Consider the following 57,671-nt stretch of genomic DNA (forward strand, 5'->3'; position numbering starts at 1 on the left):
GCACGTGGCTGCCCAGTCCAACGGGAAGGCCGTAGGCCACGACCTCAACCACGCCACCCATGGTGTCGCCTTCTGACTGGCAGGCGTCGATCTCCTTGACCATGCGGGCCGAGGTCTCCTGGTGGTAGCACCGGATGGGGTCGTCGTCGAGTTGCTGAGTTGCGTCCGCTGGCGGAAGCGGGGCGTCCTCCGGAACGCGGATGGGGCCGACCTGCGTGGTGTGGGCGACGAGGCGCACTCCTGCAGCCTGCTCGAGGAAGGCTTCCGCGACGGTACCGAGAGCGACGCGGGCGGCAGTTTCGCGGGCCGATGCGCGCTCGAGCACGGGACGGGCGTCGTCAAAGCCGTACTTGGTCATGCCGACCAGGTCTGCGTGGCCGGGGCGCGGGCGCGTCAGCGCTGCCGCACGTGCACCTGTGAGCTCCGCAGGGTCGACGGGGTCCGCGCTCATCACGGTCTCCCACTTGGGCCACTCGGTGTTGCCCACCATGATCGCGACGGGACCACCCTGGCTCACGCCGTGGCGGACACCGCCCAGCAGCGTGACTTGGTCCTGCTCGAACTTCATACGCGCGCCGCGGCCATAGCCGAGGCGCCTGCGAGCCAGCGCTGCTTGGATGTCAGCCGACGTGAACTCAACCCCTGCGGGGAGTCCTTCTAGGGTGCCGACGAGTGCGGGTCCGTGAGATTCACCTGCGGTGAGCCATCTGAGCATGGCTCACATTGTGCCAGAGGCCTTGCCTCGGGTGACACAAGGTCACCCGAGGCAAGGCCTCGCGTTCGGCTCAGTCCTGGGGGACTATGCGGCCTCGCTCTCTTCGAGGCCATCGAGCGGCTCAAACGCGTTGTCTACACCACCACCGGTGTACACCGGCAACCCACCGTCTTCGTCCGCAGGGAAGGAGCGCTCGGGATCGATCAGCGAGAACACTAGGCCGGAGACCTGAACCGACCAATCTTGTTCCGTGAGTTCAGGTCGGCCAGGCGTCTCCTCCGACACCGTCGCCATACCGACCGTCAAGTTGGTGACAGTGAAGAACCTCTCGAGCTGCGTGTTCATCGCTTCGATGAGATCCAACACCGCTTCCGGGTCACCTTCAGTCGTGAAGGTCACCGGAATCCCGTAGAGACCCTCGAATGGCGGCTCCTCCGGCAACGGCTCGGACGGCGTCGTAGGCTCAGTGCCCTCGCCCTCGCCCGTCGGAGCAGTTGACGGCTCGGGGCTAGGGGATGGAGACGGCTCCGCGTCCGAGCCCTCTTCCGCGCCCTCGCCTTCCTCGTCGAGCGGACTTGGCGGCTCGAACTCACCCAAAGCAAGCGGGTCCACCACGGTCGCACGGCCGTATGTCACGTCGATGAGCGGAAGTTCGGCATCCGCGAGTTGGTTGTGCAGTAGTCGTTCGAAGTCGGCTTGCTCAATGCGCGGCGGGAGGTCCAGCGAGATCTTGGCGATTTCCTCACGCCAGCCCGGAACTTCCTGTTCTAGCGCCTGCATCTGCTGGATCTTCAGTTCGAGAAGGTCATTCTCCTCGCGTGCGAACTCGGCATCCTCTCGCGCCGTGGATGCCTGGTCCAGTTGTGGTGAGATCAGAAAGAAGTACGCGAGTGCTGCGAGAACCACTGCCCCAAGGATGGTCATCGTGAGGAGGACACCGTTGCTACCTTGCTTGCCCATCAGTTCTGCTCCTCATTCGCTTCGCCGGCGTTGTCTTCCAAGAGTTCCGGCGGCACCTCTGTTTGCGCTGTTTCCACGCGACCGGATAGCGCGTTGAAAGTAATCCGGGTGGCTCCCGCGTACTCCCAATAGAAGACATCGCTATCTGCACTGCTTTGTATCTGGCTGCTGTCAATCCAGGTGTCCTGATAGCCAGACAGCGCATCGATCGAGTCGACGAGGTCAGCGGGTGCCAGTGGCTCGAGCGATCGTCCCACAAACGCGACGGTGCCCATGTCGAGGGAGCCGAAGACAGTTCCGTCGTCACCGGCGGCACTGTACGGAGTCGCCTGTGTCACCTGCATCGATGTCCACTGAATATCGTCCGGCATCGCAGCATTCAGGCCTGCCAACTGCGTTGCCCAGTCAATGTCGGTGAGGCCCGCCCAGGCGCGGGCGTTGTAGGAGTTTTCCCGCTGTGCTTGCACATCGTTGATGTAGTCATAGGACGCGAGTTCTGTCACCAGTTGCGGACGACGCGCCTGCTCCTGGGCAAGTTCATCCTCGGCGGCGACACGGGTCGTAAAGGAGTACACGTAAGCCCCGGCGAGTAGCAGGAGGAACACGACGAAACCAGCAAAGATTCCGATGCGTGCCCTGCCCTGGCTTCGCCGCTGCGCAATCTCCGGTGGGAGCAGGTTGACCTGTGCCGTTGACGCAGCACCCACACTCTGAGAGACGGGGTTCATGAGATTTCTCCAAACGCGAGGCCGACAGCGATAGCCATCTGAGCCTCTCGGCCCTGAATAGCGGCGGCATTCATCTTCTTGCCGACGGAGAGCCTGGTCATCGGGCCTCCAAAACTCACCGGCAGTCGAGTCGCACTTGCAAGGTACTGCCCCAAGCCGTTCAGAAGGGCTCCTCCACCCGTGATCACGATGCCGTCAATTGCGGTGCCGGGGTTGTTGGAGGAGAAGAACACGAAGGTGTTGCGGACAGAGTCGACGAGGGAGCGAACCGACTGACCCAGAGCTTCCTGTGCCGCGACATACTCGGGGGCGACCGCAGGGGCGCCAAACCCTAGACTCCGCTTAATCTCGTCAGCTTGTTGCGCGCCCACCTGCGTCGCAGCCGCCACCGCATCCGTGACGTCTTGGCCGCCAGCTGGGAGAATTCTCGCCATCCGCGGCTGCCCCTGCTGGGCAATGATGACGGTCGTGATCTTTGCACCGATGTCGACAAACGCAACATTGCGCTGGGCGACCTCCGGGGTGAGCTGACACCTCAGTAGCGCGAACGCACTGAGGTCGACCATCGTTGGCCGTAATCCGGCGTTTTCGACAGCAAGCAGATTCTGGGAAACCGTCGACTTTGGCGCCGCGACGAGCATGCCACGCAGCAGTTTGACTGATTCTCCGTCGCGCTCAGCCGTGGGATAGAAGTCAAGCATTGCCTCGTCGGGAGACATCGGCAACAGTTCCTGTACCTGGTACGGGAGTGAGCCCTTGAGCTGAGCCATCGGGAGCGAGGGAACGTCGACCTCACGCACGACTACGTTCGCGGACCCAAGACCGACGGTGACGTCCTTCGTGGCGATCTTTGCTGCGCTGACGGCCGATTTGATCGCGGCGCCCACAGCTGAAACATCCACAACCTCACCGCCTTGGACCAGTCCAGTCGGGAGTGCTTGTTCCCCATAGGCGGTCAGCGTTCCCGCGGTTCCCACTGCCGTGCTCTTGCCTGAGAACTCAACCTCACAGACACGCACGTGCGTGGCTCCGATGTCGAGCCCTACCCTCTTGATTGCCACGTTTCTCCCTCGTTCATCACAGCAACTTCCGTTCTATCGGCGCATTGGCGCGCTCGCTGAACTCCCTCTGCGTCGTTAAGAACCCCAACCGGCTGACCACCTGAGGTACGCGTCCCACCAGTGGTTTCCCCAAAACACGGCCAGCCAGAATCCTGCGATCATCCACGGCCCGAATGGCACCTTCACGCCTTTGACCGTGCCTGCGCGCACCATCGAGGTGATCGATCCGAGCATCCCGAGCACTGGAGCCGCAACTGCTCCGATCAGCAGGGCACCCCACCCCAGGTAGCCGAGCACGAGGCCCAGCGGAACCGCCAGGCGGACATCGCCGAAACCCAGCCCTTGGGGGTAGGCAAACCACAGCAGAAAATAGGAACCGCCTAGAATCAAGGCGCCCAGCAATGCCCGGACCAGTGGCCAAGGCTCGCCCGCGACGAAGGCCGCGACGACCACACCGGTCAGGCCCACGACCAACGTCGGATAGATGAGGGCTGAGGGCAATCGCATCAGCTGAAAGTCGATCACCGTTAATGCGACAGTCGTCACTGCGAAAAAACTGAGCACCACCCCAAGAACGGTGAGACCAAACGCAAGGTACACGCCTACAAACAGTGCACTGACTGACAACTCGACCGCGGGGTAACTCCATGAGATACGCGCCCCGCATTTCCGACACTTCCCCCGGAGGACGAGCCACGAGAGCACCGGAATATTGTCGTACCAAGCGATGTCCTGGTTGCACTGAAGGCAGCGGCTCGAATCGCTGACCCAGTTGCGGTGATGCGGAACGCGAGCGATCAGAACATTGGTAAAGGACCCCAATAGGAGACCCACCAGCCCGACAGCCGCGATGCCCCACCATGGCGTCACCTACGAAACCTCACGCTTGTAGAGCAGCTCGACCACGAACCCAGACGACGACTGAGCGGCAGAGACAAGATCAACTCCGGGGACACCTACGTCTGAGTAAACAAAGGTCGCGGGGGTATGAACGTCGACATCGCCACCGTAAACCTGACCGATAAACTGACTACTGTTCTGAATGTGGACGTCGCCTGGGGCGTACCAGAACGACTCGATCGGGGGCATGACGGTCATCGGGGTACTGATATTGATTGAGCCGGAGCCAGTGGAGTTCGGCACGATGACCCAGAGCGTGTGTGGGCGCCCGTCACCCGAACTAAATGTCAGTGGGTTCACAGACTTGAAATTGTTTGCGAATATCACAGTATCCGCGTACAACTCGAAGCCGAACCCACTCGCGGAATAGAATCCGTTGCCGTGGCCGTTCCTGCAGCCTTGCAGGTCGTACATGGTCGGGGTGCTCGGCAACTTGACGGGTCCCTTGATCTCACCAATCCAACCCAGATACTCGCACTTCTCAGGGTAAGGCTTGTTCCAGTCCTTTAGGGGGTACTGGTCATTGATCCTTCGCGCCAAGTCCATGTGATCTCGCCGGACGAAGCCCGTCCAGTCAGATGGAACATAATTGATCACTGGTAACCCGACTGGGGTGATGTTCTGAATCGAATCGGCTCCCACATTAAAGCGCACAGTACCGTTGGCCGTCAGCGGTTGCGCAGTAACCTTGGACCCGCCGACCGTTACATCTCCACCGAGTGAGATTGGATTGTTGTTCTCCAAATTTCCACTGCGAACGGTCGTGTTCCCGTCTACAGAATATTTCGCGCTGGCCGTAGAAGGGAACGTGGCCCCGTCTTGGGTCCACAAGTCACCGCCAACGTGACAAGCACTGTTAGAGAAGTTGACACTCCCGTCGGGAACAATGAGAGACCCGTTCATCTTTGCGCCGCCCGAGCAGTTAAAATTTCCCCCGTCGATCCACACATCTGCCTTCTGATCGAGGAGCTGGGGAGACAGAGTAAAGCCCGCGCCGACGAAGACGTCGGTGGCGGAGAATATCGCGGCGTCTTCGGACAACTGAGTCCGGGGTTCGAGCGCGAGGCTGGATTGCATGACGCGTACGGGATTGAGTCCAACACTATCGGTAAGGCCCTCAGCAGTCGCCGTCACCGTGGCACGGTTGGGAAGAGCGGTGAGGTTGCCACCACTGCAACTGATTGGGGACGCCGAGTCGTCATTGTAATACTCGATCTGGACAGTGACCTCAGTCGCCTGGGTGTCCGCGTTGAGTGTCAGTGGACTGAACGAGGGCGCTCCACAGGGCGACTCGTACTCGAGTTCTGCCATCGTGGCATCAATAGCCGCTTCCGCCGCATGGATCTCCGTGGTCCGAAGACGGTCCCGGCCCGAGTCGTTGACAGCGACGATGGTCTGGGTGATAACGACCGCCGCGACAGCAATGCCTACGAGGGCGACTCCCATCGCGGCTACGAGCGCGACGCCGTCGTCGCCTCGCGCGAATCGAGCGCGTTCGAAAAAAGACATTGCGTTCCTCCTCATAGCCCCGGGATCGATGAGCAATAATCCGGGGAGTAGCCAAACACCGTGTTTCTTCCGGTTACAACGGACGAGACAACTGCCGGCTTTGCCCCGGCCTCTGCTCCCGGATCACTCATCCTCAGCGTGACGCGAATATTCTGTGCCTTGGAACCGGTGGGGAGCGTAGTATCAAGCCAGAATGGCGGCCAGGACTCAGGATCGTCGGGGTCGATCACGTCGTTTGTTGGCGCGACGACATTGTTAGCCACGTTGTACCACGTCGTCGACGACGACGGGTTGCCCGCATCCCACTCCCGGTACTCGAGGTCGCCAAACTGAGACGCACCGTTATGGAAAATCACCCGCCACTGGACGCACTTATCTTCGCCGTTCTCCTGCGTGTATACGCGCAGTGAGTAATTGGAGCCGACGCCGGACTGCGCATGACTGTCGAGTGCAGGGTCAAGAATTACATTCCCGGAACGAATCTGTCGATCGATTTGGGATAGCCCCAAACGTGCCTGCTCAACCGATCGCGTGCGTGCAAGATTGTCCTCGGACTGATTGATCATCGTGATAAACAGAGAAAAAATGAGTGCCATCAGGGTGGAAAAGATAGTCATCGCGATGAGCAACTCGGTCAGGCTGTAGCCCTCACTGGAGCGCATGCGCACGCGCGCCTCGATGCAGTCACGCATTCTCGGGCTCCTTGTAGGAGGCTGAGGCGGATGAGCCGTTTAGAGTCATGGTGACAGTCAAGATGAAGGGATCCCCTGCCACTGGCTCAATCGCGTAATCAATGGCCGCTGTCACGGTGCCAGTCGCTGCGGTGGTCGCGCATGCCTCTTGCTCGCACAGCGGGTCCAGGCCAGAAGGGGACTCCCCGGCTTGAGAGACAGACACGCGGCCACTCGCGGTAACAGCAACAAGGGGGTTTGACCAGGTTACCTCTGCGATGTCGGCGCCTTCGTTCGAACCAGGCGCGAGGCTCAGCGTGGAGTATCCAGACCCGTTCCAGTACTGGAGCGAACCACTTCGCGCTATGGACGCAGGCGTCGTAGTTTGGGAAGTGCCCCTCTGAGCGAGTACCGAATCGTTGTACCCGGTGATCATGACAAGTCCGCTACCAGCGTCGCCATCGTCCCAGCTTGAACTGACAATTGCTCCCACAGATATAGTGCCGAGCTGCCGGTTGACGCCTGCAGAGGCACAGCCAGATCCTGACAATACTTCACAACCGGTGTTCCCGTTACCTGCGAGACCTTCGATGAAACGCCCCGCCCACGCTGTCTCGACGCTCGAACCGCTCTCGTTCTGCACTCGCCCGAGACGAACGATGTCGGGTCCGGCGTGGAGCAAAAGGTAGCCCGAGTAGGTCGTGGCGGGATTCAACCTCGCAGCGGCACACGGTTGCGTAGCGGGTACCGTGGCCGCACCCGCTCCCACCGAACAGCTTTGAGTCGTCGAAGCATCCAGCCAGCCATCACGCGGGTCGTCTGACCGACCTTCCAGTCGCAAGCCGGTAAGTCCCCCACCAATGGTGTGGCTGGAGTTGTTGGCAGACATCACGACATCGGTTGGATTCGCCGGCGGGGCTTCAGGGCTGACGTCATCGTTTGACGCCGCGACAGAGAACGCTTCATAGCCCTCGAGCCAACCAAACGTCTCCGGCTGGTTGTTAGTATCGTCGTCATTCCAGCGGACGCCCCCGTACTGGCCCAAGGCCGTGGCGGACGTTGTTTGCTGGCTGGACGACTGCGCGCTCGTCGAGGCAGTGCCAACCTGGATCTGATGGAATGGTGACGACCCAAACAACGGACGTGGCAAAGCGGGGTCTGTCTCGTTCTCCGGAAGCGTGGTCGCGGAAGCGGAGAACACTACGTTCCCCGAGGCTGCGTGCGAATAGTAAAGCGCCTGGCATGACGCGAGGAACGGAGCGTTGTTTAGATCGCCGCAACCCCCAGACGGGGCGTATGCCGTCGAGAAGAGCGTCGTAACTTCTTGCGCACCGGACTTGAGGGAGTCCCATGAAACGACGACCGCCAAGCCGTACGCGTCGTCTTGCCCAGCTTGGTCTACGGTGACGTAAGAGCGAACCGTGAACTCGGTACCCCTACCGGCAGCGTCTACTTTGAGCTGCGAGTGGGAGCCCGTGGAGTCAAAAAGTGGGGGCCAAGCACTGGTGAGGTCCTGATCGTTCGGGCCAGCGGGTGCTACATGCAGCGCAACCGCGGTTCCCTCTACATCCAACACGTTTCCAGGTGCGAATGAGTCACCACCCGAAGCGGCTTGGTAGTTGCTGGCCATGCCCTTCTTGAGCACGTTCCAGGGAATTGCCCTCAACTGCTCCATAGCCTCGTTGGCATACGACGTTGCCTGCTGGCGGGCGTTTGAATCTGCGTTGGTGGTCAGCGCTGAAGCTTGGATACCAATGATGGCAATAATCACAATTGCCATGACAAACATCGCCACAATCAACTCGACAAGGGTGAACCCCAGTTCATAACGATTCAGGCGCGAATTCTGCAAGCTCGTCATCGTCACCTCTCTCAGCCTAGCCAATTGCCCTGCTGGGGTGCGGCGCCGTCCATTTGAGACGAGCCACACCCCAACAGAAATTCGGAACGCGCGTTGGTACTACGGCGTCGGGATTGTGGTGCCGCAGTTGCCCTCTTCGAGCCCGCCCTGCGCTGAGTACTGGTATCCCTTAGCCTTCGAGACGTCGCCCTTGTCGTTCGTGACAGAGACACACCAGGTCGTCGAATCCTTACCGGTGTTGTCACCGTTGGCAAGCGTGACGTTGTCCGAGGCCTTGCTCACGACCTCACTACCGATCGTGTAGTCGGCGCCTGTACTTGCCTGCTCAATCTTCGGACCTGCGGTGTTGTCAACGAACCAGGTGGCAACTTCCTTGCCGAGGGTCGAGACGTCCGCCTTGGCGGCCGAGTCCTCAGCCTTCTCGCGCTGCGAGAGGAAGATCGGGATAGCGATTGCGGCGAGGATGCCGATGATGATCATGACAACGAGGAGCTCGATCAGAGTAAAACCCTGGTCCTTGTTGTCAAGCTGCTTGCGAATGCGAGCCATCATAATAATGATTCCTTTGCTTTCAATTATGTAGGTTAAGGGAACGGGTGCTCCCCTTCGCCGCTTGTGCCGCAGGGCATTCGCGGAGAAGTCTCTTAAGCAATCAGCTCGAAGACGCCAAAAATTGGCATATACAAAGCGATCACCATAAATCCAACAATGCCACCAAGAACCGCAATCATCAGCGGCTCAATCAAAGAAGTAAGCTGCTCGGTCGTGGCTTCCACCTCTTGGTCGTAGAAGTCCGCGATCTTGTCGAGCATCGTGTCCAGCGCGCCGGTGTCTTCACCCACGGCCATCATCTGCACCACCATGGGCGGAAACACCGCGTGCTCCGCCAACGGTTTGGCGAGTGAGTTTCCAGTGCGGACAGACTCACGCACGTCCTTCGACGCCCGCTCGATCACGATGTTGCCGCTAGCCTCGCCCACAATGTCCAGGGCCTGCAGCACGGGCACGCCAGAACTGAGCATCGCACTCAGGTTGCGAGTGAAACGGGCGATAGAAATCTTCTGCACCAGAGCACCGAACACGGGGGCCTTGAGGTACAGCGGCTCGACTTTGCTGCGGAACTCCTTCTTATTCTTGTTCTTGTTCCACAGGAACGCGCCAACGCCAATACCAATGATGACCGGGACGATGAGGATCTTGAGCAGGTCGGACATCGTCACGAGAATCTGCGTCAAGAACGGCAGTTCACCACCGAGTGAATCAAACATTCCCGCGAAGACAGGAACGATGAACAACAGCATGCCGATCACAGCGAGGATCGCGATGATGAAGACGACTACGGGGTACGTCATCGCGGACTTGACCTTGCCGCGAAGCTTTACCTCGGACTCGAAGTTGGTCGCAACGGACTCGAGTACGGTGTCGAGGAAACCGCCCACCTCACCGGCGCGCACCATGTTGACCATGAGCGGCGGGAAGACCTCGTGCTTTCCGAGCGAGGTCGATAGCGCAACGCCAGCTTCCACATCGCCGCGCACGTCCTGAACAATGCGTGCGAGTGCCGGGTTCTCGGTCTGATCCCCAAGGATTGTGAGCGCGCGTAGAAGCGACAGGCCAGAACCGATCATGGTGGCCAACTGCCGCGAGGCAATAGCAATGTCTTTGAGCTTGACGCGATCGGAGATACCTGGGATCGAGATCTCGGTCTTGAGCCCGCCAGTCCTGACCTCGGTAATGCTGACGGCAGCCAGACCCATGTCGCGCAGGCGTGCAGCGACAGCTGCCTCCGAAGGCGCCTCGATGGAGCCCTTCTGGATTTTCCCGTGACTGTCACGGACCGCGTAGTCAAACTTCTTTGTCGACGTCGCCATGGCTACTGCGCTCCCCCTGCATATGAGGTACGCCCGCACAATCGGTTGAAGTCCTCGAGGTGGTGGCACATCTCCACACCGGTCTCGTAGGAGATTCTTCCGGTCTTCACCAACTGGGCCAGGTGTTGGTCCATCGTGTGCATGCCTTGGCGCGAGCCGGCCTGGAGCATGGAGTAGATCTGGTGGGTCTTACCCTCACGGATCAGGTTGCGGATCGCAGGTGTCGCAACCATCACCTCAGTCGCGACAGCTCGACCGGGACCGTCAGACCTGCGGCACAGGGCCTGACACACAACGCCCTGCAAAGCAGACCCCAGCTGAGTCTGCACCTGCGCCTGCTGCTCCGCTGGAAAGACGTCGATGATGCGGGAGATTGTTTGTGCTGCGTCCTGCGTGTGCAAAGTGCCAAACACCAGGTGTCCGGTCTCTGCCGCCGTCAAAGCGACCTGAATAGTCTCGAGGTCACGCAACTCACCGATCAGAATCACATCGGGGTCCTGACGCAACACGTGCTTCAGGGCCTTCTGGAATGAGTGGGTGTCGGTGCCGACTTCTCGTTGGTTCACCAGCGAGGACTTGTGCCGGTGCAGGAACTCGATCGGGTCCTCCACCGTCATGATGTGCGAGGCGCGATTCCTGTTGACGAGGTCGATGAGCGACGCCAGCGTCGTGGACTTGCCGGATCCGGTGGGGCCCGTCACGAGTACGAGTCCACGCGGAAGGCCCGCGAAGTTCGACACGGTCGCTGGGACGCCCAGCGCCTCAAGCGGCTTGATCTCGTAGGGGATCACTCGGAAGGCGGCGCCGATCGAGTTGCGCTGCTGGTAGATGTTGACGCGGTAGCGGGCCTCGCCCACGAGCGCGTACGAGAAGTCCAGTTCGAGGTGCTCTTCAAATGTCTCGCGCTGCTTCTGGGTGAGGATCCCGTAGATCGAACGCTGGATCGACTCTGGTACCAGTTTTTCTAGGCCTTCGACTGGAATGAGGTTGCCATCCACGCGCATCATCGGCGGCGCGCCGGAAGTGATGTGCAGGTCGGACGCGCCAGCTCGCAACATGGAGCGCAGGGCCTCTTGAATGTCGAGGTCACCTGCCTGCTGCGGCCGGCTCATTCCTACGCGCTGCGGGGCCGTGGCCTGCTCCGCCGGCTGAGATTGGCTCATCGAAGATGCGTGCGGCGCACTGGTGGGCTGTGGCGCCGATTGGGCGGGCCTGACGCCAGCCATGACTCCGGTAGAAGTCCTCGTCGGCTGGGCGCCCGTCGTGGGCTGCGAGCCAGGAGCAGGATTTGAAGGAGCCGAGGGCTGCGTGGCGGGCGGCGTCTGCGCCGGCGCGGCAGGCATGAACTGCGGCGAGTACGCGCCGTTGCCCTGGCCTGTCCCAGCACCCTGCTGCGCTGCCTGAGGCATGAAGCCTCCAGACGCTGCACCTTCTGCCATCGCTATTCCCCTCAGCTACCACGATGAGCAAGTGCCCCTCAGCACCCGCAACTCGTGGCGATCGTTGGTCAGTCTATGGCCCCTCCACCCGCGTGGTCCAGGCCCAACACCCCTATCGGCGAGTGGCATATATCACTTAAGTGAGAAAGGCTTACAAATTACGCACTACTTCACGACGCGAAGAAGTTCCTCGACGGAAGTTAGCCCGAGCTGAGCCTTCACCCAGCCGTCGTACAGCAACGTCTCCATGCCAGCCTTTGCGGCCGAGCGCGCAATTTCAGCGCTCGACGCGCGCGACACCGCCAGGCGCTCGATCTCCTCCGTCACGGGCATAATCTCGTGCAAAGCCAACCGCCCGCGGTACCCGGTGTTTGAGCATCGGCTGCAACCCACCGGGCGGTAGAGCATCGGAGGCTCTTCATCCTCAGGATGCCCAAAGCGTTCAATCTCCTCGCGCCCTGCCCGGTACTCCTCCTTGCAGTTGGGACACAGCCGACGCGCCAGTCGCTGTGCGACAACGCAGTCAACTGCGGACCCCACGAGGAATGGCTCGATGTCCATCTCAATCAGGCGAGTGATTGCGGACGGCGCATCATTGGTGTGCAGCGTCGACAGCACAAGGTGACCGGTCAGCGCAGCTTCGATGGAGATCTGGGCAGTTTCACCGTCACGGATCTCACCGAGGAGGACGACGTCAGGGTCGGCACGAAGAATCGACCGCAGCGCCGCGGCAAAGGTCAAGCCGGCCTTGACATTGACCTGGACCTGATTGATCCCAGGGATGCGGTACTCGACGGGGTCCTCAACGGTGATGACGTTGATTTCTGGCCTCGCCACCTGGTTGAGCGTGGCGTACAAGGTGGTGGACTTACCCGAACCCGTGGGCCCTGTCACAAGAATCATGCCGTACGGCTTGGTGTACGAGTTCCGGTACATCTTGAGGTTCTCGTCGCGGATGCCCAGATCCTCAAGATCCATCGCCGCAGTGGAGTTGTCGAGAATACGCATCACGACCTTCTCTCCCCACACCGTCGGAAGAGTCGCCACACGGAGGTCGACCTTGCGCCCGTTGTGAGTGACGGAGAGGCGCCCATCCTGCGGCTTGCGGCGCTCCGCAATGTCGATGTCAGCCATGATCTTGATGCGGCTCGTCACCGCATTCTGTGTCGACTTGGGTGCCTGCTGCATCTCGTGGAGCACGCCATCAATGCGGTAGCGAACGCCAAGGGCTTTCTCAGAGGGTTCAATGTGAATATCTGACGCACGGTCCTGAATAGCCTGGGTGATCAACAGATTCACAAAGCGGACGATCGGCGCGTCGTCTTCAATGACCGATCCCACCTGGGAGAGGTCGAGTCCGTCTTCCTCCTCCGCAATGTCCTCACGCAGGTTCTGCAGTTCCGCGTCCGACCTGCAGTACCTGTCGATCGCCTGGAGCACATCGTCGTGTGCCGCCACGACTGGCAGAATCTGCATGCGCGTCATGGTGCGGAAGTCGTCGACAGCAACCACGTTGCCGGGATTGGACATAGCGATCTTGAGGATGTCGCCGTCGATCTGAATCGGGAGAGCACCGTGACGTCGGCACACTGAGTCCGGCACCAGCGCAACCGCCGTGCGGTCCACCGGGAAGTCCGCGAGCTCCACGAACTCCATGCCGACCTGGCTCGCCAGTGCCCGGACCAGTTGGCCCTCGGAGATGAGTCCCATCTCGACCAACGTGCGTCCCAGCGAAGCACCGCGTTCGCGCTGCTCGTCAATGCCGTCCATCAACTGCTCTTCGGAGAGAATGCCCTCCTCAAGCAGGATTGTCCCTAGCTGCTTCACGAGACTCCTCCACATTCTGCGTGCACCCTCAGCGTGCACGGCAGGCCATCTAGATCTGCAACCTACATCGGCACGGGCTTGAGCAGGTAGTGGGGCGTGGCGAAGTGCACACTCGTAGGGGCGAGGGGCGAGGGCCGATGCCAGGGTCGCGCGACGCTCTGCGGTTCGCCCTCGCTGTATCCGCACCTCTCTCGCTGCCCTGTCCCCAGGCAGCCGAGATGGCGGGTCCTTTCCACAGAAATTGTCTATTTATCAGGCATGTCAGTGGTCGGTGATGGAATGACTACATGCAGATTTCCACCGCAGAACTCGAGCGCAGCGTCGCTGCCGTGGCCGCATATGACGGCACGGACCTCGCGACGCGCGCGCCGGATGATGTGGTGGCGGTCCAGCGCGTTCTCGCGGATGTACGCCGCCAGGCGGACGCCCTGCTCGTACAGGTAGCTGGCGAACTCGCGCGCCTGTCGGAGCCTTCGGAGGGGAACAAAGGAATCGCGCGCCAGAAGGGATTTCACGGTCCCGGGGGCCTCATCGCGAACACGTTGGGCGGGTCAGATGGCGAGGCGAAGCGCCTGTTGGTAGCGGCGAGGGGCACGCAAGCTTCCCCCGGAGGGGACGCGCCCCGCTTCCCTACACTGGCGCGGGCCATCCGGTCGGGTGCGTTGTCGCCCGACAAGGCCGCGCTGCTGACGGAAGCGTTGGAGCGCGTGGCAGAGGACTCCCCCGGCGCCGTCGTCGAATTTGAGGAACGCATGGTGACCAAGGCCAGGCATCAGTCGCTACGCGAGGTGCGGCGCATGATTCAGTTGCACGAGGCACACCGGCGGCCACAGGACATTGAGGCGCGTGACCGGCGCGCACACCGGGAGCGCAGTGTCACGCACCGCGAGCTGCCCGATGGCACGGTCGAGATCTTTGCGAAGCTGGACGTCGTCAGCGCCGCACCAGTTCTTGCCGTGATGGATGCGCACGTCAAACACGTGTTCCAGCAGCGTCGCGATCGCGAGAGTCTGCCGGTAGCCGAGCGCGTGGGGCCGGCCGATGACCGCCGCGCCCCTCAGATTCGCGCCGACTTCCTGGTCGCGCTGTGTCGGCATGCCGTCGACTGCGACGAGACTCCCACGGGCGTCAAAACCACCGTCGTGGTGCGCATGGACGCAGGTGACCTTCGCACGGAACTGGAGCGCACCGCTGCGCCCGCTGAAGACGCTGCGTCAGAACGCAGTGGTGGCACGTTTGGCGGTGGCGGGATTGGAGAGGTGGACGGGATTGCCATGCCGGTCTCCGCCGCCGCGCTGCGCCAGATGGCCGTGGATGCGGAGGTGCTCCCTGTCTTGCTCGGCGGCGAGGCGCTTCCCCTGGACGTCGGACGCGCCAGGCGCCTGTTCTCGAGAGCCCAAAAGATCGCGTTGCTTGAACGGGACGGGGGCTGCGCGTGGTGTCATGCCCCGCCCAGCTATTGCGATGCCCATCACATTCGGTGGTGGGATCGCGACCGGGGTCCAACCGACATCTCTAATGGCGTCATGCTGTGTGTGCGCTGTCACCACAGAGTTCACAGCGATGGGTGGGAGATTCGTGTCAGGGATGGCGAGGTGTGGTTCCGGCCGCCCGCCAGTGTGGATCGCGAACGACGGCCCCGCATCGGCGGCCGCGCCCATCTCGAGGTGCACACGTGACCGGGGACTTTGCGCCTCTCACCGAAGCGGGAGCCTTTGCACCACGCACGCTCCTTGCCGTCCCAGACCCACTCAGCGCGAAGCGAGCGCCCCCATGAGGGCATTCCCCATCGCCTCCAGCGGCGCCTCGCGCCCCGTCATGAGCCGCACCTGCTCCCCCGCCTGGTGCAAGAGCATGCGGGTTCCATCAACGAAGGTTCCGCCCATGCCGGCCCACGCCGAGCCCAAAGGGGTGACAACCGGGTCGTACACCGCGTCGAGGAGTACGATCTCCGGCCGCAGCTCCAGACCGGCCTCAGTTAAGCCGCGAGCAAGCGACTCCCCCACGGTCGCCGGGACCGTGGACACTACGGCATCGGCCCGCGCCACAAAATCGGGAGCCTCGTCGAAGCCGACAAACCGCGGCTCCACGCCCATCTTTGTCGCCGCACGCAGCAGACCGCCTGCGCGCGCCCGGTTGCGGACCACGACCACCGGCCGCGTCACCCCGAGCCGGCCCAACGCGGCCATCGCAGACGTCGCAGTCGCCCCGCCGCCCACGATCACGCCCTCCGACGCTTGCTTGAGGCCGCCCTCGGCGAGCGCCTCCACCACGCCATGAACATCCGTATTCGCGCCCACCAAATGCCGCCCCGCCGCCTGCGGCTGCAGCAACACCGTGTTGACGGCCCCCACGAGCTTCGCCATTGACTCGACATAGTCGAGCATCGGCACCACCGCCACCTTGAGCGGCATCGTGAGGCTCAGCCCACCCCACGAGTCGTCGAGGCCATCGATGAAGCCGCCGAGCGTCTCCTCAGTCACCTCATGCGCCGAGTACTCCCAGTCAATCCCGAGAGCCTCGTAGGCCGCGCCGTGGAGTACCGGCGACAGCGAGTGCTCAATCGGACTACCGAGCACCGCCGCACGACGCGTGCCTGCCACGTGCGCTACCACCGTGGAACTCGCGTCACGGGCACAGCCTCCATCGCCCGATGCGCGTCTGCCGAGTGCGCCGCTGCCACCACGACCGCTACTCCTCGGGTTCCGCAGTCGGCGACGAGTCGCGGTTCTCCTCAATCCACTCGTCGAGCTCGCGGTCGTTCACGAGGTGCTCGTCGTAGGTCTCCGCGTACTTGGTCTCACCGGTGTCCAGGTTGACCGTCACGAAGTACAGGTAGTCCGTGTCCGCGGGGTTGGCGGCCGCCTCGATCGATGCCTCACCCGGAGCCGCGATGGGACCTGGCGGCAAGCCAGTGTTCTGGTACGTGTTGTACGGGCTGTCGACCTGCAACTCCTCCTGAGTCGCGAACGCGCCCTCGCCAGGAACCACGTACTTCACCGTGGAGTCCATCTGCAGAAGCATGTCGATCTCGAGGCGGTTGTAGATCACCGACGCCACCAACGGGCGGTCCTCATCGAGGCGTGCCTCCATCTCGACGATGGACGCCACCGTAAGGGTCTCCTCCCAGTCAGCGCGCGCCACGCCCTGACGCTCAAGCACCTTGGTGGTCTGCGACACCATGGTCGACAGCACCTCGACCGGCTCCACGCCGGGGTTGAACGTGTAGGTCGACGGGAACAGCCATCCCTCGAGGTTGTCGCCTGCCTCCTCGGGCAGGCCAATGGCCTCGTGGTCAGCGGCGACCTCTTCGACCTCCTCTGGGGTGTACTCGATGACGTTCGCGATCGTCTGGTAGTAGTAATCGAGCGTCTTGCCCTCGGGGATCGTGATGCGCAGCTCGTCGCGGTTCGCGGGATCCAACAGCGCGTCGATCGCGAATTCGGCGCTCATCTCGCGCTGCAAGAAGTAGTACCCCGCCGCAATCGAACTCGCGTCTGGGTCGTTGCTGTAGGCGGTCACGAAGGCCTCGACCGATGCCACAACACCGGCCTCGTAGAGCACTTCGCCAATCTCTTGGCCGGACATACCCGGCTCGATGACGACCTGCACCACTCCCTGGCCGGCGCCCTCGTAGTCAGCAGCCTCGGTCGATTCCTCGCCCTCGAAGCTCTTCACAAAGTTCCAGGCGACCGAGCCGCCAACCGCGAGCAAAACGATGGAGACCGCGACGACCACAAGCGTCCAGCGTCGCCGCACTTGGCGCCGCTTCTGCCGCTGGAGACGACGCATATCAAGCGTCGTCGTGGTCGTGGCCTCGTTCTCAAAGAAGTCAGTCATTGTCACCCTTGCGTGCCATCACCTGGGATACCTTACCCAAGTTCCCCCGCTGCTCCGTTTCTAGTGCCGTCTCGAGGATCACCACGGCCGCCGCTTGGTCAATGACCTCGCGCTGCTGTTTGGCGTTGCGTCCCGCCTGCCGCATGGATGCGGAAGCTGACGCCGTCGAGAATCGTTCGTCCACCAAACGCACCACGGCGTCGGTTCGTTCCGCAATCTGCTGACCGATGTCCATCGCGTCCTCTGCAGAAGGCCCCAATTCCCCCGACAACTTGCGTGGCAGCCCCACAAAGACCTGGCGCGCCTCGCGCTCGCTGATGATGTCGAGAATCTCCTCGACGGAGCGCGGCCCGCGCTTCACCGTCGTCACCGGAAAGGCGAGCCGGCCTTCGGGGTCGGATGCGGCGATGCCAATGCGCACCTTGCCCACATCGACGCCTAGGCGCACACCCCTCTCGCGTGGCACGCTGTCGGCTCCGCCCGCCGGGTTTTCACCCAGCGGCGCGGCGCCGACGTTCGGCGAACTACCCACGCGCTGCCAGGGTGTCGCGGATTGCAGTGAGGGCCTCGCCGATCTTCGACGGGTCCTGACCACCGCCCTGCGCGAGGTCGGGCTTGCCGCCGCCACCACCGCCCAGGGTCTGCGCAGCGACCTTGACCAGGTCGCCCGCACGGACTCCGAGGTCGCGGGCCGGACCGTTGGTGGCGATCACAATGACCGGGCGGTCATTGAAGGCGGCCGATGCCGCCACCACCGTGGGGTGCGCCTCACCCAGGCGGGTGCGGACATCCGTCACGAGCGTGCGGAGGTCGTCGCCGTCGGCCGCATTCACACTCTGGTGCGCCACGAGCGTGACGCCGCCGACCTCGCTTGCGGTCTCGACCAGTTGGCCCGCCACCTGCTGCATGGCCTGCTGGCGGTACTGCGTGAGCTGCTTCTCGGCCTCCGACAGGCGGCTCAGCAAGGAACCGATACGGTCAGACAGCTCGTCAGGACGCGCCTTCAACGTGGTGGTGAGCTCGCTCACGATGGCACGCTCCGCTGCCAACTGACTGAAGGCGTCGGCGCCAACGAGCGCCTCGATGCGGCGCGCGCCCGAACCGACCGAGCCCTCGCTCGTCACCGACAGCAAACCAATCTGGCCAGAGTTGGCGACGTGCGTGCCCGCGCACAACTCACGCGAGAAGGGCCCGCCGATCTCCACGACCCGCACCTTGTCGCCGTACTTCTCGCCAAACAGCGCCATCGCGCCCATGCCGCGCGCATCGTCGAGGCTCATCACGTTGGTCGCGACCGGCAATTCCTCACGGATCGCGCGGTTCGCGATCCCCTCGATCTCCTCGCGAGCCATCGCGGACACGCCCTGGCGCCATGCGAAGTCGAGTCGCATGTAGCCGGGCTTGTTGTACGAGCCGGCCTGAGTCGCGTCCTCACCCAACACTTCGTGAAGCGCCGCGTGAATGAGGTGCGTCGCCGAGTGCGCCTTCGACGCCTGGTGACGGTTGCCCAGGTCAACCTCAGCGGAGACGGCGTCACCAGCAGCGACCTCGCCCTCCTCGACAGTGACTGTGTGGACGATCACGTCCGCGACAGGCTTCTGCACGTCGATGACATTGAGCGTCGCGTTCGCGCCACGGATCACGCCCGAGTCAGCGTCCTGGCCACCGGACTCCGCGTAGAACGGGGTCTCCGCCAAGATGACCTCGACGGTGTCGCCAGCCTGCGCGACCGGTACGGACACACCGTCTTTAATGACTGCGGCAACAGTGGTGGCAAGGCTGAGCTCGTCATACCCACGGAACACGGTCGGCTGCAGCGCCTGGTAGACGCCCACGTCCGCGTGGCCGCCCTTCTTCGCCTTCGCGTCGGCCCGCGCGCGCTCCTTCTGCTCCGTCATGAGCGAGCGGAAGCCAGCCTCGTCGACCGAGACGCCCTGCTCGGCCGCCATCTCGAGCGTGAGGTCGATCGGGAAGCCGTAGGTGTCGTGCAGCTTGAAGGCATCTTCACCACCCAGCGACTTCTTACCAGCGCTCTTGGCGTGACCCACAGCAGTATCAAAGATCGCCGTGCCCTGGGTCAGGGTGCGGCGGAACGCGTCTTCCTCGGTCGTGGCGACCGAGAGGATCTTCTCGATGCGCTCGCTCAACTCGGGGTAGGACGCCTTCATTGCCTCGTACGAGGTCCTGATGAGCGCCTCGATCGAGGGCACCTCGACGCCCAGCAGGCGCATCGACCGCACGGTCCGGCGCACCAGCCGGCGCAGCACGTAGCCACGCCCCTCGTTGCCAGGCACCACGCCGTCAAACATCAGCATCATCGCGCTGCGCACGTGGTCGGCGATCACGCGCATGCGGACGTCGTCCTCGGCGTCGGCCTTGTACTGCTTGCCCGACAGCTCCTGTGCCTTCTCGATGACCGGGAAGACCTCGTCGGTCTCATACATGTTCGCGACGCCCTGCTTGAGGTACGCGATGCGCTCAAGGCCGGCGCCTGTGTCAATCGCCTTCTGGTCGAGCTCACGGATCAAGGGGTAGTCCTTGCCATCGCCAGGACCACGCAGGTACTGGTCGAACACGAGGTTCCAGATCTCGAGGTAACGGTCACCGATCTCGTCGGTCCACCCCGCAGCGCCCGTCGCCGGGTCATACTCGGGACCAAACTCAGGGCCGCGGTCCACGTGCCACTCGGCACATGGGCCGGCGGGGCCGGGCTGGCCGGTGTCCCAGAAAATCTCCTCGCGCGGGAGCTTCACGATCCGCTCTGCGGGCAGCCCCACCTTGAGCAGCGCGGCCTCCGCCTCCTCGTCGCTCTCCCAGATCGTCACCCAGAGAGTCTCCGGGTCAAAGCCGTAGCGGCCGTCGTCCTCGGAACCCGTCAGGAGCTCCCAAGCGAACTCGATCGCGCCTTCCTTGAAGTAGTCGCCGAAAGAGAAGTTGCCAAGCATCTGGAAAAAGGTGCCGTGACGCGTGGTCTTGCCGACCTCTTCGATGTCCTTGGTGCGGATGCACTTCTGGACCGAGGCGATGCGCGGGTGTTGCGACTGCTCGGTACCGATGATGTAAGGAATGAAAGGGACCATGCCGGCCACGGTGAACAGCAGCGACGGGTCCGGAGACACCAGCGGTGCGCTGGGCTCGATGTGGTGGGCCTTCGACTCAAAGAAGTCGATCCAACGCTGCCTGACGTCCGCCGTGCGCATCCTGTCCTCCATGCTCAGCCGGGCGCTGCCGCCCGGCGTCAGTGGCGCATCGGCCCTCATCCACGAGGACCCACCTACGCCTGTCGTGACATACCAGGCCTAGCCTGGCACTCAAGTCTTCATGACACCAGCCCCGGTGGCCGATGCCCTGGTGCCCAGTTCCGTGACGCGCGGCAAGCGCGGCAGAAGGGTGGGCAGGCCCCTAAGTATGACAAAGCCGCTGGGTCCCAACCAACGTTGGGGCCCAGCGGCTTGGCGTGTCGTATGAGACCAGCGCGCCTTAGCGTGCGTAGTACTCGACGACCAGCTGAACTTCGCAGGTCACGGGAACCTCAGCGCGCTTGGGGCGGCGGACCAGCTTGGTGGTCAGCTTCTCCAGCTGCACGTCGAGGTAGTCGGGGACCTCGGGCAGCACGTCGCGGTGTGCACCGGCGGCGGCAGCCATGTAGGGCTCCATCGTGACAGCCTTGGGCTTGACCTGGATGGTCTGGCCGGGCTTCACGCGGAACGAGGGACGGTCGACGATCTGGCCGTCCACGAGGATGTGGCGGTGCAGGACCGACTGGCGGGCCTGCAGGATCGTGCGAGCAAAGCCCGAACGAAGCACCAGGGCGTCAAGACGCATCTCGAGCAGCTCGACAAACGCCTCACCGGTCAGACCAGGCTCGTGGCGGGCCTCTTCGAAGGTGCGGGTCATCTGCTTCTCGCGAAGACCGTACTGGGCGCGAAGGCGCTGCTTCTCGCGCAGACGAACCGCGTAGTCGCTTTCCTTGCGACGAGCGGTACGGCCGTGCTCACCCGGGGGGTACGGACGCTTCTCGAAGTGCTTGACGGCCTTGGGCGTCAGGGCGATGCCCAGGCTGCGCGACAGGCGAACCTGGCGACGTGCCTTCTGAACTGAAGTCATTCTTGTGTGTTCCTTGCTTGATTGCCTCCGACTGAGGACGCGGTCGTCCCCACTCGGATCATGAGAGATGTCGCGGCGACAGCAGCCAACCGTCCGCGAGGGCGTACCAATGTTAGCAGGTTTCTCCCCTGCCCCGCGGGCGCTGTGGCCCGGGTGTCGAGACCTTGCGGCTAGTTTCCCTCGGGCTCGCGTCCCAGCATGTCGCGAATGCGCTGCAGGCGCTCCGTGACGGTGCGCTCGTACCCGAACTCCGTGGGGCGGTAGTAGCGCGCACCGCGCAGAGCCTCCGGCAAGTAGTCCTGCTTTGCCACCGCGCCCGGAGCGTCATGGGAGTACACGTAATCCTGACCATGTCCAATGCGCTTGGCGCCCGAGTAGTGCGCGTCCCGTAGGTGCTCAGGAACCACTCCGGCTTTGCCTGCCCGCACGTCAGCGATGGCGGCGTCGATTGCGTGATAAGACCGGTTGGACTTGGGCGCCGTGGCAAGGTAGGTCGTCGCCTCAGCGAGCGGAATGCGGCCTTCCGGCATACCGATGAAGCTCACCGCGTCCGCGGCTGCCTGCGCGATCACCAGGGCCTGCGGGTCCGCCATGCCGATGTCCTCTGCCGCCAAAATGACCAGACGTCGCGCCAAGAAGCGCGGATCTTCGCCCGCGACCACCATGCGCGCCAAATAATGCAGGGCTGCATCCACGTCGGAGCCGCGCACCGACTTGATGAAGGCGCTGATCACGTCGTAATGCTGATCGCCCGACTTGTCGTAGGCGACCAACGCGGAGTCCATCGCACGCTCGGTAAGCTCCGCGGTGACACGCGGAAGGTCATCACCGCTGGCGGGACCCGCCCCTAGCGCTGCGTCAGCGACGGCCTCCAACAGCGTGAGGGCCTTGCGGGCATCGGCCCCAGCCACTCGCAAAATATGGTCGCGCGCCTCCGGGTCAAGGGCGACCCGGCCGGCAAGCCCCCGCTCGTCCTCCACGGCCCGGTCGAGCAACTCCCCCAGGTCCTTCGAGGCGAGCGGCTGCAAGGTCAGGAGAAGAGAACGCGACAGCAGCGGGCCCACGACAGAGAAGCTCGGATTCTCCGTGGTCGCGCCAATCAGCGTGACCCAACGATTCTCGACAGCGGGGAGCAACGCGTCCTGTTGTGTCCTCGTGAAACGGTGAATCTCGTCCACGAAGAGAACGGTCTCCCGCTCGCCCGTCGCGATGCGCCGCTTCGAGTCGTCGATCACCCCGCGCACATCCTTGATGCCTGCCGTCACTGCCGACAGTTCCACAAAGCGGCGGTTGCCAGCGACCATGTAGGCGAGGGTGGTCTTTCCCGTACCGGGCGGCCCCCAAAGAATCACCGACGTCGCTGGCGCGCTCTCACCGACCAGTCGTCGCAGTGGGGATCCGTCGGTCAGCAGGTGCCCTTGTCCCACGACCTCGTCGAGTGCGCGCGGACGCATGCGCACTGCCAGGGGCGCCGTGGGACCCGGCTCTGGCACACCGCGGCCGGTACGCTCCGTCGACTCGAACAAATCCATACCGCAAGCCTACGTGTCCGCACTGACCTCTATTCGCGGCGCGTTCCGTCGTCTAGTGAGTCGCGTCGTAGTAGTTCTGCGGCTCAAACACGGCGTCGATGACGCTCAGCGGGCGCCACCTGTGGAACACGCCGCGCGCCTACACGACACCCGGGCCAGCATCGGCCCGCTGGCGCAGCCCCCGCAGCCGGAAAGTCCGGCTCCACACACACGAGAGGCGGGCACCCCCACCTGGGGTACCCGCCTCGCGCGAACGGTTCAGTTGACTACTTGTCGGAACCCGGCTCGTCGTCCTCCTCGGGGACGAAGTCCACGCCCGCCTCGGCACGCTGCTCGTCGGTAATGGGAGCCGGCGCGGCCGTCAATGGGTCGTAGCCACCGCCGGACTTGGGGAACGCAATTACGTCGCGAATCGAGTCCGCCTTCGCCAACAGCGCGGTCACGCGGTCCCAGCCCAGCGCAATGCCGCCGTGCGGGGGCGCTCCGTATGAGAAGGCCTCGAGCAGGAACCCGAACTTCTCCTGCGCCTCCTCTTCGCCAATACCCATCACCTTGAACACGCGCTCCTGCACGTCTTGGCGGTGAATGCGGATCGAACCGCCACCGATCTCGTTGCCGTTGCACACGATGTCGTAGGCGTAGGCGAGAGCGTTCGCGGGGTCAGACTCGAAGTTGTCCATCCACTCAGGCTTGGGACTCGTGAACGCGTGGTGCACGGCGGTCCACGCGCCGGAGCCGACGGCAACGTCGTCATCGGCGTCGTCCCCGTCGACAGCCTTAAACAGCGGTGCGTCCACGACCCAGCAGAACTCGAAGCGATCCGGGTCCTGCAGGCCCAACCGGGAGCCAATCTCGAGGCGGGCCGCGCCCAACAGTGCCCGCGACGGCCCGGGCTTGCCGGCCGCGAAGAAGATGCAGTCGCCAGGGTTCGCGTCCACGGCGGCTGCCAGGCCAGCCTTTTCCTCGTCGGACAGGTTCTTCGCCACGGGCCCGCCGAGCTCGCCATCCTCTTGCACCAGCACGTATGCCAGTCCACGCGCTCCGCGCTGCTTAGCCCAGTCTTGCCACGCATCGAGGGTCTTGCGGGGCTGCGACGCACCGCCGGGCATCACGACTGCACCCACGTAGTCATTCTGGAACACGCGGAACGGGGTGTCCTTGAAGTACTCGGTCAGCTCGACGAGCTCGAGGCCAAAGCGCAGGTCCGGCTTGTCTGAGCCAAATCGCGCCATCGCGTCCGCGTACGTGATGCGCGGGATCGGGAGCGAGACTTCGTAACCGATGAGCGCCCATAGTTCCTTGACGAGTTCCTCGCCGAGCGCGATCACGTCATCCTGATCAACGAAGCTCATCTCGACGTCGAGCTGCGTGAACTCCGGCTGCCGGTCCGCGCGGAAGTCCTCATCACGGTAGCAACGGGCGATCTGGTAGTAGCGCTCCATTCCAGCCACCATCAGCAGTTGCTTGAACAGCTGGGGCGACTGCGGCAGTGCGTACCAGGAGCCGGGTGCGAGACGCGCGGGTACCAGGAAGTCACGGGCTCCCTCAGGCGTGGAACGCGTCAGCGTGGGCGTCTCGATCTCGAGGAAGTCGTGGCGGTCCAAGACCCGGCGCGCGGCCTTGTTGACCTCGGAACGCAACACGATGTTCGCGCGCGGCCGCGGGCGGCGCAGGTCGATGTAGCGGTGCTTGAGGCGTGCCTCTTCGCCCACGGTGACGTGCTCGTCGACCGGCATGGGCAGCGGTGCAGACTCGTTGAGGATCTCAACCTCAGAGACGACGACCTCGATCTCGCCGGAGGGGAGGTTCGGGTTGGCCGAGCCTGCCGGGCGCTCGCGCACCTCTCCGGTGACCTGGATCACGTACTCGTTGCGCAGTGAGTGCGCGACCTCTTCGCGGATGACAACCTGGGCGAACCCTGACGCATCGCGCAGGTCGATGAAGGCGACGCCGCCGTGATCGCGGCGTCGGCCTACCCATCCAGCAAGGGTGACGGTGTGACCCGCGTCAGTCGCGCGGAGGTTTCCTGCAAGGTGAGTGCGGAGCACAGTGAGCCTTTCGTGGGCGCGCTAGACGGGCGGGCCGGATAGGTCGGGTTGGTCGTGGGCAAGTCTATCGGCCCACGCGTGTGGGCACGGGACGGGCTGGAGTGGCACTTTCTGGCTGTCTTAGGTTCCTAAAACAGCCAAATGGAGCCATTTGGCGGTTAGGGGTGGGTCGGGACGATGCGCGGGCGGGCGTCCGCTTCCGGCGGCACCCACGTGTCAGCGTCAGCGGGTACTTGCTCACCGGAACGAATGTCCTTGACCTCGCCGTCCGAGACCGGGGCGTCTAGTGCTCCGGCGTCGACTGCTCCGGCGTCCGGCTGAGCCGCAATGTCGGAGGGCGCCTCGGCTGCCCCGGGGAACCACACGAACGGGATGCCGCGCTTGTCCGCGAACTGGATCTGCTTGCCGAACTTGGCCGCCTTAGGCGCCACCTCGCACGCGACGCCACGCGCCCGCAGGCGGTCGGCGATGCGTGCCGACGCTTCGCGCGACTCCTCGTCATTGACCGCGACCAGCACCGCGCTGGGCACCGCCCTCGAGGCTTCCACCAGACCAGAGCCGAGCATGCGGCTCACCAGGCGCGAGACCCCGATCGACATGCCGACACCGGGGAAGCCTCCGCCAGCGACCAGCGAGTCGTAGCGGCCACCCGAGCAGATCGACCCCAGGTCCTCGTGTCCAGCCAGGAATGTCTCGTAGACGGCTCCGGTGTAGTAGTCGAGCCCGCGGGCAATACGCAGGTCCGCCACGGCCGTTCCCGGCACTGCCGCGTTCACTCCTTCGACAAGCGCCACGAGGCTCGCAATGCCTGCCTTAAGCAGTTCCTGCGGCTCCTCGATGTCCTCGACCGTGGTCGTCGACGCCCATAGGTCCTCGACGGCGGCGGCGAACGAGCCATCCGTGCTGGAAATGCGCGCCAGCTCGAGGATGGCGTCGGCAGCGGTCTCCCCCACGCCCTTGGCAGTGAGCTCGTCGCGCACGCCGTCAGGCCCAATCTTGTCGAGTTTGTCGACGCTCCGCAGCGCGTCGGCGACGTCCTCGATGCCGACCCCGCGGTAGAAGCCCTCGACCAGCTGGCGGTTGTTCACGTGCATGGTGACACCAGGCAGCGGGAGCGCGCCGAGGGCACGCGCCATGACGACGGCGACTTCGACCTCAAGGTGCGCAGGGAGGGTCTCGCGCGCCACCACGTCGATGTCTGCCTGATAGAACTCGCGGAAGCGACCCTCCTGCGGGCGCTCCCCACGCCACACCTTCTGGATCTGGTACCGGCGGAACGGGAAGGCGAGTTCGTTCTGGAACTCCTCCACGTAACGCGCGAACGGAACCGTGAGGTCGAAGTGAAGGCCCAGCTTGGCCTGCTCGCCCTCCTCAGCGTTGAGGCGTCCCAAGGTGTAGATCTCCTTGGCAGCGTCCGACTTCCCTGCGAGCCGATCGAGCGGCTCAACCGCGCGCGTGTGAATCTCTCCAAAGCCGTGAAGCGCAAACACCTCACTGATCGACGCGAGCACCTCCGACTCCACGATGCGCTGGGATGGGGTCCACTCGGGGTATCCGGACAGGGGTCTCACACGGGCCATGTATCCATTGTTCCATCTGCCAGGCCGACGGCTCGCGCGGGTGGCGACCTCTGGACGTCAGCGACCCGCATTCGCGCCGCCATGAGCGCCGTCGCGCGCGCCTAGACTAGATGCGACTCGATGGCGCCCGTCACGGCGCCCCACCACCGCCCAACGAGGAGCCATGGGAACCAAGAAGCACGACCGCGAGAGGGCGCGCAAGCGGCAGGCAGATCTCGAAGCCAAGCACGAGGCCCGGCAGGCCGCGCACAATCGCCGGGTCCGGGTGTGGTCGGCAATCGTTGGAGCCGTCGTCATCATCGGGCTGGCCGTGTGGGCCGTGATCGCGCTGACGAGCGACTCGTCGTCAAGCGACACGAACGGAGCCGACGCCAGCGCCTCGGATGGGGCCGATGCCGGACCGGGCTCGGATGCGGAAGCGGCCACTGACGCTGAAGCAACGCCAGGCACCGAGCTGACGTTCAGTAGCGGTTGGGGCACGTCTCCAGAACCCCCCGACCCGTCTCTTGCGGAAGGTCGCGAGTGGACCGTCACCATGTCCACCAACCAAGGCGACATCGTGTTGTCACTGGACGGCGTGAACGCGCCCCAGGCCACGGCATCTTTCGTGGCGCTCGCCGAGGACGACTTCTTTGATCAGACCGAATGCCACCGCCTGGTCACAGCGGGCATCTACGTGCTGCAGTGCGGAGATCCGTCCGCCACCGGCACCGGTGGCCCCGCGTACTCCTACGGCCCCATCGAGAACGCCCCAGCCGACGACCTCTACCCCGCCGGAACACTTGCGATGGCACGCGTGGGCGGGGATGGTGAATCGATGGGAAGTCAGTTCTTCATTGTCTACGAGGACTCCACGATCCCGTCCGACACGGCCGGTGGATACACCGTATTCGGGCAGGTCACCGAGGGTCTGAGTATTGTGGAGGACGTTGCCAGTGCCGGAACATTGACAGGCCAGTCCGACGGGCCCCCGGCGCAGTCCGTCATCGTGAACGAGGTGTCCGTAGAATGACCGCCCCCAAGCCCACTCCCATCCCCAAGCCAAAGCCCCCAGCCGGCGGCCCCAACCCGGCAGTGCTGGCCGCTCAAGCCACGCACCCGGTCAAGGTTCCGGTCGTCGACGAGGTCACTGACGAACAGGTCGCAGCGGCTGCAAAGTTCGGTTCCGTCGAAGGCGACGTCGTCGTCGTCACCGTTGGCGCTGACAAGGTTGAGGTGGGTCCAGCCCAGGGCGAGGAGCCCATCGCGCCGTATGCACGCGAGTACTACAAACTCGAAGCGTCGGTAGAGCGTTTCCATGCGCGGTTGTCCGGCGCGGAACTGAGCCCTAAGGACATCGATGACTCACTCACGTCGTTGAGCGCGTCCCTGGACGAGCCCACCGTGGTCGGCGACATCGTTGCCCTGCGGGATCGCTTCGCCACCGTGAAGGAAGAGGCCACCGCTACCCGTGAGCGCATCAAGGCCGAGCGCGACGCCGCTCGTGCGGAGGCGCTCGCGGAGCGCGAGAAGATCGTGGCTCAGGCTGAGGCCATTGCGGCCAAGGATGAGTCCCAGGTGCATTGGAAGAACGACACTGCCGAACTGAGGGCCCTTCTGGACACCTGGAAGGAAGCACAGCGGTCGCAGGCGCGCATTCCGAAGGACACCGAGCGTGCCCTGTGGAAGCGGTTCACGACGGCTCGCTCCGGGTTTGAGAAGGCGCGCAAGCACCACTTTGCGCAGTTGGACAAGGAGAATGCGTCCGTCGCCGGTCGCAAGGAAGACCTCGTCGCGCAGGCCGAGCGGCTCGCCGAATCCACTGATTGGGACCGCACCGCCCGTGCCTTCAAGGACCTCATGGGCGAGTGGAAGCGTGCCGGGCGCGGACGCCGCAGCGTCGACGACGCCCTGTGGAAGCGATTCCAGACCGCCCAGGACGCATTCTTTGACGCGCGGCGCGCCGCGGCTGACCAAGAAGACGAGGCACTCGCAGGCAACGTCGAAGGCAAGGAAGCTGCGGTCGTCGAGGCCGAGCAGATTCTGCCCATCAAGGACCTCGACGCAGCAAAGCAAGCCCTGCGTGTGGCCCAGGACAAGTTCGAGGCCGCCGGCCGCGTGCCGCGCGCCGACGTCACCCGCCTGAGCAAGCGCATCGGCGTGGTGGAGAAGGCCGTGCGCGATGCTGAAGAGGCAGCGTGGAACGACCACAACCCGGAGCTAGAGGCACGGGCCTCCGGCGCCCTGGCTCAACTCGAGGCCGCGATCGCTGACCTGGAGAAGGACCTGGAGAAGGCCGAGGCAAGCGGCGACAAGCGCAAGATCAAGCAGGCACAGGAGGCGCTCGACGCCCGCCGTGCGTGGCTTGAGCAGATCAAGGGCGTCGTCTCGTAGCCGCTGTCCACAGATTCACCTCGTGCCCGCCGTTCCACCTGGAACGGCGGGCACACTCATGTCATGTGGACGGTGACGGCCAGCGATGTGGGTAACGCGGCGTGGAGTCGCCTGCAACGCGACGGCTTGATCACTCCCCTGGGCCCCTTGCTCGCGCTGCCGGCCGACATTCCCCACACGCCTGCGCTCAGGCGAGCCGCGCTGTCGCCTCACGTCGTCCCCGGACGGTTTGTCAGCGGGGCCGCGGCGCTGTGGGTGCACGTGGGTGGCGCAGCGCCCCGCGTGATCGATCAATGCAGCGCTCATGCTCGCCACGACCGCCAGGCATGGTCCCCATGGCCGTCTCGACACCATCTGTCCGACCGGCCCGGCGACCCCCCAGGCTTCGCAGGGGACACACCGGCCGCTGACGGCGCCGCGCTACGCGTGATTCACGCGGTGCCAGTGGCGTCACCGGCCCGCGCGCTCATCGATGCGCTGAGGTGGGACGAGCTCCCTGTCGCCATCGACTGCGCCCTACGCGCCCGCAGCATCATCGGGATCGGCGAAATCGAAGCAGAGTTTCACTGGGTGAGCACGCACGACCGTTCACGCGCCAGAGCGGCGTCTGCGTGGCAGATGCTGCGTTCGTCGTCCCTGTTCACGGGTGCGGCATGAGCGCAGTGCTGACGGCGCACCGGCGCTACCAGCGCTACAGCCCCATCGGCGCATCGGCCCGTCGCCGCATCTGGCCCATCGGTGGCTAGGCCGTCGCCGCATCGGCGCAGCGGCCCATGGGCGGCAACCGAGGTGACGCAAACGTACCCAGGCCCGGCAGACAGAAACCTGTCCCATGAAGGGCGCGGTCAGAACTCCCGCTTGGTACCGGTCACGCGACGCGCATCGTAGACGCCATCGATCCTGCGGATAGCCGACAGTACAGCGCCCAGGTGCGAGGGGTCGGCCATCTCGAAGGTGAACGTGTTCAACGCCACGCGGTCGCGGTTGGTCGAGACGTTCGCGCCCAAAATGTTGACGTGGTAATCCGACAGCGCCTTCACCACGTCGCTGAGCAGACGGTTGCGGTCGAGCGCCTCGACCTCAATCTGCACCAAGAACGCGGCATCCGACTGGCCGGTCCATTGCACGTCGATGAACCGCTCCGACTGGTCCGTGAGGGACGCCAAGTTCACGCAGTCGCTACGGTGCACGCTCACACCATTGCCACGCGTCACGAACCCGCGAATGGGGTCTCCTGGCACCGGCGTGCAACACTTCGCCAGCTTGACGATGACGTCGGACAAGCCGTGCACGGAAATACCGGGGTCGCCGCGCCGCGCGCGCTGTGCCGAGGTCCCGGGACGAGTGATCTCGGTGACGTCCTCATCCGCGCCTGCGTCACCGCCGACGGCCTCGACCATGCGCGTCACGACATCTGACGCCTGCTCCTTGTGCTCGCCGATCGCGGCGTAGAGCGAGTCCACGTCGTCGTAGTGCATCTCTTGTGCCAGCGCCAAAAGCGTCGACTTGGACATCAAGCGCTGCATGGGCAGGTGCTGGCGACGAATCGCCCTGGCCAGCATGTCACGACCGTTTTCAATCGATTCCTCACGGCGCTCACGCGTGAACCACTGACGAATCTTGTTGCGCGCACGCGTGGACTGAACGAAGTCGAGCCAGTCGCGCTTGGGATGCGCGTTCTCGTCAGACGTGGTGAGCACCTCGACGGTGTCGCCGTTATCCAAGGTGGAGTCCAGCGGTACCAGCCGACCGTTGACTTTGGCACCAATGGTCTTGTGCCCCACCTCGGTGTGGACCGCGTACGCGAAGTCCACCGGCGTCGCACCCTGCGGGAGTGCCAGGAGGCGCCCGCGCGGCGTGAACACGTAAACCTCGGCACGGGAGATCTCCCCACGCAACGAGTCGAGGAAGTCCGTCGGGTCCGCGGTCTCCTGCTGCCAGTCGGCGATCTGGCGCAGCCACCCCATCTCGGTCGCGTCTGAGCCGCGCTGATTTTCCTTGTAGCGCCAGTGCGAGGCGAGGCCGTATTCGGCCCGGCGGTGCATCTCATGCGTACGAATCTGGAGTTCAACGGGCTTACCCGACGGCCCAATGACGGTCGTATGCAACGACTGGTACAGGTTGAACTTGGGCATCGCGATGTAGTCCTTGAACCTGCCAGGGACCGGCTGGTACTTCGCGTGCATAGCGCCCAACACGGCGTAACAATCACGGACGCTGGTGACCAGAATGCGCACACCGACGAGGTCGTAAATCTCCGCGAGATCGCGGCCGCGCACAATCATCTTTTGGTAGACCGAGTAATAGTGCTTGGGCCGGCCGGTGATGTCCGCCTTGATCTTCATCTGACGAAGATCCGCCTCGATCTCCGTGCGAATCTCCGTGAGCGCCTTCTCCCGCTCTGGGGCGCGCTCAGCCACCACATCAACGATCTCTTGGTAGATCTTGGGGTACAGCGTCCTGAAGGACAGGTCCTCAAGCTCCCACTTGATGGCGTTGAGCCCCATACGGTGCGCGAGCGGAGCGTAAATTTCCAGCGTCTCTTGGGCCTTCCGGCGCGCGGACTCGACCGGCACAAACTTCCAGGTGCGGGCGTTGTGGAGGCGATCGGCCAGCTTCAGCAGCAGGACCCGAATGTCTTTGGCCATCGCGACGACCATCTTGCGCACGGTCTCTGCCTGCGCCGCGTCACCGTAGGTGACCTTGTCCAGCTTGGTGACGCCGTCCACGAAGGACGCAATCTCGTCACCGAACTCATCACGCAGCGTCTCCAGCGGATACTCGGTGTCCTCGACGACGTCATGCAGCAGCGCTGCCGCGATCACCGTGTCTGGAAGCCCCATCTGCGCGATGATCTCCGCGACCGCCAGCGGGTGCGTAATGTACGGCTCGCCGCTCTTGCGCTTTTGCTCGCGGTGGGCGCGTTCAGCGACGACATACGCCTTCTCGATGACCGCGGTCTTCCCCTTGGGGAACATCTTGCGGTACTGGTCGAGCACCGGGTCCAAGGGCTGGGGCGGGCGGGGCGCGCCACGACGGAAGAAGGCCAACGGTCCCAACGATGTCGACGTAGGGCGGATCTCAGTCATGACGCCTCCTCCCAGGGTGAGCGAAATACCAGTCTAAACACTTCTTGCGCAGTCCCTGAGCAAGGGAAACCGTCTCCGATCCCCACTCAGACACTGCGCAAGAGGTGTCACTCAGTCTTACTTGCGGCCCTTCCGCTTGGGCTGGGAAGCCTGCCCACGGTGCTCGCCGGGCTTGAGCGCTCCAACCCGTACGGTGCCGTCCTCGCCGGTAGCAACCTCGACCTCGCCGGACTCACGCAGGGCGAGCACCTTCGCGGTGTGTTCCGCGATCTTGGGCTCGCGGCTGCGCAGCGCGACCTCCAGCGGCGTGGCGACAAAGATTGACGAGTACGTACCGACGGCCATACCGACAAACAGCGCCAAGGCGATGTCCTTGAGCGTGCCCGCTCCAAGGATGAAGGACCCGATGAACAGAATCGAGGTCACCGGCAGCAGCGCCACGACCGAGGTGTTGATCGACCGCACCAGCGTCTGGTTGACCGCGAGGTTCGCCAATTCCGCGTAGCTGTAGCGCATCTGGGTGTCGAAGTGCTGCGTGTTCTCCTTCACCTTGTCGAACACCACGACGGTGTCGTACAGGGAGTAGCCCAGGATCGTCAGGAAGCCAATCACCGAGGCGGGAGTCACCTCGAAGCCCGACAACGCGTAGATGCCGACCGTGAACAGCAAGTCGTGCAGCAGTGCGATGATCGCGGCCGCTGCCATGCGCCACGCCCGGAAGTAAATCGAGATGACGGCGAACACCAGCAGCAAGAAGATCAGCAGACCCTGGAGGGCCTGCTGGCCGACGGCGGCCCCCCAGGTAGGACCAATCTGGTCAAAACTGATGGTGTCCTCGTCGACTCCGTACGCGTCCGCGAGGGCGGGCGTCAAAGCCTCCTGCTGGTCTGCGGTGATCTCCCCCAGCTGAATGCGGAGGTCATCCTCACCCAGGACGGTGATGCGTGGCTCCTGGTTCGGGACAATCTCACCCACGACCTCCTCGGCCGGAGCCGAAGACGTGTCGTTGACGCCGGGAACGATGTACTGCGCGCCACCGGTGAAGTCGATGCCGAGATTCAGGCCCTTGACCAGCAAGATGACCACGGCCGTGAGCATCAGGATGCCGGAGACCGCGAACCAGCGCTTGCGCTGACCGACGATGGGGTACGTCTTCTCGCCGCTGTGGAGTTTGTTGCCCCACGTCGCCAGGTTTGAGGCCATGATTACTCCTTGCCCTTCGTCGACTCGTCCGAGTCGGAAGGCTCGGAGGCCTCCTCTTCGTTGGCGGCATCGGCCGTATCTGTCGCAATCGCGCCGTCGCCTGCCTTGTCAGCGGCACCCGACGTCTCGTCAGCGCCTGCACCAGCCGTCACGCCAGCCGCGGCCTTGCGCTTGGCAGCCTTGCGCTCGGCGAGCGTCATGCCGGAGAACTCGTCCCCGGCCTCGCCGGCCACCACTCCATCACCGGAACCGTCGACCTTGCCGGGAGTGCGGGCGCCCGACTTCACGCGACCGCGGCCCTTGTAGAGGGCTTCGCGGCCCAACTGGCGGGGGTCGAGGCCGGACCACTTGTGGCCTTCGGAGAAGAACTTGGTGCGTGCCAGCAGCTTCATCACCGGGTGGGTGAACAGGAACACGACGAGCACGTCAATGAGTGTTGTCAGACCCAACGTGAAGGCGAAGCCGCGCACGCCACCCACGGCTAGGAAGTACAGCGTTCCTGCGGCGAGCAAGCTGATGGCGTCAGAGGCCAGGATGGTGCGTCGTGCACGTGACCAGGCGTGATCGACCGCGCTCGCAAGCGAGCGGCCCTCGCGCAGCTCGTCACGGATGCGCTCGAAGTACACGATGAACGAGTCCGCGGTGATACCGATCGCGACAATCAATCCCGCAACACCGGCGAGCGACAGGCGGTACCCGATCGCCCACGACAGCAGGTCAATGAGGCCGTAGGTAGCGGCACCAGCGATCAGCAGCGAGCCGATCGTGACCAACCCAAGGGCGCGGTACTGGATAAGCGAGTAGATGACCACGAGCAGCAGGCCGATGGCACCCGCGATGAGGCCCTTTTCGAGCTGGTCAGCGCCCAGGGTTGCGGAGATCTGCTGGTTGGACTGGACTTCGAGGCTCATTGGGAGGGCGCCGAACTTCAGCTGGTTGGCAAGCTGCTCGGCAGACTCCTGCGTGAAGTTGCCGGAGATCGAGGCCTGGCCACCCGAGATGCGCTCGTTGACCTGCGGGTGCGAGATCACGACGCCGTCGAGGACGACCGCGAACTGGTTGCGGGGGGACTCGAGGTTCATCAGACGCTGCGAGATCTCGTCGAACTTCGCGCCACCCTCATCAGTGAAGTCGAGGCGGACCTCGTAGTCGCCCGTGAGCGTGCCCTGCTGCGTCATGCGCGGGCCGGAGGTAGCGGTCTCGATGTCGTCACCGTTGAGCTCAACCGGGCCCATGGCGATCTTCTGGAAATCTGCGCTGGAGCACGCCGAGTAACCAGCCTCGGGATCACCCATGGAGCGGCCGCCATAGTTCTCGCCGCTGAGGCAGTCCAGCGCCGCGTACTCGGCCTGCACGTCAGCAGTGAGCCACTCAAACGAGGACGGATCGGTCTCGCCGAAGACAGGGCCGGAGGTGGTGTCGTCTTCGGTCGCGATGAGGCCGTCGGTGGTGACGGCCGATGCCTCGGGTGAGGGCGACGCGGATGGCTCGGCAGACGCGCTGGTGACCTCAGCTGCGGTCGCTTCAGCGGTAGCGGAGGCCTCAGGAGTCGTCGTAGCAGTGTCTGACGTGATGACGTTCGACACGTTAGACGCGCTGGGCGAAGGCTCGGGGGTTGCTGATTCGACGGGCTCAGCTGACTCGGAGTCTTCCGGCGCGGGCGAGGTCGTGGCCTCGGTCTCAGCGCCGTCCCCGCTCGTCGGTGACGGGTCGCCGACCACCAGGACCGGGCGGAACTGCAACTGTGCGGACTGGGCCACGAGGTCAACGGTCGCCTGGTCTGGCGTGCCAGGCAAAGCGACGACGATGTTGTTGCCCTGGGTCGTGATCTCCGCCTCGGAGACGCCCGAGGCGTCGACGCGCATGCGGATAATCTCGACGGCCTGGTCCAGGTCGGCCTGCTCGATTTCTTGGCTGGCGCCTTCCTCAAGCACGGGGGTCAGGATGATCTGACGTCCACCGGCGAGGTCCAGAGCGAGGCCGGGAGTCCAGGATGCCGTGCCCCAGATCACCCCCGCCGCCAGTGCTCCGTACATGACAACGAAGATCGCCGCGAGGCCGATGAGCGCTTTGCGTGCGCTCTTGGTCACTTTTGACACAGGATTCCTTCTTCAGCAGTCGACTGCGCTCCGGGGAGCCTCGCCGATTCTAGGGTGCATCGACGCCAAACGTCGAATGTCGGTCAATCGAACAGACGGCCGCCGACCATTCCTGCCTGTGCGTCGGCCGGCGGTGTCAGTCCCAAATGCTCCCATGCATCGGCCGTTGCCACACGCCCCCGCGGCGACCGACTCATTAATCCCTCACGTACCAGGAAGGGCTCCGCGACCGTCTCGACCGTCTCGGGCTCCTCGCCTACGGACACCGCCAATGTCGACAATCCGACCGGGCCTCCGCCAAATCGCTGGCACAGCGCGCGCAACACTGCCCGGTCAAGACGGTCGAGGCCGCGATCGTCCACCTCGTACACCTTGAGCGCCTCCTTCGCGGAGGCAAGATCTCCTCGACCGGAGCCGTGTACTTCAGCGAAGTCCCGTACCCGGCGCAGCAGGCGGTTCGCGATGCGGGGTGTACCGCGCGAGCGGCCCGCGATCTCAGCAGCCGCGGAGACGTCGATTTCAAAGTCGAGGAGCCGTGCAGAGCGGCCCAAGATGCGCTGCAACTCCCCCGGTTCATAGAACTCGAGGTGGCCGGTGAATCCGAACCTGTCACGCAACGGCGCTGGCAGCAGCCCCGCCCGCGTGGTCGCACCCACCACCGTGAAGCGCGGCAAACTCAACGGGATCGACGTGGCGCCCGCCCCCTTGCCGACGACGACATCCACACGGAAGTCCTCCATCGCGAGGTACAGCATCTCCTCCGCCGGGCGCGCGAGGCGGTGGATCTCGTCCAAGAACAGGACATCGCCTTCCTCAAGTGACGAAAGGATCGCGGCGAGATCGCCCGCATGCTGGATCGCAGGACCGGAGGTCAAGCGCAGCGCCGCGCCCATCTCCGAGGCGATAATCATCGCGAGCGTGGTCTTTCCCAGGCCAGGCGGCCCCGACAGCAGCACGTGGTCCGCGGTCGTGCCACGAGCGGAGGCCGCGCGCAGCACCAGGGAGAGCTGGTCGCGCAGCGTCTGCTGACCGACGAACTCGTCGAGGCTTCCTGGCCGCAGCGCTGCCTCGCTCGAGCGCTCGATGGCGTCCGCCGACGCGTCCACGAGGCGCGGATCAAAGTCCTCGTCAGCCACGCTTGGCGCCCATCGTCTGCAACGCCCGGCGCAACGTGGCCGGTACGTCGGCTTCGGCAACTGGCCCATCGACGACCGCCTCGACGGCGGAGGCAGCCGCCTTGGGGTTCCAGCCCAAGCCCACGAGCGCGTCTTCCACCTGGCCACGGGCGTCGCCCGCAGGGGCAGGCGTAGCACCAGGGGCGTCCGGCAGCGACAACTTTCCTCCCAGTTCGAGCAGTAGCCGCGCGGCCACCTTGGCTCCGATGCCCGGGACCTGCTCGAGCGCCTTGCGGTCGCCTGCCGCGACGGCGGTCGCGAGAGCGTCGGGCGTGTGGACCGAGAGCATGGCGAGCGCCAGCCGTGGGCCAACGCCCTGAACAGACTGCAGCGCCACAAAAGTGTCGCGTTCATTCTCGGTGCCGAACCCAAAGAGCGTCAGGGAGTCCTCCCGCACCACCAGGTGGGTGTGCACGCGAGCCTGGTGGCCGTGCCGCAGGTCCGCCAAGGTCGTCGGCGTCGAGAGCACCTGGTGACCGACCCCGCTGGTCTCGATGACGGCACTGGTCGCACCCACTGACAGGACCGTGCCGTTCAGGCTCGCGATCACTGCTCCTCCTTCGAACGTATGTACGAACACGGTAAGGGAAGGGGCCGGATGGCGTGGCGAGACTCGCCGCCGCTACCGTCGCTTGCGCGCCGCCTTGTCCGCCTCGGCCCACAAGCGCTGGGCGGCGGTGGTTGCTTGCGAGCCGACGGGCGCCGCTCCTCCACGCCACGCGTGCGCGATAGCGATGGCCAATGCGTCTGCGGCATCGGCCGGCTTGGGCGCCTCCGACAGTCCCAGCACGCGCGACACCATGAAGCCCACCTGAGTTTTTCCAGCGCGGCCGTCGCCCGTGATCGCCGCCTTGACCTCCGACGGCGTGTAGAGCGTCACGGGCAGGCCCCGCCGTTCGGCGAGCAACATCACGACGCCGGAGATCTGCGCCGTGCCCATCACCGTCGACACGTTTGATTGCGCGAAGACTCGCTCCAACGCCACCGCCTGCGGCCGGTGCTCATCGAGCGCGCGCTCGATGGCGTCGGCAAGGCGTGCGATGCGGGCGGGAGTGTCAGCTGAAGCGGACGACGTCGCCGCACTCACGTGCACGAGGTTTACCCGCCGCGCCCCTGCGGCGTCGACGATGCCAAGGCCGCAGCGCGTCAGGCCAGGATCAACGCCGAGGATCCTCATGGGCGCGGCCGCCTGACCGGCTCAGTCTTCCTGCGCGGCCTCGAGGACCTCGTCGGAGGCGTCCATGTTGGCAAACACGTTCTGGACGTCATCCGAGTCTTCAAGGGCATCGATCAAGCGCAACATCTTCTTGGCGCCATCCACGTCGAGCTCGACCTTGACGGAAGGAACCCACGTGGCCTCAGCGGAGTCGTAGTCGATGTCGGCAGCCTGGAGCGCGGTGCGCACGGCCACCACGTCGGTGGCCTCCGACGTGATGACAAACACGTCGCCGGCTTCCTCGATCTCCTCGGCACCGGCCTCGAGAGTCGCCTCCATGAGCGCGTCCTCAGTCACGCCGCCCTCGGTGGACACCACCACCTGGCCCTTGCGTGAGAAGAGGTAGGCCACTGAGCCGGGGTCGGCCAAGGTGCCGTTATTGCGCGTGAGTGCGGTGCGCACTTCCATCGCCGCGCGGTTGCGGTTGTCGGTCAAACACTCGATCAGCATCGCGACGCCGTTGGGGCCGTAGCCCTCGTACATGATGGTCTCGTAGTCCGCAGCGCCGGCCTCGAGCCCGGATCCGCGCTTGACGGCCCGGTCGATGTTGTCGTTAGGGACCGACGACTTCTTCGCCTTCTGGATCGCGTCATACAGCGTGGGGTTGCCCGCAGGGTCGCCGCCGCCGGTCCGCGCCGCCACCTCGATGTTCTTGATGAGCTTGGCGAACAGCTTGCCGCGCTTGGCATCGATGACGGCCTTTTTGTGCTTGGTGGTGGCCCACTTGGAGTGACCGGACACGTGTGCTCCTTGGGTTGCGTAGCGGCTAAGGTCTGCGGGCCAGTCTACTCAGGCACACCGACGCGCTAAACAGCGCCGATGGCGAGCCTCCCTGCAATCCCTAGCAGGCCGGACCACAGCAGGCTGGCGAACGTACCAATGATGAACCGCTCCGAGACCTCGCCCCGCACGGGCTGCACCGTGTCCCTCAACTCTGGATAGCGTCCCAAGCCCTTGACGGCCACGACCACGGCGATGGCCTCAGGGTGGCCCACGAGGATAGAGCCGGTCACCATCAGGCGCTCGAGCACGCCCACCCACATGCCTCCGCGCAAAATACCGGGGGTCTGCGCGCCCGGTTCGATCCGCCTGAGTGCCCATCCGATCACGGGTGCGCCCGCCGCAGCGGACAGCGCGAGCGCGACCAGCACTATCCCGGCGATCGCAAGTTCCGTCATGAGGGTCGATCCTGCCCGACCGTGGGCGTCGTGTCCACGGATCGCTCAAGGCGTTCGAGCCTTGCCAGCATGCGTGCCGCCACCGGACGCGCGCGACGCTCCTCTTCGATCAGGCCAGCTGCCACTCGCTTGCTGACGGCCTGGGGAGAAATCCGTAGCGCCTCAGCGACCTCTCGCTGAGTGGCGCCGTCAACCAGGTGATCCGCCACTTCCCACCCGGCCGCGGATCGACGTGCGACGACGGAGCCGAGCAGTTGGAGGATGGCCGTGGCCTCCTCTTCTGCATCTGGGTCGGAGCCCGCGACGACGACTGGCACGGGTTCGCCCCGGCCGCGCGCACGCTCGACGGCGCGGCGTGCATGCACAAAGGCCGCCCCTGAGCTTTCCCTGGCGGTCGCGCCTAGCGGCTCATCGACAGACCCTGCGCCGACTCCCACCGACCACTGCTGCTCGCGGATCAAGAGGAGCGCGAGGTCAACGGCCGCATCTGGGCCGGACACCAGCACCTGGACTTCGTCGCCGACCGTTCGGACGAGCGGGAGCACGATAGACGGCGCCCATCGCTGCCGCCATGGCGTCAGCCGGTCGAGGAGCGCGGGTACGCGGTCCCCCGTGCGCGTACTGCCGCGCTGGTCTGTCGTGACGACGAACATGCATCAACTCTACAGACTTGATTCGGCCACATCAACTCTTAGGGGTTGATTAAGGTCGAGCGGACGAGAACTCAGTCCACCAACCCGAGCAGCAGCTCGTGCACTCGGGTATCCGAGGAAATCTCGGGGTGGAACGCCGTCGCAATCGCCCGACCGCGCCGCACCGCCACTGGATGGCGCTGCCCATCAGGACCCGTTGCCGTCGCCAACACCTCGACGTCACCGTCGTGAGACTCCACCCACGGCGCCCGAATGAAGGTGCCGTGCATCTGGGAGCCGTCCAGTTCCCACACCAGCTCCACTTCGGAGGAATCAACCTGGCGCCCAAACGCGTTACGCCGCACCGTCATGGGGATGGCGCCCAGCGTCTGCTGCCCCTCGATTCCGTCGACCAGATCGCGCGCCAACATGATCATGCCGGCACACGACCCGAGCACGGGCAACCCGTCAGCCAAGCGCGCCAGCAGCGGCTCGCGCAGGTCGAAAGCACGCAACAGCTTGTCCATCGTTGTGGACTCGCCACCCGGAATCACCAGTGCATCGAGGGATTCAAGTTCGCTCACCCGACGCACCGAGACAACGTCCGCGCCAAGAGACGCCACCATCGCCGCGTGCTCCCGCACGTCCCCCTGCAGGGCCAGCACTCCCACTCGCGTCATTCCGGTTCCACTCCCAAGTCCCTCGCGACCCCGTCCCAGGGGTCAAAGTCTGCCCAGCTCTCGCTCAAGCGTGCGGGGAACACCTCAATCCCCGCATCGGCCAGTTCCGCGAGCGTCACCCACTGGCTCCCGTCAATGACCTCTTGCTCATCCACGGTCCAGGCTTGATCCACGGCGCTGCGCCGCTCGGCGTCCTCACGTCGCGCGACAAAGAACACCTCGTGCTGCACGTACTGGCGCGAGAAAAAGTCGAACAGCGCCGTCCTGCGCCACACGGGCCCCGCGAGCTCGTGCTCGGCGAGGACAAAACCGGTCTCCTCTGCCAACTCTCGCACCGCAGCACCGCGTTCGCTCTCCCCCGGTTCCACCCCGCCCCCTGGGGTAAACCACCACGAACGGCTGGGCTGGTGGGGATCGTGGCCACGCAGCATCAGCAGGCGGTCACCATCCAGGAGCAGCACGCGCGCGCCGTAACGTTCGATCCGCTCACCGTCGCGCGGTTGCCGATCCGACACTGTCACGGCGCGAGCGGGGCTTACCAGCCGCGCTCAGCGAGGCGGTGCGGCTCCGGCACGTCGTCGACGTTGATGCCGACCATCGCCTCGCCAAGACCGCGCGAGACCTCGGCCAACACGGCAGGGTCGTCGTAGAAGGTGGTCGCCTTCACAATTGCCTTGGCGCGCGAGGCGGGGTCGCCTGACTTAAAGATGCCCGACCCCACAAAGACACCCTCGGCGCCCAGCTGCATCATCATCGCGGCATCAGCGGGGGTGGCGATACCACCGGCAGTGAAGGTCACTACCGGAAGCTTGCCCGTGGCGGCAACTTCCTGGACCAGGGGCAGCGGTGCCTGGAGTTCCTTCGCGGCGACATACAGCTCGTCCTTGGGCAGCGACGTCAAGCGCGCAATCTCGGTACGCAGCGTGCGCATGTGCGTCGTGGCGTTGGAGACATCCCCTGTGCCCGCTTCACCCTTTGAGCGAATCATCGCTGCGCCTTCGGAGATGCGACGCAGCGCCTCGCCAAGGTTGGTCGCGCCGCACACGAACGGGACGGTGAACTGCCACTTGTCGATGTGGTGGGCGTAGTCCGCGGGGGTCAGCACCTCGGACTCATCGATGTAGTCCACGCCAAGGCTCTCGAGAATCTGTGCCTCGACGAAGTGGCCAATGCGGGCCTTGGCCATGACGGGAATGGACACCGCGTCGATGATCCCTGACACGAGGTCGGGGTCAGACATGCGGGCGACGCCACCCTGAGCACGGATGTCAGCCGGGACACGCTCAAGCGCCATCACGGCGACGGCACCGGCGTCTTCGGCAATCTTCGCCTGCTCGGGCGTGACGACGTCCATGATCACGCCGCCCTTGAGCATCTCCGCCATGCCGCGCTTGACCAGGTCAGTTCCTACCTGCGGGGTGGTGGCGTTGGCGTTGTCGCTCATGTATCAAAATTCCTTCGTGTGGTGGGGGTGAAACTCTGCGTCCATTCTAATCGCGTCCCGGTAGGTTTCCTCGACCCGGGGCGCGACCTGCTTCCAGTCGAACGTCAGCGCCCGCTGTTGGCCGCGGTGCGCGAGGGCCCGGCGCACGTCGCGGTCGGCGAGCAATGTGTTGATGCGGGCTGCCTGTTCGATCGAATCACCCACCGTATGAAGCGCCACGCAGACTTCGCCGTCGGAGTCGGTCGCCACATCGCGAAACGCCACGAGGTCGGAGGCGACAACGGCGGCGCCGGCCGCCATCGCTTCTACCAACACGATGCCGAACGACTCGCCGCCAAGGTTGGGGGCGCAGTAGATGTCTACCGAACTCATGAACCGAGCTTTCATAGGCTCGTCGAGCTCACCGATGACCTCGGCGCCGGCTCGGGCCGCCTTTGCAGCCGTGCGGTCGTCGAAGCGGCCTGCTACCAAGAACCGGGCGCGCGGGTAGGTGGCACGCACGTGAGGCATGGTCGCGAGAAACTCGGCAAGCCCCTTGCGTGGCTCATCCATCCGGCCCAGGATGCCAATGGTGGGCGCGTGTCTGGTGCCTTGCCACTCCTTGCGCGGCTGCGCTGCCACATAATGGTCCGTCTCGACGCCGTTGGGGATGATGTGGGTGGCGGCGACGCGCAGGTGCTCCTTAATGGTGCGGTCTGCCGACGGGGACACGGCGATGCGTGCGTCGAGTTCCTCGTACCCAGGCTTGATGAATGGCTTCGCGTTGCGCATGATCCGCGAATGCTCGTTCGAGGTATGGAACGTCGCCACCGTGGGGCCCAGGCGCGCCCACATGGCGATCACCGACAGCGACAGTGTGCCTGGCTCATGCAGGTGGACGACGTCGAAGTCCCCCTCCTTGAGCCAGCGGCGCACCCTGGCGGCAGCGACCATGCCGAACTTGATGCGTGCGACAGATCCGTTGTACCGCACCGGAATGGAGCGGCCCGCGGTCGTGACAAAGTCAGGAACCGATGTACCCGGCGCTGCGGGTGCGAGCACTGAGACCTGATGCCCCCGTTCTTGCAGTGCCTCTGTGAGGTCCATGATGTGAAGTTGGACGCCGCCGGGCCGGTCAAAGCTGTATGGGCACACAATGCCGATCTTCATGACACCCATCCAAAGCGTTGCAGCATGTGCCAGTCCTCGGGATGCTTGGCAATGCGCTCGGCGAGCGCGCCCGCCCATGCTTGTGACATGGCGTCCACCTTGCCAGAGTCGTCGAAGTCGTCAGGATTAAGCGGGGCACAGAAGTCCAGCACCACGCCCCATGGCGAACCGGCGGCGCGGCGACGCTGACCCGTCAGACGCTCGTAGCGCACGTGAATAGGCAGTAATGGCGTGCGCAGTGCGATCGCCAACGCCGCGGGGCCGGGCGCCACCTTGACACGCTCACCCCACATGTCTACCTCGACGCCAGTGCCCGACAGGTCACGGTCCGCCAATAGGCAGATCAGAGCCCGCTCCCGCCGCCCGAGCGAGATGAGCCTGCGGAACGTTGACGAGCCCTCGTGCCCCAACACGTGGATCCCCACGTTTTCCCGCATCTGCACAAAGGACTCGAAGACTTCCGCTGGCTTGAGCACTTCCGCGACTGCCGTCACGGGAATGATGTGCCTGGCGGCGTACGCACCCACCAGATCCCAGTTGCCGCTGTGCGACAGCGCGGCGACCACGCCACGATCGGTAGTCGCCAGGAGGTCCTCCACGGCGTCATACCCCTCGAGGCGCACCCTCGCGTCGATCTGCTCGCCACGAAGTCGACCTAGGGTGAGCGCCTCCGCGTAATAGCGGGCCACAGACCGTAGGCCATCACGGCTCAGGGAGCGCAGGTCCTCCCCTGACCGCCCGGTGACCCGTGCGAGGTTACTTTCGAACCGCTCAACCACTCGGCCGCCGCGGCGCCACACGACTGTCGCACCAGCCTCGGCGACCACGCGGACCGCGCGTACGGGCAGGGCGCGTGAGACGCGCCACGCGGTGAGGAAGCCGTTCATCGAGCGGCGGCATCCCCGGCGTCAGCCGCTGGCGCGAAATCGGCGCGGTTGGCGCGCACGACGGCCATGGTGCGCTGCACGACCGTCACGGCCGCCAGGATCGCCAAGATGTAAAGCGTCCAGGTCAGCACAGCGACCGGCAACCCGAGCCCCACCAGCGCCGTCGCCACGAGGCCAATGGCCAGACGGTCTGACCGCTCCGCGATGCCGCCCTTTGCGTCGATGCCCAGGCCTTCGGCGCGCGCACGCGCGTACGGCACAAAGGACCCGAGCGTGACGCACAGCAGCGCCGCCAGGGCCGTGTTGGAGTCCTCGACGCGGAAAGTCCACACGAGAGCCCCAAAGATGGCGGCATCGGCCACCCGGTCAAGCGTGGAGTCCAGGTACGCGCCAAGCCGGGACTCTTTGCCTGACAGCCGCGCCATGGTGCCATCCAGCATGTCCGTGACGACAAAGAACGTGATGAACAGCACGCCCCAGAACAGCATGATGCCACCCTGGGGGAAGAAGAAGCAGGCGCCAAAGACCACGCCAATGGTGCCAACGATGGTCACCGCATTGGGGTGGACGCCTAGGCGTAGTAGTCCCTTGGCGGGCGCCGCCCAGAGGCGGCCCATGAGAGGGCGAAGCTTGCCGAACATAGTCTCCTCGCGGGGCTCTACGCCCCGTCCACCTTCCACTGCTCCGAGACCCGCTGCCAGGTGTCGTCCAGGAGTTGCGGCAGCGCCTTGGTCTTGCCGATGATCGGCAAGAAGTTGGAGTCACCCATCCACCGCGGCACCACGTGCTGATGCAGGTGCTCGGAAATGCCCGCACCGCCAATCGCGCCCTGGTTCATGCCGATGTTGAAGCCCTGGGTGCCAGACGTCGCGGTCAGTACGCGCATAGCCTGCTGGGTCAAGACGCCCATCTCGTCCCGTTCAGCATCGGTCGCGTCGGTGTACCAGCCAATGTGGCGGTACGGACACACCATCAGGTGCCCGGGGTTGTACGGATACAAATTGAGCACCACGTAGCAGTGCTCTCCACGGTGAACCACCAGCGCCTCACGGTCGTCAAGTCCCACCTTGGCACACAGTGGGCAGTCGGAGGTTCCCTCATACTTGGGGCGCGACTTGCCGTCCTCGATGTACGCCATGCGGTGCGGGGTCCACAGGCGCTCGAACCCATCGGGCTCGCCGCCCATGGTGGACCCGTCGACGACCTCAGGCATCAGACCTGAGCCTTCGTCTTCACGGCCTCCACGATGCGCGCCACGGCTTGTGCGACGGGCACCTGATTGTCCTGACTGCCGTCACGGAAGCGGAAGGACACGGCGCCTGCGTCAGCGTCGTCGCCACCAGCGATGAGCGTGAACGGGATCTTGTCCTTGCTCGCCGTACGGATCTTCTTGGGGAACCGCTCATCCGAGTCGTCGAGTTCCACACGGATACCCTCGGCACGCAATTGGCTCACGACGTCCGCCAGGTAGTCGTTGAAGGCGTCCGCCACGGGGATGGCGCGCACCTGGACGGGCGCCAGCCACACGGGGAACGCGCCGGCGTAGTGCTCCGTGAGAATCGCGAAGAACCGCTCGATCGAGCCGAACAGCGCGCGGTGGATCATCACCGGACGCTGACGAGTGTTGTCCGGCGCCGTGTACTCGAGCTCGAACCGCTCAGGCAGGTTGAAGTCCAACTGAATGGTGGACATCTGCCACGAGCGTCCAATCGCGTCGCGCGTCTGGACGGAGATCTTGGGTCCGTAGAAGGCCGCGCCGCCCGGGTCAGGGACCAACTCCAGGCCAGAGCCTTCGGCCACCTCGCTGAGAGTCTGGGTCGCTTCCTCCCAGAGGTGGTCGTCGCCTACGAACTTCTCGGGGTTCTTGGTCGACAGCTCGAGGTAGAAGTCCTGCAGTCCGTAGTCCTTGAGTAGGTCGAGCACAAAGTCCAAGGTGCGCGTGAGTTCGGCCTTCATTTGGTCGCGCGTGCAGTAAATGTGAGCGTCGTCCTGCGTAAAGCCGCGGGCGCGTGTCATTCCGTGGACCACGCCGGACTTCTCGTAGCGGTACACCGTGCCGAACTCGAACAGACGCAAGGGAAGCTCGCGGTAGGAGCGGCCACGCGAGTCGAAGATCAGGTTGTGCATGGGGCAGTTCATGGGCTTCAGGTAGTAGTCCTGGCCCTGCCGGGTGACGTTGCCGGCGTCGTCGCGCTCCTCATCGAGGTGCATCGCGGGGTACATGCCGTCCTTGTACCAATCGAGGTGCCCCGAGACCTCGAACAGCTTGCCCTTGGTCGCATGCGGCGTGTAGACGAACTCATACCCCTCTTCGACGTGACGTCGACGCGAGTAGTCCTCCATCTCCATACGGATCATGGCGCCCTTGGGGTGGAACACCGGCAGGCCGGAACCGATGGCCTCTGGGAAGGAGAACAGGTCCATTTCCGCACCAAGGCGGCGGTGGTCGCGGCGCTCGGCCTCAGCCAGCCGCTCCTTGTACGCGACCAGCTCCTCTTTGGTCGGCCACGCGGTGCCGTAGACGCGCTGCAACTGAGGATTCTTTTCGGAGCCCTTCCAGTAGGCGGCCGCGGAACGCATGAGCGACCAACCGTTTGCCAATATTTTGGTGCTGGGCACGTGAGGACCCCGACACAGATCCTTCCAGGCGACCTCGCCGCCGCGCCGCACGTTGTCATAGATGGTGATGTCGCCGTCGCCAATCTCGACCGAGGCCCCCTCCGCGCCGGCGGCATCGTGATTGAGCAGTTCACACTTGTATGGCTCGTGCGCGAGCTCAGCCAGCGCCTCCTCGCGGGACACCTCGCGACGCTGGAAGGCCTGGCCCTCCTTCACAATCCGCTGCATGGTCTTCTCGAGCTTTTTGAGGTCCTCAGGGGTAAACGGCTGTTCTACGTCGAAGTCGTAGTAGAAACCGTTCTCGATGGGTGGACCTACGCCGAGCTTGGCGTCGGGGTTGATCTGCTGGACGGCCTGGGCGAGCACGTGCGCCGTGGAGTGGCGCAGCACCATCAGGCCATCGGGGTCGTCGATCGTGACGGCCTCAACAACGGCGTCGGCAGGCACTTCACGCGAAAGATCCCACAGGTCGCCGTTGACGCGCATCACGAGCACCTCACGGCGCTCGGCAAAGAGGTCGGTGCCCGTCGTACCGGCGTCGAGCTCACGCAAGTCGCCGTCGATGGTCACGTTGAGGCTGGGCACCGTGGGGTCTCCTTGGGTCGTGGCAGTCATGTGCGAGCGCGCGAACCGCGCGCACCACCCCACGATGCTACCGAGGTTGTCGGGGTGCGGGGTAGCTGGCGCAGCGCGCGGCGGACACTCCGAAGGTGCGTGAGAACAGAAGGTTGCCAGCGGCAACCCCGCGCCACGACCGAGAATACGCGCGTGTTCGGCTAGCGTGATGGGCAACGGAGGCGCTGTCCTTTGGCGCCCACTGCATGTTCTTCCGCGACCGGACCGGAGCTCCGAGTGACTGGTTTATCTCCCCTCTCCCGCTGGCGCCGTGTGTCGGTGCGTGCACGCATCAGCGTCGCTGTCGCGGCAATGACGGGGGTCGCGTTGCTTGCGGCGGGAGCCATCGCGTCCGTCATCCTCACCCAGGAAGTGACCGACCGTGTCAATGGAGACTTGGTGAGTGACGTCGCCGAGTTTGAACGCCTCGTTGATGTGGGGGTCGATCCCGGCACTGGGGAGGCGTTCGCGTCGCCTGCCGCGGCGGTGCGTACCGCGCTGGCCCGGATCATTCCCGATCCGAATGAGGGCACGCTGGGCTATTTGAACGGATCGCTTGAATGGGTCTCTCGGGACGCGACGTTGCCTCTCCAGGACGACCCCGCCTTTGTGGAGGCCGTAGCGCCGTTCACCCTGGCATCCGATCTCACCTATACGTCGATTGACACCGACGCCGCGACGTATCACGTGGCGATCGCCCCTGTCACGACATCTCCCGAAGGTGCGCTGGTGCTGGGTGGTGACGCATCCGGAGCATCAGATGTCGCGGCGCTGGTCCTCGCCTATGACCTCGACCAGGAACTCGGGTTGTTTCTGCACGCTTTCGAGATCTATGCGATCGTCGCGGCGATTGCCTGGCTGGTCGTCAGCGCCGCCGCATGGGTGATTGCGGGACGCCTCCTGCGCCCCATTGGCACGCTCGCGGCCACTGCCTCACGCATCGGCCGTGACGATCTGACCGAACGCATCCCCGTGACCGGTAGCGACGATGTCTCCGCCATGACCGCGTCCGTGAACGGCATGCTGGACCGACTCGAGGGTGCCTTCCGGGCGCAATCCGACCTCCTCAACGACGTCAGTCACGAGCTACGCACGCCCATCACTGTGGTCCGCGGCCACTTGGAACTCATGGACGAACAGGACCCCCAGGATGCTCGCGAAGTGCGCGATCTCAGCATCGGTGAGCTTGACCGCATGGCGTCTTTGGTCGCGGACCTGCTGACCTTGGCGAAGGCCGACAGGCCCGACTTCGTGGTGGCGCGCCCGACCGACGTGAGTGATGTGGTCACAGCCACGCTGGAGAAGGCGACGAGCCTGGGTGAACGTCAGTGGGTCCTGGGAGAACGGGCCGATGCCGTGGTCGCCCTAGACCGCGATCGCATCACGCAGGCGCTGCTCCAGTTGGCGGCAAATGCGGTGAAGTTCTCCGAGCCAGACAGTGCGATCACGATTGGCGCGGTGATCGATGACGCTGACCTTCGGCTGTGGGTGCAGGACCAAGGAATCGGCATTCCCCCCGAGGATCAGGCCCGCGTTTTCGAACGGTTCGCGCAAAGCAAGAATCACGAGCGCGAGGGCTCGGGCCTGGGGTTGTCCATCGTCACCGCCATTGCCCACGCACACCACGGGCGGGTCGACGTCGCGTCCACGCCCGGGGAGGGCTCCACATTCACGCTCGTCCTACCCTCGAGCACAGCACACCCCACCGTGATCGGAGCAACCGAGTGAGCCAAATCCTCATCGTTGAAGACGAGGACCGCATTGCGTCCTTTATCCGTAAGGGTCTCAAAGCCGCCGGCATGACGAGTGAGCATGCGTTTACCGGGGCTGCCGGCTTCCACATGGCGATGACCGGTGACTTCGACTTGGTCATCTTGGATCTGGGACTTCCTGATGAGGACGGCATGGACGTCCTTGAGCGACTGCGCGGCTCAGGCAATGCGCTGCCGGTGATTGTGCTGACGGCGCGCGCGACCCTTGAAGCAACCATTCAGAGTCTTGAAGGTGGTGCCGACGACTACCTCGCGAAGCCCTTCCGCTTTGAAGAACTGTTGGCGCGCGTGCGCTTGCGCCTTCGACAAGGAGATGGCAGCGCCTCGGCCACGGCATTGACGTGTGGCGACGTGACTCTCGACCCGCTGACGCGCGCGGTGACCGTGGCGGGGAAGGACGTGGACCTCTCCGCCAGGGAGTTTGCGCTTGCGGAAGCGCTCGCCAGCCATCCTGGGCAGGTCTTGAGTCGCGAGCAGCTCCTGTCGCGCGTATGGGGGTACGACTACGACCCGGGTTCCAACGTGGTCGATGTCTATGTCAGGTACTTGCGCGGCAAGCTCGGTGCCGAGCGCATTGAAACAGTTCGAGGCGCCGGGTATCGCATGACAGCCGGCGCCTCGTCTTAACTCACGTGGCGTCCGCTAGTCAGCGGAGGGGACCGATGCCGGTGAGGCAACGGACTGCGGCGACACGGGCGACTGGGTCGAGACCGGGCTGACGGGCGACTGCGGCGACACGGGCGACTGCGGCGACACGGGCGACTGCGGCGACACGGGCGACTGGGTCGAGACCGGGCTGACGGGCGACTGCGGCGTCACCGGCGACTGGGTCGAGACCGGGCTGACGGGCGACTGCGGCGTCACCGGCGACTGCGTTGACACGACCGTCAAGGGCGTGGCGGCGGAGGCCACGGTCACGACCGAGACGGGGGTGATGGGGCTGATTGTGGACACCACGGTCACGACCGAGGACTGGAGCACCACAGCGCCGCTGTCGTTGACCGTCGAGGACTTTCCTACGGTCGAGTCGCTGGCAACGGGCTCGGGGGTGGGGGTGGACGCGTCCGGGTTGATAGCACCGTCGGCAAAGGCAGCGCCGGCTCCGACTCCCACGACTCCCAGAGTTCCTGCTGCGATCCACAAAGTACGGCGGCTAAGTCCCATGACGATCTCCCAATCAGAACTAGGTGGCGCGGGTTTCCGTGCCGAGTAGTCCCTACGATGCACACCTCACATGAGACATCTAGGAGAAGGAGATGAGAGTTTTCTCATCTGCGACGTCGACTGCCATCGCAAGCCACTGAGCGGCGTGGTCCTCGTCGTCGACCCCTGAGGCCAAAGCAACCAGGTTCGCTGCGACACGGCGGCGCAGATCCTCCGGGTCGACGGTGTGGGCGAACCCCGCAAACAGCCGTGAAGGCTGTTCCTCGTTGCCCGCGTAGCCGCTGGCATCCAAGGTCGGCAACACCATCACGTGTGCCACCATGCACGCCAGGTCATCGGCGCGCCTGCCTGGGCCGAGGGTGTCGATGTCGATCAACCCCACCACGCGGTCGGGGTGGTGCCTGTCGCTCACCCGCACGTTCGCGGCGTGGAAGTCGCCGTGGGTGGGAACCAGCGGAGCCTCCGGCGGGGAGGCGAGGCCGGGACCGATGACCCGCACGAGGTGATCCAACGCGGCGGCGTCAAGGCCTCGATCGCGAGCAAGGTCCACGTACATCGAGAGGCGTTCCGGCACGCTAGGGCGCAGCGGCAGTTCCGTCACGGCCGGGGGCAGCGTGTCGAGTGCGGCGATGAGGACCGCAGGCTCGACGACAGCGGGTGGCGTGCCATCCGTGCGGTGCAACGCTTCAGTCATGGCCCACCCCGCTGCCTGCGCCACCAACACGATTCCGTCGCCTGCGTCGAGCGCGCGCGGGGCGAGGGCGCTGAGGCGATGCCTGTGGAGAAGATCGCCCGCCCGGTCTGGGCGCACGACCTTCACGAACCATGTGTCTCGCCGTTCACCCTCGGTGACGTCCGCCCGCAGTACGGCCCGCCTTAGCGGGCGCAGGACCAACATCTCGAGCTTTTCGACGCGCGGCCGGTCAGCTCCCGCCCTCGCAAGGCGTGCCTGCAACGCCTCCGGTACCGAGGCATCGGCCAGACCAGTGAGAAATGGATCTGCGGGGTGACGCCACACGTGGACGACTCCCACGTGAGACTCGAGTTTCACAGCCTTGGTCTCGGCGCGCTGTTCGTCCGTCAGGTCCACCGTGCTCGCCACGAGATAGACGCGCTCGCCGTCGATGACGGTGTCGTAGCACGCCGACGTCTCCGCCCCGGGACGGGCATGGACCGCGTCAAGGCGCCATGAGTCCAAGTGCTGGTGCGAGGTTGCGACGGCCGTCGCCAACATGTCACCGGCGTCGTCGCTACTGAGTACGTCAGCGGCGGGATGCGTCGTCATGTCGCCATCGAACCACGAAACTGAGCGTCATCGCTGGTTGACGCGCGATCACCACCGCGCCCAACCAGACCGATGCCCAGGTGCGCCATCACTGGGCGGCACCCGGGCCTCAGACTGAACTGGTGTCAGGCCCTGCGTCGCGCGAGCGCGAGAAGTCCGCCACCCAAGGCGAGCATCACACCGGCGATGCCCGCTGAGCGCCACGCCTGGTCGTTGACACCAGTTGTCGGCAGTGTTGCTCCCGACGTGCTTTCGGCGCCCGAGGACGCATCTGTGTCCTCGCTGACGCTGGCTGAGAGCGAGCCCCTGCCGGACGTCGCCACTGCGCTCGACTCAGGGGTCGGTGCTGTACCTGTCGTTGCCGTTGCGGTGGGCTCGGGCGTCACGCTGGCCTCAGCGGTGGGTGATGTCCCTGTGACCGACGGCTCGGGCGATGCCGTCGGGAAGGTCGTCACCTCTGGCTCCGGGCTGGACGCGGGAAGGGAGATCGGGGTGGTCGACGGAGAAGCAGACACGCTCGGGGCAGCCGACGGCGTGGGAGAAGCCGTGATGCTCGGCTCCGTGGACGGCGATGGAGAGACGCTGGGCTCGACCGACGGCGACGCCGTCACACTGGGCGTTACCGCCGGTGACGCAGTCACGCTGGGCTCGACCGACGGCGACGCCGTGACGCTTGGCGTTGCCGCCGGTGACGCAGTCACGCTGGGTGAGCTGGACGGGGAGGGTGCCGTTTCCTCCAGCACACAGCCAAGCTGGCCCGTGAACGCATAGTTGTGGAACTCCGTGCCGGAGCCCGTGTGGACCAGGTTCCCGGCCGTGTACAGGCGACCGTTCAAGCCCGGTGCAGACATCGTGGTGGTCGATGCGGGGTTGCCCACCAACCACGAGCCGGGGTATTGACCGTATCCTCCAATCCCGATCGTGGTCGCGTCCGGAATGTTCCAGAGGATTCTCTGCACCTGGGGCGGCAGCGCGGTCGCGCCGGTTCCAAGTACCACCCCATCGATCGACGCCGAGCCGGCGTTGAGGTTCACGGTGTCGCCGCGGAGGTTGATCAGTACGGTGACGTCCGCTGGGAAGCCAACGAACTCGTGAGTCGTCGACGCTGCAAGCGCGGCAAGTTCCGTGCCCGCCATGTCAAAGGTGACGATCTTTGCGTCGCCCGCAGGGGTGGGCATCGCAAATGTGGCGGTGCCATACTCCGCGGAGAAATCGCCCGGGACCGCCAGCGCCGGGACGTTTCCCGCCGCCGCTGCTTGCGTCGCGAGGACCGGAGCAGTTTGCGCGAGGTCGGAGTAGCACTGCTGAGAGAACGCGGGGATAGCGTCGAACAGACCGGCGTAGGCCGCGACGCGCTCCGCTGCCTCCTCGTCGGAGAGCAACGTGTTGTGGAGCGCACCTGTCCACTCGCCCAGTCGCCCGTAGGTGCCGGTCGGCTCGATTGTCCGGAAGTGGTCGTCGCCTGCGACGCCGATCGCGCCAAAACGGGCCGCGTCTGTGCCAACGCCGCCCGTACCCACGCGAACCGAGCCAGTCGGGCGTGCGACGGTCGCATCGCCACCCACGAGGAGGAAGTCCGCGCCGTCCTCAGGCGTGACACGTGAGCCCACGCCTGCCGTGCCAACGTCATAGCTCTGAACCGACTGGCTCCACGTGGCATGGCCTTGAACGACGAGGAGTCCCTCAGACTCAGCGGCACTGCCCTGCACCGTGAAATCGCCGCCCACGGCGACATTGACCATGTTGTCGACGCCTACCCACTGGCTGTTGTTGGGGAAAGCCCACCGGTAATCGTCGCAAGTCTGATCGGCGCTACCGGGGTCGCACGCGCCCCACGGCACACCCGCCGCGTTAGACCCAGGAAGGATTCCTCCAGGCTGTGGCAGCGATGTCGATGCGGGGCTCGCACCGGATGCCGCAGTAGCGGCAATGGCAATCACCAGTGCGGACGCACCGGCTCCCGCCACCATACGGGGCAGCCGGTTCAGGCTCACGGACATTATCGCTTCCTCCAACAAAGGGGCCATCAAGAAAGAAGCGCCCTCGACCATTGGCTCGAGAACGCAGCCCGAAAATTAGCACCCCGACACGCGGCCGTGCGACTTTCGTCACACAGTGAACCCTCACTTTTAAGGAACCGTGACATGGAAACGGACAAAGCTCCGCATATTGGCGACTTTTGTCCTGCCACACCACAAAACACCGGGCCCCATGGGCAGTCCCGGACCTTCGCCATAGGTGGAGCGCAAGAGCGGCCACTACGGTCGATCACGACAGCGCTGGCCCGGGAGGTTGATGATGCGAGCGGCGATTACGCGGGCCCTCACCGGCATCAACCGTGCCTTCACCTGGACGGCCCCCGCCGTGGCGGTTGCCGTTGGCGCACTGCTCGTTCTCGACGCCACCGACCACGCTCACCCCTTCAGCAGAGTGTGGCTCTGGATCTCGCTGACGTTATATGGCGCGGCGTGGGGCCTCGTGGTGGCGTTGCGCGCGGCATGCACACTCCGCGACCCTGGGGTGCACGGCGCAGTGCCCGTAGCGCACGGCGCAGTGCCGGGGCCGCCGGCGACGCACACGGGCGGACGCAAAAAACCCCAGCCTCTCACCCGGAGGTAAGAGACTGGGGTTGTGTCTGGTGGGCGATACTGGGATCGAACCAGTGACCTCTTCCGTGTGAAGGAAGCGCGCTACCACTACGCCAATCGCCCTTGTAAGCGAGAACAATAGTAGCGCGACTTTCGGATGCCGGTGACCACGTTCTCGGTCGGTCGCGGCTCACTCCTCGCGCGGCTCGTCCTCGCCTTCGGTGGCGACGCCCGTCTCCCCCGCCTTGCTCGGATCCGCGCTTTCGAGGCTTTCGGCAGCCTTCTCGGTGACCTCCTTGTGGTGGCGCGCCTGCTGCTTGTCGTCGCGTTCCTTCGTCATCACACACTCCCTTCGTCTTGCCTGGTCAACGCCGCCTCCGTGGCGAGCATTCCGGCGCGCGACTGAGGTGCCGCGGCGGCTGCGCGCGCAAGCACCGCTAACGTCGACGCGGCGGCGCGGGATCGGGGTTGCGTTCGGCCTGCAAGTGGAAGTGCGCGGCCAGGTCACGGAGCAGCGGCCCAGCCGCAAGGCGCTCGCCGTCCAGTTCGACCACGTGCTGAACTCCACGCACGGCACTGGTCACGGCCAGGTGGGCCGCACCCGCGGTCACCTCATCGAGGTCGGCCAAAGTCAGCTCCCCAGGTGCCCCTACGCGCACAGGGATGCCGGCTCGGGCCCCCCATTCGAGTGCGAGCCCTCGCACAATTCCCGGCAGGCAGCCGGAAGCCAGCGGCGGGGTAATGATTTCGCCACCGCGTTCGACAAACACGTTCGTCGACGCTCCCTCACAGAGGTTGCCGTAGGTGTTAGCCATGATGGCCTCGTCAGCGCCCTTGGATGCTGCGAACGCCGCCACGACTGCGTACTCCGCTGCGGACGTCGTCTTGATTCCTGCAACGGCTGACCGCTCGTTGCGTTTCCATGGCGCCCTGACCGCTCGGCATTCACGAGGAGGGCGCCCCGTGGATCCGGTCACGACCATCGTGAGCGGGCCGTCTCCGCGCGCATAGCCGGCCGGGCCCACGCCCGAGGTGACCGTCACGCGGAGCCGCGTCAACGCATGACCGGTGCCGATCACCTGAGCGATTCCTTGGCGCACGGCATCGGTGTCCACCACGCCGAGCCCCATACGCTCGGCGCCGTACGTCAGCCGTGCCAGGTGCCGAGTCACAGCGAAGGGGCCACCGTCGCGCACGGCTATGGTCTCGAACAGCCCGTCCCCCACGGTGAAGCCATGATCCCCAGCCGTGATCACCGGTTCACCCGGACCACGAAAGCGGCCGTCCGCCCACACCACCTCAGTCATGGGGTCATTGTTCCGGCAGATGCCAGGGCAATCAACCGTTTTGCCTTGAGTTCCGTCTCTGCCCACTCGGCAGCAGCGTCCGAACCCCACGTGATGCCGGCCCCCGTGCCGAAGCGGAGCGTGCCGCCAGCATCGGCCTCCCACCAGAAGGTCCGTATACCGACAGCAAGTTCCGCGCGGCGGCGGTCGGCATCGATCCAGCCAATAGCACCGCAGTACGGCCCTCGTGCCGATGTCTCTTCCCTGGCAATGATGCGCAACGCAGCTGCCTTCGGCGCACCGGACACCGAGCCAGGCGGGAACGTCCCCGACAACAACGCGCCCCACATTCGGTCAGTCCAGTCGTGGTCTGACGCCAGCGTCGCGCGCACCGTGGACTGCAGATGACGCAGGCCCGGGAGGTCGTGCACCCCCAAGAACTCGGGAACCGTGACCGAGCCCGGCTCCGCAACATGCGAGATGTCGTTGCGCACGAGGTCGGTGATCATGACGTTCTCGGCCTCGTCCTTGGGCAGCATGTCCTCACCCGGAGCAGCAGTGCCCTTGATGGGCGAGGACTCGACCGTGGCGCCGTCGACCGAGAGGTAGAGCTCCGGCGACGCCGACACTACCCACATGCCAGGGTGGTCGGCGGTTGGCGGGATCTCCACCGAGGCTCCATACCGTGCCGGATTGCCCTGGGCCAGACGGTGCCCGAGCGCGGCAGCGTCAGGGCCCCTGTCACCCCCGGGTAGTGGCGCACTCAGGACCCGGCACAGGTTGACCTGGTAAACGTCTCCATCGCGGATGTCCTGCCGGATGCGCCGCACACCTGCCATGTACTGATCGCGGGACAGTGAGGTGCGCCACGATGCGGGATCGGGCCCCTGCCACGTGCGCGGTGCGGCGTCGCGACGAGACTTCCCCCACTGCACGTCCGCCATGCGCCACGCTTCTACCCTGCCCTCGAAGGCCCCCACGACGACCCAGAACCCGCCCTCAGCGAGTCTGTGACCCTCCTGCAGTGCGTCGATGCGCTCCACGACGCCGCGCGCCTGCACGCCCTCGAAGGACGCCGCACCCGCCGCTACTGTCGCACCGCTTTCTTCCACGCGCACCACGGTAGTGCGCCTGCGAGCGGCGCGGCCACGGATTTGGCACCGCCTGTTTCCATGGGCTAGTCTCTACATCTCGTCGGAACGCAACGTTCTGACACTGCGGACGTGGCTCAGTTGGTAGAGCATCACCTTGCCAAGGTGAGGGTCGCGGGTTCGAGTCCCGTCGTCCGCTCGTAGGTTCGTAGCCGATGTTTCATTGGCGACCACGGTGGGTTGGCCGAGAGGCGAGGCAGCGGCCTGCAAAGCCGTATACACGGGTTCGAATCCCGTACCCACCTCGGGCGATTGGCGCAGCGGTAGCGCGCTTCCCTGACACGGAAGAGGTCACTGGTTCGATCCCAGTATCGCCCACCACACGAAAGCCACCCCTCGGGGTGGCTTTTTTGCTTCCCGCCTGCCACGTGCTGGGCAGCTGCACGACGCGCCCGCGGTCCTCGTGGTCGTGATGGGCCTGCGCATCCGCTATAGTTTTCCTCGGCCCGGAAACCTCATCCCGGGCCATGCGGACGTGGCTCAGTTGGTAGAGCATCACCTTGCCAAGGTGAGGGTCGCGGGTTCGAGTCCCGTCGTCCGCTCGCATGACACCGCCGATCTCGGTCGGCACATACGGTGGGTTGGCCGAGAGGCGAGGCAGCGGCCTGCAAAGCCGTATACACGGGTTCGAATCCCGTACCCACCTCGCATGGGCGATTGGCGCAGCGGTAGCGCGCTTCCCTGACACGGAAGAGGTCACTGGTTCGATCCCAGTATCGCCCACCACACAAAGGCCGCCCCTCGGGGCGGCCTTTTTCATCGCCACACTCGTCGCATGCTCGCCTTGACCGACACATCCGGATCAACCATGACGGCCACTGCTTGGTTCGGTTTAGCCGCCCTCGCGCTGTGCATCCTGACCGTGGCCGCCGTGGTCTCAATCATGCGGCATGCCTCTCAGCTCAGCCGCCGTGTCTTGGTGGTGTGGCTCATCGTGACGGTGATTTTTCCGCCCATCGGGGCCATCGCGTGGTTCGCTGCAGGCCGTCGAGGTCTGCCCGCCAACTCGGTTTAGCTACCACTCGCCGACGCGCTCACGAGCACCTCGATTCCTGCGGTCAGCTCCTCGACCACACGGTCGGGCTCGCCGGACATGTATCCATCGACGAGGGCGCCGTCGCGCAACATCATGATGGTCCGCGCCACGCGTGCCGGATCCGCAGCTCCCGTGGCTGTGGCCCACGCCGCGAACTGACCCACCATCCACGCCCGGAACTCCACCACGACGGCGCGGACGGGATGTGCCGGATCCGGGTACTCCGCCGCAGCATTCATGAACGGACAGCCCCGAAAGCCCTGATGACACATCTGGTCCTTGAACAGGGCCGCCATGACAGCGACGTCGGGCTCATGCGCCGCGGCGTAGTCCTGCAAGCGCGCGAGTTCGCGACGCAGGTACGCCACGACGAGGTCGTCC

General features: G+C 64.8%; 51 protein-coding genes and 7 tRNA genes (2 of these 58 only partly in view). 13 read left to right on the forward strand and 45 right to left on the reverse strand.

Going from position 1 to position 57,671, the window contains the following annotated elements; translation table 11 throughout:
• The 12 genes from aroC to AOP75_RS09690 all read right to left on the reverse strand — a co-directional run.
• On the reverse strand, positions 1-715 hold the 5' portion of the coding sequence (gene aroC, locus AOP75_RS09635; RefSeq protein WP_062078872.1) for a chorismate synthase. The gene continues 470 nt to the left of window position 1, outside the view; only the first 715 of its 1,185 coding nucleotides appear in the window; the start codon lies at positions 713-715; the stop codon falls past the left edge of the window.
• Positions 716-799: 84 nt separating this feature from the next.
• Positions 800-1,675, reverse strand: coding sequence for a hypothetical protein (locus AOP75_RS09640; RefSeq protein ID WP_062078873.1), 876 nt, complete (start codon positions 1,673-1,675; stop codon positions 800-802).
• Entirely contained in the window at positions 1,675-2,403 is a 729-nt protein-coding gene (locus tag AOP75_RS09645; RefSeq protein ID WP_062078874.1) for a PilN domain-containing protein, read from the reverse strand. Before AOP75_RS09645 ends, AOP75_RS09640 begins: the two co-directional genes overlap by 1 nt.
• Complete coding sequence (gene pilM, locus AOP75_RS09650; protein WP_062078875.1) at positions 2,400-3,464, reverse strand: type IV pilus assembly protein PilM; 1,065 nt, start codon at positions 3,462-3,464, stop codon at positions 2,400-2,402. The genes AOP75_RS09645 and pilM overlap by 4 nt, the downstream gene beginning before the upstream one ends.
• A 75-nt stretch (positions 3,465-3,539) precedes the next feature.
• Positions 3,540-4,334, reverse strand: coding sequence for a prepilin peptidase (locus AOP75_RS09655; RefSeq protein WP_083966885.1), 795 nt, complete (start codon positions 4,332-4,334; stop codon positions 3,540-3,542).
• Positions 4,335-5,873, reverse strand: coding sequence for a hypothetical protein (locus AOP75_RS09660; RefSeq protein ID WP_062078877.1), 1,539 nt, complete (start codon positions 5,871-5,873; stop codon positions 4,335-4,337).
• An 11-nt stretch (positions 5,874-5,884) separates the two neighbouring features.
• Entirely contained in the window at positions 5,885-6,565 is a 681-nt protein-coding gene (locus AOP75_RS09665; RefSeq protein WP_062078878.1) for a prepilin-type N-terminal cleavage/methylation domain-containing protein, read from the reverse strand.
• On the reverse strand, positions 6,558-8,405 hold the full coding sequence (locus AOP75_RS09670) for a type IV pilus modification PilV family protein (protein ID WP_062078879.1): 1,848 nt from the start codon (positions 8,403-8,405) through the stop codon (positions 6,558-6,560). Before AOP75_RS09670 ends, AOP75_RS09665 begins: the two co-directional genes overlap by 8 nt.
• Before the next feature lie 99 nt (positions 8,406-8,504).
• Positions 8,505-8,957 carry a prepilin-type N-terminal cleavage/methylation domain-containing protein gene (locus tag AOP75_RS09675; RefSeq protein WP_062078880.1) on the reverse strand — a complete coding sequence of 151 codons (453 nt, stop codon included), beginning with the start codon at positions 8,955-8,957 and terminating at the stop codon, positions 8,505-8,507.
• A 92-nt stretch (positions 8,958-9,049) separates the two neighbouring features.
• A complete protein-coding gene (locus tag AOP75_RS09680; RefSeq protein ID WP_062078881.1) occupies positions 9,050-10,276 on the reverse strand; it encodes a type II secretion system F family protein in 1,227 nt (408 codons plus the stop codon).
• A 2-nt stretch (positions 10,277-10,278) separates the two neighbouring features.
• Complete coding sequence (locus AOP75_RS09685; protein WP_304524084.1) at positions 10,279-11,439, reverse strand: type IV pilus twitching motility protein PilT; 1,161 nt, start codon at positions 11,437-11,439, stop codon at positions 10,279-10,281.
• A 441-nt stretch (positions 11,440-11,880) separates the two neighbouring features.
• Positions 11,881-13,542 (reverse strand): GspE/PulE family protein, encoded by a 1,662-nt coding sequence (locus tag AOP75_RS09690; RefSeq protein WP_062078883.1) that lies wholly within the window; start codon positions 13,540-13,542, stop codon positions 11,881-11,883.
• A gap of 287 nt (positions 13,543-13,829) precedes the next feature.
• Here AOP75_RS09690 and AOP75_RS09695 point away from each other — a divergent pair, with 287 nt between their 5' ends.
• A complete protein-coding gene (locus AOP75_RS09695; protein WP_062078884.1) occupies positions 13,830-15,221 on the forward strand; it encodes an HNH endonuclease signature motif containing protein in 1,392 nt (463 codons plus the stop codon).
• Between the two features lie 72 nt (positions 15,222-15,293).
• Here the strand turns inward: AOP75_RS09695 and AOP75_RS09700 are convergent, their stop codons facing one another.
• The 8 genes from AOP75_RS09700 to hisS all read right to left on the reverse strand — a co-directional run bounded on the left by AOP75_RS09700 (position 15,294) and on the right by hisS (position 26,649).
• Positions 15,294-16,145: a shikimate dehydrogenase gene (locus AOP75_RS09700; protein WP_062078940.1), complete on the reverse strand. Its 852-nt coding sequence runs from the start codon at positions 16,143-16,145 to the stop codon at positions 15,294-15,296.
• An 88-nt stretch (positions 16,146-16,233) separates the two neighbouring features.
• A complete protein-coding gene (mltG, locus tag AOP75_RS09705) occupies positions 16,234-17,382 on the reverse strand; it encodes an endolytic transglycosylase MltG (RefSeq protein WP_062078885.1) in 1,149 nt (382 codons plus the stop codon).
• Positions 17,375-17,848, reverse strand: a complete 474-nt coding sequence (ruvX, locus tag AOP75_RS09710) for a Holliday junction resolvase RuvX (protein WP_062078941.1) — start codon at positions 17,846-17,848, stop codon at positions 17,375-17,377. The genes mltG and ruvX overlap by 8 nt, the downstream gene beginning before the upstream one ends.
• A 58-nt stretch (positions 17,849-17,906) precedes the next feature.
• Complete coding sequence (gene alaS, locus AOP75_RS09715; protein ID WP_062078886.1) at positions 17,907-20,582, reverse strand: alanine--tRNA ligase; 2,676 nt, start codon at positions 20,580-20,582, stop codon at positions 17,907-17,909.
• Positions 20,583-20,862: 280 nt separating this feature from the next.
• Entirely contained in the window at positions 20,863-21,489 is a 627-nt protein-coding gene (rpsD, locus tag AOP75_RS09720; protein ID WP_062078887.1) for a 30S ribosomal protein S4, read from the reverse strand.
• Positions 21,490-21,659: 170 nt separating this feature from the next.
• A complete protein-coding gene (locus tag AOP75_RS09725) occupies positions 21,660-23,021 on the reverse strand; it encodes a replication-associated recombination protein A (RefSeq protein ID WP_062078888.1) in 1,362 nt (453 codons plus the stop codon).
• A 266-nt stretch (positions 23,022-23,287) separates the two neighbouring features.
• A complete protein-coding gene (gene aspS / locus AOP75_RS09730; protein WP_062078889.1) occupies positions 23,288-25,069 on the reverse strand; it encodes an aspartate--tRNA ligase in 1,782 nt (593 codons plus the stop codon).
• Positions 25,070-25,227: 158 nt separating this feature from the next.
• Positions 25,228-26,649: a histidine--tRNA ligase gene (gene hisS / locus AOP75_RS09735; protein ID WP_062078890.1), complete on the reverse strand. Its 1,422-nt coding sequence runs from the start codon at positions 26,647-26,649 to the stop codon at positions 25,228-25,230.
• Between the two features lie 163 nt (positions 26,650-26,812).
• Between hisS and AOP75_RS09740 the strand changes: the two genes are divergently transcribed.
• From AOP75_RS09740 to AOP75_RS09750, 3 genes are all read left to right on the forward strand, one after another.
• Entirely contained in the window at positions 26,813-27,661 is an 849-nt protein-coding gene (locus tag AOP75_RS09740; RefSeq protein WP_062078891.1) for a peptidylprolyl isomerase, read from the forward strand.
• Positions 27,658-29,022 (forward strand): DUF349 domain-containing protein, encoded by a 1,365-nt coding sequence (locus tag AOP75_RS09745; RefSeq protein WP_083966886.1) that lies wholly within the window; start codon positions 27,658-27,660, stop codon positions 29,020-29,022. The genes AOP75_RS09740 and AOP75_RS09745 overlap by 4 nt, the downstream gene beginning before the upstream one ends.
• A gap of 63 nt (positions 29,023-29,085) precedes the next feature.
• On the forward strand, positions 29,086-29,679 hold the full coding sequence (locus AOP75_RS09750) for a hypothetical protein (protein WP_062078892.1): 594 nt from the start codon (positions 29,086-29,088) through the stop codon (positions 29,677-29,679).
• A 188-nt stretch (positions 29,680-29,867) separates the two neighbouring features.
• Here AOP75_RS09750 and AOP75_RS09755 read toward each other — a convergent pair whose 3' ends face one another.
• The 17 genes from AOP75_RS09755 to thrS form a co-directional block, all read right to left on the reverse strand.
• Positions 29,868-32,111: a RelA/SpoT family protein gene (locus AOP75_RS09755; RefSeq protein WP_062078893.1), complete on the reverse strand. Its 2,244-nt coding sequence runs from the start codon at positions 32,109-32,111 to the stop codon at positions 29,868-29,870.
• A 117-nt stretch (positions 32,112-32,228) separates the two neighbouring features.
• Complete coding sequence (gene secF / locus AOP75_RS09760; RefSeq protein WP_062078894.1) at positions 32,229-33,314, reverse strand: protein translocase subunit SecF; 1,086 nt, start codon at positions 33,312-33,314, stop codon at positions 32,229-32,231.
• A 2-nt stretch (positions 33,315-33,316) separates the two neighbouring features.
• Positions 33,317-35,413 carry a protein translocase subunit SecD gene (gene secD, locus AOP75_RS09765; RefSeq protein WP_269078815.1) on the reverse strand — a complete coding sequence of 699 codons (2,097 nt, stop codon included), beginning with the start codon at positions 35,411-35,413 and terminating at the stop codon, positions 33,317-33,319.
• Between the two features lie 83 nt (positions 35,414-35,496).
• The gene (ruvB, locus tag AOP75_RS09770; protein WP_062078896.1) at positions 35,497-36,549 is read right to left on the reverse strand and encodes a Holliday junction branch migration DNA helicase RuvB; all 1,053 of its coding nucleotides are present in this window, start codon (positions 36,547-36,549) and stop codon (positions 35,497-35,499) included.
• Positions 36,542-37,138, reverse strand: a complete 597-nt coding sequence (ruvA, locus tag AOP75_RS09775; RefSeq protein WP_062078897.1) for a Holliday junction branch migration protein RuvA — start codon at positions 37,136-37,138, stop codon at positions 36,542-36,544. Before ruvA ends, ruvB begins: the two co-directional genes overlap by 8 nt.
• 72 nt (positions 37,139-37,210) lie before the next feature.
• Positions 37,211-37,765 (reverse strand): crossover junction endodeoxyribonuclease RuvC, encoded by a 555-nt coding sequence (gene ruvC, locus AOP75_RS09780; protein WP_062078898.1) that lies wholly within the window; start codon positions 37,763-37,765, stop codon positions 37,211-37,213.
• A 21-nt stretch (positions 37,766-37,786) separates the two neighbouring features.
• On the reverse strand, positions 37,787-38,545 hold the full coding sequence (locus AOP75_RS09785) for a YebC/PmpR family DNA-binding transcriptional regulator (protein WP_062078899.1): 759 nt from the start codon (positions 38,543-38,545) through the stop codon (positions 37,787-37,789).
• 65 nt (positions 38,546-38,610) lie between these two features.
• Positions 38,611-38,982 (reverse strand): hypothetical protein, encoded by a 372-nt coding sequence (locus tag AOP75_RS09790; protein ID WP_062078900.1) that lies wholly within the window; start codon positions 38,980-38,982, stop codon positions 38,611-38,613.
• The gene (locus AOP75_RS09795) at positions 38,979-39,635 is read right to left on the reverse strand and encodes a hypothetical protein (RefSeq protein WP_062078901.1); all 657 of its coding nucleotides are present in this window, start codon (positions 39,633-39,635) and stop codon (positions 38,979-38,981) included. Before AOP75_RS09795 ends, AOP75_RS09790 begins: the two co-directional genes overlap by 4 nt.
• A 71-nt stretch (positions 39,636-39,706) precedes the next feature.
• Complete coding sequence (pdxT, locus tag AOP75_RS09800) at positions 39,707-40,294, reverse strand: pyridoxal 5'-phosphate synthase glutaminase subunit PdxT (protein ID WP_083966888.1); 588 nt, start codon at positions 40,292-40,294, stop codon at positions 39,707-39,709.
• A complete protein-coding gene (locus AOP75_RS09805) occupies positions 40,291-40,815 on the reverse strand; it encodes an NUDIX hydrolase (RefSeq protein WP_062078902.1) in 525 nt (174 codons plus the stop codon). Before AOP75_RS09805 ends, pdxT begins: the two co-directional genes overlap by 4 nt.
• 14 nt (positions 40,816-40,829) lie before the next feature.
• A complete protein-coding gene (gene pdxS / locus AOP75_RS09810) occupies positions 40,830-41,738 on the reverse strand; it encodes a pyridoxal 5'-phosphate synthase lyase subunit PdxS (protein ID WP_062078903.1) in 909 nt (302 codons plus the stop codon).
• A gap of 3 nt (positions 41,739-41,741) precedes the next feature.
• A complete protein-coding gene (locus tag AOP75_RS09815; RefSeq protein WP_083966889.1) occupies positions 41,742-42,887 on the reverse strand; it encodes a glycosyltransferase family 4 protein in 1,146 nt (381 codons plus the stop codon).
• Positions 42,884-43,774 carry a phosphatidylinositol mannoside acyltransferase gene (locus tag AOP75_RS09820; protein ID WP_062078904.1) on the reverse strand — a complete coding sequence of 297 codons (891 nt, stop codon included), beginning with the start codon at positions 43,772-43,774 and terminating at the stop codon, positions 42,884-42,886. The genes AOP75_RS09815 and AOP75_RS09820 overlap by 4 nt, the downstream gene beginning before the upstream one ends.
• The gene (gene pgsA, locus AOP75_RS09825) at positions 43,771-44,415 is read right to left on the reverse strand and encodes a phosphatidylinositol phosphate synthase (RefSeq protein WP_062078905.1); all 645 of its coding nucleotides are present in this window, start codon (positions 44,413-44,415) and stop codon (positions 43,771-43,773) included. Before pgsA ends, AOP75_RS09820 begins: the two co-directional genes overlap by 4 nt.
• A 17-nt stretch (positions 44,416-44,432) precedes the next feature.
• Entirely contained in the window at positions 44,433-44,987 is a 555-nt protein-coding gene (locus AOP75_RS09830; protein WP_062078906.1) for an HIT family protein, read from the reverse strand.
• A complete protein-coding gene (gene thrS / locus AOP75_RS09835) occupies positions 44,987-47,008 on the reverse strand; it encodes a threonine--tRNA ligase (RefSeq protein ID WP_062078907.1) in 2,022 nt (673 codons plus the stop codon). Before thrS ends, AOP75_RS09830 begins: the two co-directional genes overlap by 1 nt.
• 279 nt (positions 47,009-47,287) lie before the next feature.
• Here thrS and AOP75_RS09840 point away from each other — a divergent pair, with 279 nt between their 5' ends.
• The gene (locus tag AOP75_RS09840) at positions 47,288-48,736 is read left to right on the forward strand and encodes a sensor histidine kinase (RefSeq protein WP_152650046.1); all 1,449 of its coding nucleotides are present in this window, start codon (positions 47,288-47,290) and stop codon (positions 48,734-48,736) included.
• Positions 48,733-49,407, forward strand: coding sequence for a response regulator transcription factor (locus tag AOP75_RS09845; protein ID WP_062078909.1), 675 nt, complete (start codon positions 48,733-48,735; stop codon positions 49,405-49,407). Before AOP75_RS09840 ends, AOP75_RS09845 begins: the two co-directional genes overlap by 4 nt.
• Before the next feature lie 15 nt (positions 49,408-49,422).
• On the opposite strand, the gene AOP75_RS09850 is transcribed toward AOP75_RS09845, so the two are convergent.
• The 7 genes from AOP75_RS09850 to AOP75_RS09880 form a co-directional block, all read right to left on the reverse strand.
• Complete coding sequence (locus AOP75_RS09850) at positions 49,423-49,944, reverse strand: hypothetical protein (RefSeq protein WP_152650047.1); 522 nt, start codon at positions 49,942-49,944, stop codon at positions 49,423-49,425.
• A gap of 79 nt (positions 49,945-50,023) precedes the next feature.
• Positions 50,024-51,229 (reverse strand): phosphotransferase family protein, encoded by a 1,206-nt coding sequence (locus AOP75_RS09855; RefSeq protein ID WP_062078911.1) that lies wholly within the window; start codon positions 51,227-51,229, stop codon positions 50,024-50,026.
• Between the two features lie 125 nt (positions 51,230-51,354).
• Complete coding sequence (locus tag AOP75_RS09860; RefSeq protein WP_062078912.1) at positions 51,355-53,229, reverse strand: choice-of-anchor A family protein; 1,875 nt, start codon at positions 53,227-53,229, stop codon at positions 51,355-51,357.
• Positions 53,230-53,865: 636 nt separating this feature from the next.
• Positions 53,866-53,940, reverse strand: a tRNA-Val gene (locus AOP75_RS09870).
• Between the two features lie 67 nt (positions 53,941-54,007).
• Positions 54,008-54,157 carry a hypothetical protein gene (locus tag AOP75_RS12665; RefSeq protein ID WP_161794567.1) on the reverse strand — a complete coding sequence of 50 codons (150 nt, stop codon included), beginning with the start codon at positions 54,155-54,157 and terminating at the stop codon, positions 54,008-54,010.
• A 97-nt stretch (positions 54,158-54,254) separates the two neighbouring features.
• Complete coding sequence (locus AOP75_RS09875) at positions 54,255-55,124, reverse strand: aminotransferase class IV (protein ID WP_062078914.1); 870 nt, start codon at positions 55,122-55,124, stop codon at positions 54,255-54,257.
• Complete coding sequence (locus AOP75_RS09880) at positions 55,121-56,215, reverse strand: chorismate-binding protein (RefSeq protein ID WP_062078944.1); 1,095 nt, start codon at positions 56,213-56,215, stop codon at positions 55,121-55,123. The genes AOP75_RS09875 and AOP75_RS09880 overlap by 4 nt, the downstream gene beginning before the upstream one ends.
• Positions 56,216-56,320: 105 nt before the next feature.
• On the opposite strand from AOP75_RS09880, the gene AOP75_RS09885 reads away from it, so the two are divergent.
• The 7 genes from AOP75_RS09885 to AOP75_RS09915 all read left to right on the forward strand — a co-directional run bounded on the left by AOP75_RS09885 (position 56,321) and on the right by AOP75_RS09915 (position 57,269).
• Positions 56,321-56,393, forward strand: a tRNA-Gly gene (locus tag AOP75_RS09885).
• Between the two features lie 35 nt (positions 56,394-56,428).
• Positions 56,429-56,499, forward strand: a tRNA-Cys gene (locus tag AOP75_RS09890).
• A gap of 1 nt (position 56,500) precedes the next feature.
• A tRNA-Val gene (locus tag AOP75_RS09895) sits at positions 56,501-56,575 on the forward strand.
• Positions 56,576-56,723: 148 nt separating this feature from the next.
• Positions 56,724-56,796: transfer RNA gene (locus AOP75_RS09900), tRNA-Gly, on the forward strand.
• A gap of 33 nt (positions 56,797-56,829) precedes the next feature.
• Positions 56,830-56,900 (forward strand) — tRNA-Cys (locus tag AOP75_RS09905).
• Between the two features lie 5 nt (positions 56,901-56,905).
• Positions 56,906-56,980: transfer RNA gene (locus tag AOP75_RS09910), tRNA-Val, on the forward strand.
• A gap of 49 nt (positions 56,981-57,029) precedes the next feature.
• Positions 57,030-57,269, forward strand: coding sequence for a PLD nuclease N-terminal domain-containing protein (locus AOP75_RS09915; protein WP_062078915.1), 240 nt, complete (start codon positions 57,030-57,032; stop codon positions 57,267-57,269).
• Here AOP75_RS09915 and AOP75_RS09920 read toward each other — a convergent pair.
• On the reverse strand, positions 57,266-57,671 hold the 3' portion of the coding sequence (locus tag AOP75_RS09920) for a TetR/AcrR family transcriptional regulator (RefSeq protein WP_062078916.1). It continues 152 nt past the right edge of the window; 406 of the gene's 558 nt are visible here — the last part of the coding sequence; the start codon falls outside the window, past its right edge; its stop codon occupies positions 57,266-57,268. The two genes, AOP75_RS09915 and AOP75_RS09920, sit on opposite strands and share 4 nt — an antisense overlap.

This window comes from Demequina globuliformis, from assembly GCF_000975155.1.
GTDB lineage: Bacteria > Actinomycetota > Actinomycetes > Actinomycetales > Demequinaceae > Demequina > Demequina globuliformis.

Excerpts from the sequence above, each read along its gene's own strand:
- AOP75_RS09815 (WP_083966889.1), bottom strand. The coding sequence starts at position 42,887 with ATGAAGATCGGCATTGTGTGCCCATACAGCTTTGACCGGCCCGGCGGC.
- rpsD (WP_062078887.1), bottom strand. The coding sequence starts at position 21,489 with ATGACTTCAGTTCAGAAGGCACGTCGCCAGGTTCGCCTGTCGCGCAGC.
- AOP75_RS09695 (WP_062078884.1), top strand. The coding sequence starts at position 13,830 with ATGCAGATTTCCACCGCAGAACTCGAGCGCAGCGTCGCTGCCGTGGCC.
- AOP75_RS09790 (WP_062078900.1), bottom strand. The coding sequence starts at position 38,982 with ATGACGGAACTTGCGATCGCCGGGATAGTGCTGGTCGCGCTCGCGCTG.
- AOP75_RS09750 (WP_062078892.1), top strand. The coding sequence starts at position 29,086 with ATGTGGACGGTGACGGCCAGCGATGTGGGTAACGCGGCGTGGAGTCGC.
- secF (WP_062078894.1), bottom strand. The coding sequence starts at position 33,314 with ATGGCCTCAAACCTGGCGACGTGGGGCAACAAACTCCACAGCGGCGAG.
- AOP75_RS09740 (WP_062078891.1), top strand. The coding sequence starts at position 26,813 with ATGGGAACCAAGAAGCACGACCGCGAGAGGGCGCGCAAGCGGCAGGCA.
- AOP75_RS09685 (WP_304524084.1), bottom strand. The coding sequence starts at position 11,439 with ATGAGCCAATCTCAGCCGGCGGAGCAGGCCACGGCCCCGCAGCGCGTA.
- AOP75_RS09680 (WP_062078881.1), bottom strand. The coding sequence starts at position 10,276 with ATGGCGACGTCGACAAAGAAGTTTGACTACGCGGTCCGTGACAGTCAC.
- mltG (WP_062078885.1), bottom strand. The coding sequence starts at position 17,382 with ATGACTGACTTCTTTGAGAACGAGGCCACGACCACGACGACGCTTGAT.
- AOP75_RS09820 (WP_062078904.1), bottom strand. The coding sequence starts at position 43,774 with ATGAACGGCTTCCTCACCGCGTGGCGCGTCTCACGCGCCCTGCCCGTA.
- AOP75_RS09660 (WP_062078877.1), bottom strand. The coding sequence starts at position 5,873 with ATGTCTTTTTTCGAACGCGCTCGATTCGCGCGAGGCGACGACGGCGTC.
- AOP75_RS09640 (WP_062078873.1), bottom strand. The coding sequence starts at position 1,675 with ATGGGCAAGCAAGGTAGCAACGGTGTCCTCCTCACGATGACCATCCTT.
- pdxT (WP_083966888.1), bottom strand. The coding sequence starts at position 40,294 with ATGACGCGAGTGGGAGTGCTGGCCCTGCAGGGGGACGTGCGGGAGCAC.
- AOP75_RS09725 (WP_062078888.1), bottom strand. The coding sequence starts at position 23,021 with ATGGATTTGTTCGAGTCGACGGAGCGTACCGGCCGCGGTGTGCCAGAG.
- ruvC (WP_062078898.1), bottom strand. The coding sequence starts at position 37,765 with ATGAGGATCCTCGGCGTTGATCCTGGCCTGACGCGCTGCGGCCTTGGC.
- pdxS (WP_062078903.1), bottom strand. The coding sequence starts at position 41,738 with ATGAGCGACAACGCCAACGCCACCACCCCGCAGGTAGGAACTGACCTG.
- AOP75_RS09675 (WP_062078880.1), bottom strand. The coding sequence starts at position 8,957 with ATGATGGCTCGCATTCGCAAGCAGCTTGACAACAAGGACCAGGGTTTT.
- AOP75_RS09745 (WP_083966886.1), top strand. The coding sequence starts at position 27,658 with ATGACCGCCCCCAAGCCCACTCCCATCCCCAAGCCAAAGCCCCCAGCC.
- AOP75_RS09795 (WP_062078901.1), bottom strand. The coding sequence starts at position 39,635 with ATGTTCGTCGTCACGACAGACCAGCGCGGCAGTACGCGCACGGGGGAC.
- AOP75_RS09670 (WP_062078879.1), bottom strand. The coding sequence starts at position 8,405 with ATGACGAGCTTGCAGAATTCGCGCCTGAATCGTTATGAACTGGGGTTC.
- AOP75_RS09860 (WP_062078912.1), bottom strand. The coding sequence starts at position 53,229 with ATGTCCGTGAGCCTGAACCGGCTGCCCCGTATGGTGGCGGGAGCCGGT.
- thrS (WP_062078907.1), bottom strand. The coding sequence starts at position 47,008 with ATGACTGCCACGACCCAAGGAGACCCCACGGTGCCCAGCCTCAACGTG.
- AOP75_RS09875 (WP_062078914.1), bottom strand. The coding sequence starts at position 55,124 with ATGACTGAGGTGGTGTGGGCGGACGGCCGCTTTCGTGGTCCGGGTGAA.
- AOP75_RS09830 (WP_062078906.1), bottom strand. The coding sequence starts at position 44,987 with ATGCCTGAGGTCGTCGACGGGTCCACCATGGGCGGCGAGCCCGATGGG.
- AOP75_RS12665 (WP_161794567.1), bottom strand. The coding sequence starts at position 54,157 with ATGACGAAGGAACGCGACGACAAGCAGCAGGCGCGCCACCACAAGGAG.
- hisS (WP_062078890.1), bottom strand. The coding sequence starts at position 26,649 with ATGGCCCGTGTGAGACCCCTGTCCGGATACCCCGAGTGGACCCCATCC.
- AOP75_RS09755 (WP_062078893.1), bottom strand. The coding sequence starts at position 32,111 with ATGACTGAGATCCGCCCTACGTCGACATCGTTGGGACCGTTGGCCTTC.
- AOP75_RS09915 (WP_062078915.1), top strand. The coding sequence starts at position 57,030 with ATGCTCGCCTTGACCGACACATCCGGATCAACCATGACGGCCACTGCT.
- pgsA (WP_062078905.1), bottom strand. The coding sequence starts at position 44,415 with ATGTTCGGCAAGCTTCGCCCTCTCATGGGCCGCCTCTGGGCGGCGCCC.
- alaS (WP_062078886.1), bottom strand. The coding sequence starts at position 20,582 with ATGCGCACGGCGGACGTCAGGCAGCGTTGGATCGACTTCTTTGAGTCG.
- AOP75_RS09855 (WP_062078911.1), bottom strand. The coding sequence starts at position 51,229 with ATGACGACGCATCCCGCCGCTGACGTACTCAGTAGCGACGACGCCGGT.
- AOP75_RS09850 (WP_152650047.1), bottom strand. The coding sequence starts at position 49,944 with ATGGGACTTAGCCGCCGTACTTTGTGGATCGCAGCAGGAACTCTGGGA.
- AOP75_RS09645 (WP_062078874.1), bottom strand. The coding sequence starts at position 2,403 with ATGAACCCCGTCTCTCAGAGTGTGGGTGCTGCGTCAACGGCACAGGTC.
- AOP75_RS09665 (WP_062078878.1), bottom strand. The coding sequence starts at position 6,565 with ATGCGTGACTGCATCGAGGCGCGCGTGCGCATGCGCTCCAGTGAGGGC.